45 protein-coding genes and 2 pseudogenes (1 of these 47 running past the window's edge) are annotated in these 57671 nt (G+C 59.4%); 40 read left to right on the forward strand and 7 right to left on the reverse strand.

Annotated elements, in window-relative coordinates:
- Positions 1-238: 238 nt before the first annotated feature.
- From RCH91_RS19455 to RCH91_RS19500, 10 genes are all read left to right on the forward strand, one after another.
- Positions 239-2428: a methyl-accepting chemotaxis protein gene (locus tag RCH91_RS19455; protein ID WP_306536785.1), complete on the forward strand. Its 2190-nt coding sequence runs from the start codon at positions 239-241 to the stop codon at positions 2426-2428.
- 377 nt (positions 2429-2805) lie between these two features.
- Positions 2806-4509: a methyl-accepting chemotaxis protein gene (locus tag RCH91_RS19460; RefSeq protein WP_306536787.1), complete on the forward strand. Its 1704-nt coding sequence runs from the start codon at positions 2806-2808 to the stop codon at positions 4507-4509.
- A 200-nt stretch (positions 4510-4709) separates the two neighbouring features.
- Positions 4710-5204: a chemotaxis protein CheW gene (locus RCH91_RS19465; RefSeq protein WP_306536789.1), complete on the forward strand. Its 495-nt coding sequence runs from the start codon at positions 4710-4712 to the stop codon at positions 5202-5204.
- Positions 5205-5227: 23 nt separating this feature from the next.
- Positions 5228-6097: a protein-glutamate O-methyltransferase CheR gene (locus RCH91_RS19470; RefSeq protein WP_306536791.1), complete on the forward strand. Its 870-nt coding sequence runs from the start codon at positions 5228-5230 to the stop codon at positions 6095-6097.
- Positions 6094-6585 carry a chemotaxis protein CheD gene (locus RCH91_RS19475; protein ID WP_306536793.1) on the forward strand — a complete coding sequence of 164 codons (492 nt, stop codon included), beginning with the start codon at positions 6094-6096 and terminating at the stop codon, positions 6583-6585. Before RCH91_RS19470 ends, RCH91_RS19475 begins: the two co-directional genes overlap by 4 nt.
- Positions 6586-6610: 25 nt before the next feature.
- Positions 6611-7675 (forward strand): chemotaxis response regulator protein-glutamate methylesterase, encoded by a 1065-nt coding sequence (locus RCH91_RS19480; RefSeq protein ID WP_306536795.1) that lies wholly within the window; start codon positions 6611-6613, stop codon positions 7673-7675.
- A gap of 85 nt (positions 7676-7760) precedes the next feature.
- Positions 7761-8996: an EAL and HDOD domain-containing protein gene (locus RCH91_RS19485; RefSeq protein ID WP_306536797.1), complete on the forward strand. Its 1236-nt coding sequence runs from the start codon at positions 7761-7763 to the stop codon at positions 8994-8996.
- A gap of 110 nt (positions 8997-9106) precedes the next feature.
- On the forward strand, positions 9107-10534 hold the full coding sequence (hpnJ, locus tag RCH91_RS19490; protein ID WP_306536798.1) for a hopanoid biosynthesis associated radical SAM protein HpnJ: 1428 nt from the start codon (positions 9107-9109) through the stop codon (positions 10532-10534).
- 13 nt (positions 10535-10547) lie between these two features.
- Positions 10548-11414: a hopanoid biosynthesis-associated protein HpnK gene (hpnK, locus tag RCH91_RS19495; protein WP_306536799.1), complete on the forward strand. Its 867-nt coding sequence runs from the start codon at positions 10548-10550 to the stop codon at positions 11412-11414.
- Positions 11407-11787, forward strand: a complete 381-nt coding sequence (locus RCH91_RS19500; RefSeq protein ID WP_306536801.1) for an EamA family transporter — start codon at positions 11407-11409, stop codon at positions 11785-11787. The genes hpnK and RCH91_RS19500 overlap by 8 nt, the downstream gene beginning before the upstream one ends.
- A 68-nt stretch (positions 11788-11855) precedes the next feature.
- Here the strand turns inward: RCH91_RS19500 and RCH91_RS19505 are convergent, their stop codons facing one another.
- Positions 11856-12233, reverse strand: a complete 378-nt coding sequence (locus tag RCH91_RS19505; RefSeq protein WP_306536803.1) for a glutaredoxin domain-containing protein — start codon at positions 12231-12233, stop codon at positions 11856-11858.
- 95 nt (positions 12234-12328) lie between these two features.
- On the opposite strand from RCH91_RS19505, the gene asnS reads away from it, so the two are divergent.
- From asnS to RCH91_RS19525, 4 genes are all read left to right on the forward strand, one after another.
- Positions 12329-13714: an asparagine--tRNA ligase gene (gene asnS, locus RCH91_RS19510; protein ID WP_306536806.1), complete on the forward strand. Its 1386-nt coding sequence runs from the start codon at positions 12329-12331 to the stop codon at positions 13712-13714.
- Between the two features lie 2 nt (positions 13715-13716).
- Complete coding sequence (locus tag RCH91_RS19515; protein WP_306536809.1) at positions 13717-13998, forward strand: DUF503 domain-containing protein; 282 nt, start codon at positions 13717-13719, stop codon at positions 13996-13998.
- 121 nt (positions 13999-14119) lie between these two features.
- On the forward strand, positions 14120-14698 hold the full coding sequence (locus tag RCH91_RS19520; RefSeq protein WP_306536811.1) for a superoxide dismutase: 579 nt from the start codon (positions 14120-14122) through the stop codon (positions 14696-14698).
- A 74-nt stretch (positions 14699-14772) separates the two neighbouring features.
- Complete coding sequence (locus tag RCH91_RS19525) at positions 14773-15276, forward strand: type 1 glutamine amidotransferase domain-containing protein (protein WP_306536813.1); 504 nt, start codon at positions 14773-14775, stop codon at positions 15274-15276.
- 121 nt (positions 15277-15397) lie between these two features.
- Here the strand turns inward: RCH91_RS19525 and RCH91_RS19530 are convergent, their stop codons facing one another.
- Positions 15398-16942: a sigma 54-interacting transcriptional regulator gene (locus RCH91_RS19530; protein ID WP_306536815.1), complete on the reverse strand. Its 1545-nt coding sequence runs from the start codon at positions 16940-16942 to the stop codon at positions 15398-15400.
- A 234-nt stretch (positions 16943-17176) separates the two neighbouring features.
- Between RCH91_RS19530 and RCH91_RS19535 the strand changes: the two genes are divergently transcribed.
- From RCH91_RS19535 to RCH91_RS19605, 15 genes and pseudogenes are all read left to right on the forward strand, one after another.
- Positions 17177-17809 (forward strand): NAD(P)H-dependent oxidoreductase, encoded by a 633-nt coding sequence (locus RCH91_RS19535; RefSeq protein WP_306536817.1) that lies wholly within the window; start codon positions 17177-17179, stop codon positions 17807-17809.
- Positions 17810-17991: 182 nt separating this feature from the next.
- Entirely contained in the window at positions 17992-19218 is a 1227-nt protein-coding gene (locus RCH91_RS19540; protein WP_306536819.1) for an efflux RND transporter periplasmic adaptor subunit, read from the forward strand.
- A gap of 25 nt (positions 19219-19243) precedes the next feature.
- Complete coding sequence (locus RCH91_RS19545; RefSeq protein ID WP_306536821.1) at positions 19244-23671, forward strand: efflux RND transporter permease subunit; 4428 nt, start codon at positions 19244-19246, stop codon at positions 23669-23671.
- Between the two features lie 66 nt (positions 23672-23737).
- Complete coding sequence (locus tag RCH91_RS19550) at positions 23738-25015, forward strand: alpha/beta fold hydrolase (RefSeq protein ID WP_306536823.1); 1278 nt, start codon at positions 23738-23740, stop codon at positions 25013-25015.
- Between the two features lie 121 nt (positions 25016-25136).
- Positions 25137-25799: pseudogene (locus RCH91_RS19555) on the forward strand (VacJ family lipoprotein).
- 56 nt (positions 25800-25855) lie between these two features.
- Positions 25856-26644, forward strand: coding sequence for a CBS domain-containing protein (locus RCH91_RS19560; RefSeq protein ID WP_306536826.1), 789 nt, complete (start codon positions 25856-25858; stop codon positions 26642-26644).
- Positions 26645-26685: 41 nt separating this feature from the next.
- A complete protein-coding gene (gene ppk2 / locus RCH91_RS19565) occupies positions 26686-27525 on the forward strand; it encodes a polyphosphate kinase 2 (protein WP_306536828.1) in 840 nt (279 codons plus the stop codon).
- 48 nt (positions 27526-27573) lie between these two features.
- Positions 27574-28149 (forward strand): TetR/AcrR family transcriptional regulator, encoded by a 576-nt coding sequence (locus tag RCH91_RS19570; protein ID WP_306536830.1) that lies wholly within the window; start codon positions 27574-27576, stop codon positions 28147-28149.
- A gap of 234 nt (positions 28150-28383) precedes the next feature.
- Complete coding sequence (locus tag RCH91_RS19575; protein ID WP_306536832.1) at positions 28384-29043, forward strand: hypothetical protein; 660 nt, start codon at positions 28384-28386, stop codon at positions 29041-29043.
- A 104-nt stretch (positions 29044-29147) separates the two neighbouring features.
- Entirely contained in the window at positions 29148-30134 is a 987-nt protein-coding gene (locus RCH91_RS19580; RefSeq protein WP_306536833.1) for a mechanosensitive ion channel family protein, read from the forward strand.
- A 4-nt stretch (positions 30135-30138) separates the two neighbouring features.
- A complete protein-coding gene (locus RCH91_RS19585; RefSeq protein WP_306536834.1) occupies positions 30139-32625 on the forward strand; it encodes a glycogen/starch/alpha-glucan phosphorylase in 2487 nt (828 codons plus the stop codon).
- Between the two features lie 277 nt (positions 32626-32902).
- On the forward strand, positions 32903-34117 hold the full coding sequence (locus RCH91_RS19590) for an efflux RND transporter periplasmic adaptor subunit (protein ID WP_306536835.1): 1215 nt from the start codon (positions 32903-32905) through the stop codon (positions 34115-34117).
- The gene (locus RCH91_RS19595) at positions 34118-34813 is read left to right on the forward strand and encodes an ABC transporter ATP-binding protein (RefSeq protein ID WP_306536837.1); all 696 of its coding nucleotides are present in this window, start codon (positions 34118-34120) and stop codon (positions 34811-34813) included.
- A gap of 3 nt (positions 34814-34816) precedes the next feature.
- Positions 34817-35974, forward strand: coding sequence for an ABC transporter permease (locus RCH91_RS19600; protein WP_306536838.1), 1158 nt, complete (start codon positions 34817-34819; stop codon positions 35972-35974).
- A complete protein-coding gene (locus RCH91_RS19605) occupies positions 35975-37138 on the forward strand; it encodes an ABC transporter permease (protein ID WP_306536839.1) in 1164 nt (387 codons plus the stop codon). It begins immediately after the preceding gene.
- A gap of 63 nt (positions 37139-37201) precedes the next feature.
- Here RCH91_RS19605 and ptsP read toward each other — a convergent pair whose 3' ends face one another.
- The gene (gene ptsP, locus RCH91_RS19610; protein WP_306536840.1) at positions 37202-39556 is read right to left on the reverse strand and encodes a phosphoenolpyruvate--protein phosphotransferase; all 2355 of its coding nucleotides are present in this window, start codon (positions 39554-39556) and stop codon (positions 37202-37204) included.
- 160 nt (positions 39557-39716) lie between these two features.
- Here ptsP and RCH91_RS19615 point away from each other — a divergent pair, with 160 nt between their 5' ends.
- Together RCH91_RS19615 and RCH91_RS19620 are read left to right on the forward strand one after the other, a co-directional pair.
- Positions 39717-40520: a lipopolysaccharide assembly protein LapB gene (locus RCH91_RS19615; protein WP_306536842.1), complete on the forward strand. Its 804-nt coding sequence runs from the start codon at positions 39717-39719 to the stop codon at positions 40518-40520.
- A 52-nt stretch (positions 40521-40572) separates the two neighbouring features.
- Positions 40573-40923, forward strand: a complete 351-nt coding sequence (locus tag RCH91_RS19620; protein ID WP_306536844.1) for a YtxH domain-containing protein — start codon at positions 40573-40575, stop codon at positions 40921-40923.
- A 52-nt stretch (positions 40924-40975) separates the two neighbouring features.
- Here RCH91_RS19620 and RCH91_RS19625 read toward each other — a convergent pair whose 3' ends face one another.
- Positions 40976-41617 carry a DUF3047 domain-containing protein gene (locus RCH91_RS19625; RefSeq protein WP_306536846.1) on the reverse strand — a complete coding sequence of 214 codons (642 nt, stop codon included), beginning with the start codon at positions 41615-41617 and terminating at the stop codon, positions 40976-40978.
- Between the two features lie 117 nt (positions 41618-41734).
- On the opposite strand from RCH91_RS19625, the gene RCH91_RS19630 reads away from it, so the two are divergent.
- The 3 genes from RCH91_RS19630 (at position 41735) to murJ (ending at position 47097) form a co-directional block, all read left to right on the forward strand.
- Positions 41735-43867 carry a thioredoxin domain-containing protein gene (locus RCH91_RS19630; RefSeq protein WP_306536848.1) on the forward strand — a complete coding sequence of 711 codons (2133 nt, stop codon included), beginning with the start codon at positions 41735-41737 and terminating at the stop codon, positions 43865-43867.
- 1 nt (position 43868) lies between these two features.
- Positions 43869-45437, forward strand: coding sequence for an ATP-binding protein (locus RCH91_RS19635; protein ID WP_306536850.1), 1569 nt, complete (start codon positions 43869-43871; stop codon positions 45435-45437).
- Positions 45438-45531: 94 nt separating this feature from the next.
- Positions 45532-47097 carry a murein biosynthesis integral membrane protein MurJ gene (gene murJ / locus RCH91_RS19640; RefSeq protein WP_306536852.1) on the forward strand — a complete coding sequence of 522 codons (1566 nt, stop codon included), beginning with the start codon at positions 45532-45534 and terminating at the stop codon, positions 47095-47097.
- 332 nt (positions 47098-47429) lie between these two features.
- Here murJ and mazG read toward each other — a convergent pair whose 3' ends face one another.
- Both mazG and tgt read right to left on the reverse strand, forming a co-directional pair.
- Positions 47430-48224, reverse strand: a complete 795-nt coding sequence (gene mazG, locus RCH91_RS19645; RefSeq protein ID WP_306536882.1) for a nucleoside triphosphate pyrophosphohydrolase — start codon at positions 48222-48224, stop codon at positions 47430-47432.
- A 78-nt stretch (positions 48225-48302) separates the two neighbouring features.
- Positions 48303-49409, reverse strand: a complete 1107-nt coding sequence (gene tgt / locus RCH91_RS19650) for a tRNA guanosine(34) transglycosylase Tgt (RefSeq protein WP_306536854.1) — start codon at positions 49407-49409, stop codon at positions 48303-48305.
- A 607-nt stretch (positions 49410-50016) separates the two neighbouring features.
- On the opposite strand from tgt, the gene RCH91_RS19655 reads away from it, so the two are divergent.
- The 5 genes from RCH91_RS19655 to ftsH all read left to right on the forward strand — a co-directional run bounded on the left by RCH91_RS19655 (position 50017) and on the right by ftsH (position 56345).
- Entirely contained in the window at positions 50017-50679 is a 663-nt protein-coding gene (locus RCH91_RS19655; RefSeq protein WP_306536856.1) for a succinate dehydrogenase cytochrome b subunit, read from the forward strand.
- A 9-nt stretch (positions 50680-50688) separates the two neighbouring features.
- The gene (locus tag RCH91_RS19660) at positions 50689-52602 is read left to right on the forward strand and encodes a fumarate reductase/succinate dehydrogenase flavoprotein subunit (protein ID WP_306536858.1); all 1914 of its coding nucleotides are present in this window, start codon (positions 50689-50691) and stop codon (positions 52600-52602) included.
- Positions 52602-53357, forward strand: a complete 756-nt coding sequence (locus tag RCH91_RS19665; protein WP_306536860.1) for a succinate dehydrogenase/fumarate reductase iron-sulfur subunit — start codon at positions 52602-52604, stop codon at positions 53355-53357. Before RCH91_RS19660 ends, RCH91_RS19665 begins: the two co-directional genes overlap by 1 nt.
- Positions 53358-53793: 436 nt before the next feature.
- Positions 53794-54381 carry a CRISPR system precrRNA processing endoribonuclease RAMP protein Cas6 gene (gene cas6, locus RCH91_RS19670; RefSeq protein ID WP_306536862.1) on the forward strand — a complete coding sequence of 196 codons (588 nt, stop codon included), beginning with the start codon at positions 53794-53796 and terminating at the stop codon, positions 54379-54381.
- Between the two features lie 104 nt (positions 54382-54485).
- Complete coding sequence (ftsH, locus tag RCH91_RS19675; RefSeq protein WP_306536884.1) at positions 54486-56345, forward strand: ATP-dependent zinc metalloprotease FtsH; 1860 nt, start codon at positions 54486-54488, stop codon at positions 56343-56345.
- On the opposite strand, the gene RCH91_RS19680 is transcribed toward ftsH, so the two are convergent.
- On the reverse strand, positions 56339-56503 hold the full coding sequence (locus tag RCH91_RS19680; protein WP_306536864.1) for a hypothetical protein: 165 nt from the start codon (positions 56501-56503) through the stop codon (positions 56339-56341). The genes ftsH and RCH91_RS19680 overlap by 7 nt on opposite strands.
- Before the next feature lie 79 nt (positions 56504-56582).
- Between RCH91_RS19680 and malQ the strand changes: the two are divergent.
- A pseudogene (malQ, locus tag RCH91_RS19685) lies at positions 56583-57671 on the forward strand (4-alpha-glucanotransferase); its annotated part runs 456 nt beyond the window's last position; the annotation flags it as partial.

The raw sequence follows: 57671 nt of genomic DNA on the forward strand, positions 1-57671 counted from the left end.
TCCTTGAGCTTCATGGGTACTCCTTCTGTTATTGTTTGTCTCGCAAACCAATAATATCAGATGGTTACCCTTGAAGCTCGACTTTTATGCAACAAAATCAACTATATTCAGCTTGTCGCATGCACTTTTGCAAGAGGCTCAAGTTTTTCCGGATATGGCCGATATCCTCATTAGTGTCAGGAAAATCCTGATGGAGTATGCGGAAAGAGCCTAGCTGCAGGACAGGGGGGAGTCGAAAATGTTCAAGAACATGAATGTGGGAAAGAGGCTCGGGATCGGTTTCGGGTCGGTCCTCGCCATCTTCGCGGTGGCGGTACTGGTGACCATCTTTATGCTCAGGGGGGTCGAACGGGAGTCGCGGCAGGTGGCGGAGGAATCTCTCCCCTATCTGATGAGCGCCTACGAGCTGGACCTGGCCTTAACCGAGCTGACGGAGAACCTGACCGATGTGGCGGCTACCCATGACACCGGTGGTTTCAAAGAGGCCGAAAAGGCAATGGCATCCGCCAAGGGGGAGATCGCCAAATACCGCGAGATGTTCCGACGCGAGAACGACGCAACGGCCCTGAAGGATCTTGACGACCTGGAGCGGGGACTCGACCGCTTCTACGAAAGCGGCGTCCTGATGGCGAAGGTCTATATCGATAAGGGGATCACGGCGGGCAATCCCCTCATGAAGGAGTTCGACCGGGAGCACGGAGTGCTCATCGTGGCGGTGGAAAAGCTTCAGAAGGCCCAGGTCGACGAAGCCATGTCCAACAGCCGCGACAGTGTGGCCGCCGTCGGTCAGGTTACGGTGGTGCTCCTCGCCATGGCGGCTGTGGCCGTAGTCATCGGTATCTTGATTTCCTTCTTTATCACGAAGAGCATAACCGCGCCCCTTGCCCGGGCCATGGACGTGAGCAACCGCCTCGCCGAGGGTGACCTGTCGGTGGAGATTGAGGTGGACCGCCAGGACGAAACCGGCCGGCTCCTGACCTCCATGAAGAACATGGTGGAGAGCATGCGGGTTCTCGCCGGCGCCGCCGAGAAGGTGGCAGAGGGGGATCTGTCGGTCACGGTGCAAGTCCGCTCCGAACAGGACATCCTCGCCCGCAACCTTGCCCGGATGCTGACGACCCTCAACGATCTCCAGAAAGAGACCGATCTCCTCATCACGTCCGTGCAGGAGGGGAAGCTCGACCAGCGGGGGAACACCGCCGCGTTCAACGGGGGGTGGCGCCAGCTGCTTGGCGGGATCAACCGGCTGATCGAGGCGTTTGTCGCCCCGATCCACGTGACCGCGGTCTCCCTCGACCGCATCAGCCGGGGGGACATCCCCGAAAGAATCAGCGAGGAATACAAGGGGGACTTCAACGAGATCAAGAACAACCTGAACAGCCTCATCGATTCCATGAACTCCGTTACGAAGCTGGCCCAGGACATTGCCGGCGGCAACCTGATGGTTGAAGTTCGCGAGCGCTCGGCCCAGGACGAGCTGATGCGGGCCCTGTCCGCCATGGTGGCCAAGCTGCGCGAGGTGGTGTCCGACATTGTCTCCGCCGCCGAAAACGTTGGATCGGGGAGCCAGCAGCTCTCCTCCACCTCCGAGGAGATGAGCCAGGGGGCCACCGAACAGGCGGCCGCCGCCGAGGAGGCGTCCAGCAGCATGGAGGAGATGGCCTCCAACATCAGGCAGAATGCCGATAACGCCACCCAGACCGAGCGGATTGCCATGAAGTCGGCCGCCGACGCCATCGAGGGGGGTAAAGCGGTGGGCAACACGGTGCATGCCATGAAGGATATCGCCGGCAAGATCTCCATCATTGAGGAGATTGCCCGGCAGACGAACCTCCTGGCGCTCAACGCGGCCATCGAGGCGGCCCGGGCCGGGGAGCATGGCAAAGGGTTCGCGGTGGTGGCCTCCGAGGTGCGGAAATTGGCCGAGCGGAGCCAGCGGGCCGCCGGCGAGATCAGCGAACTATCCTCTTCAAGCGTTGAGGTGGCGGTGCGGGCCGGGGAACTCCTGGCAACCATTGTCCCCGACATTCAGCGGACGGCGGAGCTGGTGCAGGAGATCAGCGCCGCCTGCCGTGAGCAGGACACGGGAGCAGAGCAGATCAACAAGGCGATCCAGCAGTTGGATACGGTGATCCAGCAGAATGCTTCGGCCAGCGAAGAGATGTCGTCCACCTCGGAGGAGCTGGCCAGCCAGGCGGAGCAGCTCCAGGCCACCATCAGCTTCTTCCGGCTCGGCGACGAGGGGCGCAGGAAGCAGGCACCCAAACCCACTAAATCGACGAAGCGGATCCAGGTGGGGCACATGGCCGCCGGCAGCGCTCCTGTTCCTGCCAACGGCTATGGGGAGAAGTCCCGCTCCGCTGCCAACGGGTTTGCCTACGAAATGGGTGGCAGCGACCACATTGACGGAGAGTTCGAGAAGTTCTGATGCCACAATCTGTCTCCCCTCATCCGGCCTTCAACCATCCTCTCCCCGAGTAAAAGGGGCAGGTTGACGGGGGTGTGATGTCTTTGCTGCGGATTGGAATCAATGGCAGCCCCTCGTGCTGAGGCGGCTGCCTTTTTTATAATACAGTTTGCTTTTTTCGCTATATTTCAGTGAGATACGGCAATCTGGTCAAGAATGTCGAATGGTTGCGTAAGGTTGCATGAAAACGTATCGTTTGAATTATTATTAGCAAAATTCTATTAAAGTACGCTCCGAAAAGTCCGAATAGATAGGTAGGCGGGTAGGGAAATCCCTGACCTTGTACCGAAGAACCTGATGGCGATGTCGTATCTATTCTTCTTGAAGGAGGGCATGCAATGAAATTGGGAGATCTGAAAATTGGTGTTCGGCTGGGGGTGGGGTTCGGCGTAACGCTTCTGCTGCTGTGCGGGGTGGCTTTCCTGGGGATCAGGGGAATGGGGACCATCGACGAGTTGCTCGAACGGATCGTGACGGTCAACTACGCGAAGATCAAGCTCGCCAATGATGTTACGACGGATATCAACAACCTCATCGAAGAGATCGAGCTGATGATGGTAAAGGACCAGGCAGGCAGGCTCGAGGCGAAGCAGGACGTGGATAAGCACCGGGCCGAGTACCGTGAGGCCATGGAGAAGCTGGAAAAGCTGGAAAATACCGATAAAGGCAAGGAGCTGATTGCAGCCGCCAAGGGGGCCATCAGTGCGGCCCGCAAGGCCAACGACGAGGTGATGGAACTGAGCCTCGCGGGCAAGACCGCCGAGGCCATTTCGGAATTTAACCGGGAGGCGTATCCCCTGGACGTGAAGATCAAGGATGCATTCACCGCACTCATCCGCTACCAGGAGGAGCGGATGGCGATGCGCCACACCGAGGCTCAGGCGGCCTATGCCGATGCGCGCTTCTTTATGCTGGTGGTGTCGGGGGTGGCGATCGCCATCGGGATTGTAGTCGGCTTTTTCATCACCCGCGGAATTACCCGCCCCCTGGGCGAGGCGTTGGCCGTTTCCAATCGTCTTGCCGAGGGAGACCTGACCGTGGCCATCGAGGCCAAGAGCAAGGATGAGACCGGCACGCTTCTCCTGGCCATGCAGAACATGATTGAGAAGTTGAAAGGTGTGGTAGCCGACGTGAAGAGCGCCGCCGACAACGTTGCGTCGGGGAGCCAGGAGCTTTCGTCCAGCTCCGAGGAGATGAGCCAGGGTGCCACGGAGCAGGCAGCCGCGGCGGAAGAGGCATCGAGCAGCATGGAGCAGATGTCTTCCAATATCCGCCAGAACGCCGACAACGCCATCCAGACCGAGAAGATTGCCGTGAAGAGCGCCGACGACGCCAAGCAGGGTGGCAAAGCCGTTGCCGAAACGGTCCATGCCATGAAGGAGATTGCCGGCAAGATCTCCATCATCGAAGAGATTGCGCGGCAGACAAACCTCCTAGCCCTCAACGCAGCCATCGAGGCGGCCCGGGCCGGCGAGCACGGCAAGGGGTTTGCGGTGGTTGCGGCCGAAGTGCGGAAGCTTGCCGAGCGGAGCCAGCACGCCGCGGCCGAGATCAGCCAGCTGTCGTCCACCAGCGTGCAGGTGGCTGAGGCCGCCGGGGAGATGCTGACCCGCATGGTGCCCGACATCCAGCGGACCGCGGAGCTGGTGCAGGAGATCAGCGCGGCGTGCAAGGAGCAGGACACGGGCGCGGAGCAGATCAACAAGGCGATCCAGCAGCTGGACCAGGTGATCCAGCAGAACGCCAGTGCCAGCGAAGAGATGGCCTCCACAAGCGAAGAGCTGGCGAGCCAGGCGGAGCAGCTCCAGGGAACCATTGCCTTCTTCCGTACCGGCGAAGGGGCGGCTGCCCGAAAAGTGTCATCGATCAGCGGTCGCCGTCAGACGCCCCCCCGGAAGGCTCCCGCGGACCATGGGGAAAGCTCCTCCGTCAACGGGCATGCGAACGGCTATCACAAACCGGTCCGGGTCGCCGCAGGCGGAGTCATCCTCGACATGGAGGGGGGGCGCGACGGGCTCGACGGAGAGTTCGAGCGGTTCTGAACGGGTGGTTTGAAAGGGCTCGGGACGCCGCGGCTGAGCATGGCGTCCCGGGCCCTTTCAGGGGTTCAGGTGGGGGTGTCAGGTATTTCCTGAGTTCTCTAAAGAAAGTACATCCCCTGTCGATATGTATTACAGGTGATGGGCGTGTGGACAGTTCGTTTATGCCCGTGCCCCGGCCCGATTTCACGAGGAGGTTCACCATGAGCGTTGCTGCAATAACTGAGACACGGCAGTACCTGACCTTCAAGCTGGCGGACGAGATATTTGCCGTGGACGTGGCAAAGGTTCGCGAGATCCTTGAGTTCACCTCCATCACCAAGGTTCCCCAGACCCCCGGTTTCATGCGCGGGGTGATCAACCTGCGGGGAAGCGTGGTGCCGGTAATGGATATGCGCCTCAAGTTCGGCATGCCCGAGACGGAGAAAACCGTCAACACCTGCATCATTGTCGTTGAGGTTAACCATGAGGGGGAAACCATCATCATCGGCGCCCTGGCCGACTCAGTGCAGGAGGTCTTCGAGCTGGAGCCCGAGCAGATCGAGCCGGCCCCCCGCATCGGGACCAAGCTCAACACCGACTTCATTCTGGGGATGGGGAAGCACGACGGGCAGTTCATCATGATTCTCGATATCGACCGGACCTTCACCAGTGAGGAGATCGCCACCGCCGGGGTCGTGCCGGGCGAGGCGGCGTAAGGTCAGGGACCGGAGCGAACAGAATGCCGACTGCAGCCACTGACAGCCGCAACCTTCCGGCGGCCATGACCGAGCGGGAGTTCGCCCGCTTCGCCGAGTTCATCTATGACCAGTGCGGCATCAAGATGCCGCCGGCCAAAAAGACGATGCTGGAGGCGCGGCTCCAGAAGCGGCTCCGGACCCTGGGCATGGGGAGCTTCCAGGGCTACGCCGACTACCTCTTCAGTCGCGAGGGGGCCGGCCTCGAGCTGGTCCACCTCATCGATGTGGTCACCACCAACAAGACCGACTTCTTCCGGGAGCCGGCCCACTTCGACTATCTGGTGGCCAAGGCCCTGCCGGACCTGGCAGAATCCCGGGGAGTCGGATTCCGCAAGGGACTCTCCCTCTGGAGCGCCGGCTGCTCCAGCGGGGAGGAGCCCTACACCCTCGCCATGGTCCTGGCGGAATTCGCCGAGCAGAACCAGGGCTTTTCCTACAGCATCCTCGCAACCGACATCTGCACCACCGTCCTCGACAAGGCGAAGATGGCCATCTACGACGAGGAGCGGGTCGAGCCGGTTTCCCTTCCCCTCAAGCGAAAGTATCTCCTTCGGGGGAAGGACGGCCAGAAGGGTCTTGTCCGCATCGCACCGGAGCTGCGCAGCCGCATCAGGTTCCGCCGGCTCAATTTCATGGACGATGATTTCGGCCTGCGGGAGCCCATGGACATCATTTTCTGCCGCAATGTCATCATCTACTTCGACAAGAGGACCCAGGAGAAACTCCTCAACAAGTTCTGCCGGCAGCTGATTCCGGGGGGGTACCTCTTCATGGGGCACTCGGAAACCCTGTCGGGGCTTGACGTGCCCCTGGTCCAGGTGTCTTCGACCATCTACCGGAAACCGTCGTGAGAGACCTTCCGCCCGATCTCACCAGGGTTTATCTGAAGCCGGGCGAGCTGCACTTCGCCACGGGCCCCACGGTGGTGTCCACGGTCCTCGGCTCCTGCGTATCGGTCACCATGTTCGACCGCCTCAGCGGCGCCGCGGCCATCTGCCACGCGCTGCTCCCCGAGGGGCCCCGGACCGACGCCTTCCGCTATGTTGACACCTCCATTCTCCACATGCTCGAGACCTTTTCGGCCCACGGCGTACATCGGCGTCGTCTGGAGGTGAAGATCTTCGGCGGAGCCGACATGATCGGCGTCGGAGGGAGCCGAATGGGGGTGGGGAGGCGCAACGTGGAGATAGCCACCCAGGTGCTTGCCGCGTCGGGGCTCGACGTGAGCACCTGCGACGTGGGGGGAATCAGGGGACGGAAGCTCTTTTTCGTGACCCACACCGGCGATGTGTTCCTGAAGCGACTCCATCAGGGAGACGGAGTGAAACAGACGGGGTAACAAAACCCGTGGTACAGGGAAGACCATGAAGAAGATCAAGGTACTCATCGTTGACGACTCTGCCGTGGTGCGCCAGACCATGGCCGACATCCTCTCCTCGGACCCCCACATCGAGGTCATGTCCCCGGCGGCCGATCCCTTCATCGCCGCCGAGCGGATGCGGGAGCAGGTGCCCGATGTGATCACCCTTGACGTTGAGATGCCACGCATGGACGGCATCACCTTCCTCAAAAAGATCATGAGCCAGCACCCCATTCCGGTGGTCATGTGCTCGACCCTCACCGAGAGCGGTTCGGAAACGGCCCTCAAGGCCCTGGAATACGGGGCGGTGGAGATCATCCAGAAGCCGAAGCTCGGCACCAGGCAGTTCCTGGAGGAGTCCCGGGTGAGGATCTGCGACGCGGTGAAGGCGGCTAGCCAGGCCCGGATGCGCAAGATCACTCCGCGTACCGGAAAAGAGATTGCTCCCAAACTGTCGGCCGATGTCATTCTGGAGAAGCCCGGCTCCAAGGCCATGATCCAGACCACCGAGAAGGTGGTGGTCGTGGGGGCCTCCACTGGCGGCACCGAGGCCCTGCGGGTATTCCTGGAGGCGCTTCCGGCCGACGCGCCCCCCATCGTTATCGTCCAGCACATGCCCGAGGGGTTTACCCGGGCCTTTGCCCAGCGGCTCGACGGCATATGCCGCATCACGGTGAAGGAGGCGGCCGACAACGACACGGTCATGCGGGGGAGGGCCCTCATCGCCCCCGGCAACCGGCATACGCTCCTCAAGCGAAGCGGCGCCCGCTACTACGTGGAGATCAAGGACGGGCCCCTGGTTTCCCGCCACCGCCCCTCCGTGGATGTCCTGTTCCGCTCGGCGGCCCGCTATGCAGGCAAGAACGCCGTGGGGGTCATCATGACCGGCATGGGGGACGACGGCGCCAGCGGCATGAAGGAGATGAAGGATGCCGGCGCCGTTACCATCGCCCAGGACGAGGCCAGCTGCGTTGTTTTCGGCATGCCCAACGAGGCCATCAAGCGGGGGGGAGCCGACCGGGTGGTACCCCTGGACGCCATCGCCCGGGAAGTGCTGCGGCTGTGTTGAGGTAGAGTGAGGGCTTGCTTCCAGCCTTCCACCGGGGTATGCTGATTTGACGTTCGCAGCCCTTTCACCACTACGGAGTGTATCAATGCCAGAAGAAAAGTTTTTTCTTGGCCGTCAGCCGATCCTGGATCGCGAGCAGAAGCTCTATGGCTTCGAGCTCCTGTTCCGTTCGGCCGATACGCTCCATGCCAACGTGACCGATTATCTCCAGGCCAGCGCCAGCGTCATCTTTGACGCCCTCTCCAGCTTCGGCCTCCGGGAGATCCTCGGCAAGCACAAGGGGTTCATCAACGTTAACGCCGACGTCCTCATGAGCGAGGCCCTCGAACTCCTCCCCCCGGAAAAGGTCGTCATTGAGCTTCTGGAGCACGTTCCCATTACCGATACGGTCATAGCCCGCTGCCGCGACCTCAAGGAGAAGGGGTTCTCCATCGCCCTCGACGACCATGTCTACGAGCCGGTCTACGAGCCCCTCTACGAGATTGTCGACGTTATCAAGGTCGATCTCTTCCGGACCGGCATGGAGAATCTGCCCCGGGAGCTGGAGACGTTCAGGCGCTGGAAGCCGAAGCTGCTGGCCGAGAAGGTTGAGACCCACGAGCAGTACGAGATCTGCGAGTCCCTCGGGTTCACCTACTTCCAGGGATACTACTTCGCTCGCCCCGTGGTTCTGACCCGCACCCGCGTCGACGTGGGGCGCCTCGCCATCGTCAAGCTCTTCAACCAGCTCGTGGCCGAGGTGGAGATCGGCGAGCTGGAAAATACCTTCAAACAGAACCCGAACCTGATCCTCAACCTGCTGCGGCTGGTGAACTCCGTCTCCGTGGGGCTCAAAACCAGGATTACCAGCATGCGCCATGCGATCATGGTGCTCGGTTACCACCAGTTGCGCCGCTGGGCCATGATGGCGCTTTTCGCCAACAATGTGCAGGCGGTGGGCGACAACCCGCTCCTTGTCATGGCCGCCACCCGGGCCCGCCTCATGGAGCTCATCATCGCTGAGCAGCCCACCGCGCGCCTTGACCGTGATTACCCCGATCGCGCCTTCATGACCGGCATCCTCTCCCTTGCCGACGCGCTGCTCAAGATGCCCATCGAGGAGGTGGTCGCCCCCCTCAACCTGAACGAGGACGTCCGGCAGGCGCTGCTGACCCGGGAAGGGGAACTGGGCACCCTTCTCTCCCTTGTGGAAAAGATAGAGAAGGACGATTTCGACGACATCGCACCCCTCTTCGAGAGCTTCAGCCTCTCCATGGCGAATCTCGCCCCTGTCCAGCGGGAGGCCTGCAATTGGGTCAACGGCATGGACACCGCCGTCTGACCTCGCTCTTCCCCCGGCAATCTTGACTTTCCCTCCTGGTGGCTTCATACTGCCGGTTTGTTCATGGGGCAAATCCCCGTGACGGTACTCGCTTTTTCGGGAGATTTGCCATGAAGCCCCTGTTTCTCAATCCCCCCACCTATGAAGATTTCGACGGCGGCGCCGGCGCCCGCTACCAGGCCTCCCGGGAGGTGACCTCCTTCTGGTATCCCACCTGGCTCTGCTTCCCCGCCGGGATGATCGACGGATCCCGGGTGGTGGACGCCCCGGTGCAACGCTTCACCATTGACGACTGCCTCGTCATCGCCCGCGACTTCGACATGGTGGTGATGTACACCTCCACCCCGACCCTGGCCCTCGACATCGCCACCGCCCGCCGCATCAAGGAGCAGAAGCCGGCAACGGTGACGGTCCTCACGGGCCCCCACGTGTCGGTCCTCCCCGAGGAGACCCTGCACCAGGGGGAAGGGGTCATCGACATCGTCTGCCGCGGCGAGTTCGACTACACCACCAGGGAGCTCTGTGAAGGGAGGGCGTGGGAGCGGGTTGACGGGATAAGCTTCTGGAAGGACGGCAAAATCCACCACACCCCGGACCGTCCGCCGATCCAGGACCTGGACGCGCTCCCCTTCGTGGCCCCGGTCTACAAGCGAGACCTCCCCATTGCGGAATACGTCATCCCCCACTTCAAGAACCCCTACGTCTCCATCTACTCCAGCCGCGGCTGCCCCTCCAAGTGCATCTACTGCCTCTGGCCCCAGACCTTCTCGGGCCGTGCCATGCGGACCCGCTCCCCCCAGAACGTCTACGAAGAGGTGAAGTGGATCGTCGACAACATCCCCGAGATGCGGGAGCTCTCCTTCGATGACGACACCTTCACCGCCGACCGCACGCATGCCCGCGAGGTGGCCGCCAAGCTGAAGCCCCTGGGGATTTCCTGGACCATCAATGCCCGGGCCAACTGCGACTACGAAACCCTCAAGGTCATGCGCGAGGCGGGGCTTCGCCACGTGGTGGTGGGGTACGAGACCGGCAACGAGCAGATCCTCAAGAACATCAAGAAGGGGGTAACGAAGGAGCAGGCCGTCGAGTTCACCAGGAACTGCAAGAAACTGGGCCTCTCCGTCCATGGCGCCTTCATCATGGGGCTCCCCGGCGAGACCCGCGACACCATCCGCGAAACCATCGAATTCGCCAAGGCCCTGGACCTCAACTCCATCCAGGCCTCCCTGGCCTCGCCGTACCCCGGCACCGAGTTCTGGGACCTCTGCAAGGCGGAAGGGTGGATCGCCTCCGACGCCTACATCGACGACACCGGCCACCAGATGTGCGTCATCAATTACCCCCACCTTTCCAACAGGGAGATCTTCGACGCGGTGGAACTCTTCTACAACAAGTTCTACTTCCGCCCCAGGTACATCGGCCGCAGCATCATGAAGATGATCGTGGACGGGGAGGAGCGAAAGAAGCTCCTGAAGGAAGGGAAGCAGTACCTGGAATATATGCGTAAGCGTAAAGCCGCAGGAACATCCTGCTGACGGCGGTCATCCCATGAAAGAGCTCATCATCAACGCCGACGACTTCGGCCTCTCCGACGGCGTCAACAGGGCGGTCATCAAGGCGTGGCAGGAGGGGATTCTCACCTCTGCCTCCCTCATGGTGGGGGGAGACGCCTTCCACGAGGCGGTGCACATGGCCAAGGCCAATCCGGGGCTCCAACTGGGGCTCCATCTCACCCTCGTCCAGGGGCGGGCCGTGGGGGAGCATAGGGGCTTTCCCCGGATCTGCGACGCCAAGGGGCATTTCACCGACGATCCGGTCCATGCGGGGATACGCTACTACTTCATCCGGCCGTTCCACAAGCAGCTCCACCGGGAGATCGAGGCGCAGGTCGAGCGCTTCCTCCAGACCGGCATCCCCCTTTCCCACATCGACGGCCACCTGAACATTCACATGCACCCGGTGGTCTTCGACATTCTCTGCGAGCTCATGCCCAAATACGGCATCTCCACCTTCCGCCTCAGCCGCGAAGTCCTCCGTCCCAATCTAGCCATCGACCGCTCCCGGCTCTTCGGCAAGGCGTCCGACGCCTTCATCTTCTCGAAACTGGCGAAACGCTGCCGTCCAGCCCTGGACCGCCTCGGCATCGGCTATACCCGGGAGGTGAAGGGACTCCTCAGCTCGGGACGGATGACCGAAGCGTACCTCCTCAAGGCCCTTGAGACCCTGGATGAGGGGACCACCGAGATATACTTCCACCCCGGCTGCCTCCCCTGCGCCGAGATAACGCGGTGCATGCCCGACTACCGGCACGAGGAGGAACTGGCGGCCCTCACGAGCCCCCGGGTCAAGGGCCGCCTGAAGGAGCTCGGCATCGGGCTCAGGAATTACCGGGGAGAGGTCAAAACGTATGCTTAAAACGGTCATCATCATGCTCATGGCGGTTTCGGCGGGCACCATCGGCGACATCCTCCTTGCCAAGGGGATGAAGGAGATGGGGGATCTCTCCGCCATGAACCTGCGGGGCATCCTCAACGCGGCGGGCCAGGCCCTCACCTCGCCGAAGCTCATCTTCGGCACTATGATGCTGGCGATCTTCTTCTTCCTCTGGCTGGCGGTCCTCTCCTGGGAAGACCTCTCCGTGGCCCTCCCCATGCAGGCCCTCAACTATGTTCTCGTGGCGTTCCTCTCCCAGTGGTTCCTGGGCGAGACCGTCTCGCCCCTGCGCTGGACCGGCACCATCCTGGTCTGCGTCGGCGTCATGCTCATCACGAAGAGCGGAACCCAGTGAACGAAATGTGAAGAGCGTAAAAAAAGGGAGCCGATCGGCTCCCTTTTTTGTTTTATCAGTGGTGACGCCTACTTCTTCGACTGAATCTCCTTCACCGCTTTCTCGAACATCTCGGGGGAGAACCCTTTCAGCACCTTCGTGTCGTCAAGGACGATGACCGGAACCCCCTGGCTCTTGTACTTCTTGGTCAGCTCGTCCATGGCCTTGTCGTCGATCTCCACGTCCTTGTTGATGAAGGGGATGTTGTTTTTGGTGAAGTACTCCTTGGCGTCCTTGCAGTGGGGGCACCAGGCCACCGAGTAGAGGACGACCTTCGGGTAGGACTGCTGCTTGACCGCCTTTGCGTCGATTTTGCTCTGGCCTGCATCGGGAACACCCGCCGCCTGGCCGGGTGCTGCTGCGAGGGATGCTGCGAGGATGAGGGCCAGCATGGTTATTTTCTTCATGACTCGTTTCTCCTTTGCGGTACAATGGGCTCTGTCGTCCTTCCAGACTATACCGGAGGGGCGGGTCAAGTCAAATGTCCACGGGGAGCAGCACCATGAGCGCACGTATACGTATCCGGAGTGCCCTGGCCGGCGAGGGGCTGGGGGCGGTTATTACCGTAAAGGGATGGGTGAGGACCACGCGGGCAGGGAAAGGGGTCGCCTTCCTGGCCCTGAATGACGGCTCCTGTTTCGCGAACCTCCAGGTGGTGGCGGAGCCGGGGCTGGCAAATTTCGAGGAGATCTGCGCCATGGGCACCGGCGCCGCCGTGGCGGTTCGGGGGCGCCTCGTGGAGTCGCCGGCCAGCGGCCAGAAGTACGAACTCCACGCGGACGAGGTGGAGGTCATCGGCCCGGCCGACGAGAGCTATCCCCTGCAGAAAAAGCGTCACACCTTCGAGTACCTGCGGAGCATCGCTCACCTGCGCCCTCGCTCCAACACCTTCGGGGCCGTGTTCCGGGTCCGCTCCTCGGTGGCCCAGGCGGTGCACCGCTTCTTTGCCGAGCGGGGATTCCTCTATGTCCACACCCCCATCATCACCACCAGCGACTGCGAGGGGGCCGGGGAGATGTTCCGGGTCTCCACCCTCGACCCGGCCGCTCCACCCCTGTTGGAGGGGGAGGTGGACTTCGGCCGCGATTTCTTCGCCGCCCAGGCGGGGCTCACCGTGAGCGGCCAGCTAGAGGGGGAGCTTTTCGCCCAGGCATTTTCCGACATCTATACTTTCGGCCCCACCTTCCGAGCCGAGAATTCCAACACCCCCCGCCACGCCGCCGAGTTCTGGATGATCGAGCCGGAGATGGCCTTTGCCGACCTTATGGCGGACGCGGCCCTGGCCGAGGAGTTCTTCCGCTATCTCTGCCGCCATGTCCTGAACGCCTGCGCGGAGGACATGGTGTTTTTCAACGACCAGATCGACAAGGGGCTTATCGCTCGGGTGGAGCAGGTGGCCAACTCCCCCTTCGCCGTCATGGAGTACGGGGAGGCGATCGAGCGCCTGAAGCGGGCGACCGTGTCGTTCGAGTTTCCGGTGGAGTGGGGGCTCGACCTCCAGACCGAGCACGAACGCTACCTCACTGAGCAGGTGGTGGGGGGGCCGGTCTTCGTCATCAACTACCCGAAACAGATCAAGGCCTTCTACATGCGGGTGAACGACGACGACAAGACCGTGGCCGCCATGGATCTTCTCGTCCCCAAGGTGGGGGAAATCATTGGCGGGAGCCAGCGGGAGGAGCGGCTCCCGGTCCTCGAAGGGCGCATGGCCGAAGTGGGGGTCAACCCCGAGGGGCTATGGTGGTACCTGGATTCCCGCCGCTGGGGCTCCACCCCCCATGCCGGCTTCGGCCTCGGCTTCGAGCGGCTCATCATGTACCTCACCGGAATGGAAAATATCCGCGATGTGGTACCGTTCCCCCGTACACCGCGTCATGCGGAGTTCTAGTCATGTTCGTCTTTTCAGCCCGCTTCCACATCTTCCTGCCGGCCGATTCCCTCAAGGGTAAACGGGGGGTCGTGAAGAGCATCATCGCCCGGGCCCGGCAGAACTTCAACGTCGCCGCCGCCGAGGTGGACCTCCAGGATGTCCACGGCGAGGCGGTTATTGCCTTCGTCACTGTGGGTGAGAATCGCGCACGGGTCCGCCATCTCCTGGACCGGCTCGAAGAGTGGATCGCCGAGGAGCGGCCCGATGTGGAGATTGTCGCGTCCCTCATCGAGGAATGTTGAAACAAGACAAAAAAGACTATATTGCTCTTTTTCGGCTTGACCTTTGCCGGATACGTGATACCTTTATGTCCGTGCCCCGAGGCACCGGAAGATATTTCACGATCCCCAAGGAGGAACAGTCATGGCCTATGAAGCAAAGGATTACGCGAAACTGCTCGGCATGGAGGGATTCAGCGAGGCGCTCCTGAAAAACCATTTTACCCTGTACCAGGGTTACGTCACCAATACCAACAAGGTGCTCGACATCCTCGACGGGATGCTCAAGGCGGGGAACACTGCCGTTCCCGAGTACGCCGAGCTCAAGCGCCGCCTGGGGTGGGAGTTCAACGGCATGAGGCTCCACGAGTACTATTTCGAGAACCTGGGGGGCAAGGGTGGCATCGACCAGGGCGGGAAGCTGGCGGCCAAGCTCACCGCCGACTTCGGGAGCGTCGAGGCGTGGGAGAAGGACTTCCGGGCCACCGGCGCCATGCGCGGCATCGGCTGGGCCGTCCTCTACCAGGATTCGGCCAACGGCAAACTGATCAACTTCTGGATCAACGAGCATGACGTGGCCCATCCGGCCGGTTGCACGCCGATCCTGATCATGGACGTGTTCGAGCATGCCTTCATGCTCGACTACGGGCTCAAGCGGGCCGACTACATCGAGGCCTTCTTCAAGAACATCGACTGGAAGGCCGCAGAGGCGCGGCTGAAGTAAGCTGCATCAGGACGATGCAACCCGCAGGGGCAATTCACGGATTGCCCCTGTAGTTATTTCAGGGAGGAAAAGCCATGAAAGCACTCATCATCAGCGCCGACCAGTTCGAGGATTCCGAACTCCTCGTTCCCTATTACCGCCTTCTGGAGGAGGGGATTCCGGTGGACGTGGTATCCCTCCATCGCGGCGCAATCACGGGGAAGCACGGCTACGAGGTGGAGGCGAACAAGTCCCTTGCCGAGGTGAAGCCCGACGGATACGCCATTCTCGTGCTCCCGGGAGGAAAGGCGCCGGCAGTCATTCGGAAAGAACCCACTGCCCTGGATATCTGCCGTCACTTTTTTGCCCACAACAAACCGGTGGCCGCCATCTGCCACGGTCCCCAAGTTCTGATCAGCGCCGGACTTCTGACGGGGAGGCGGGCCACCTGCTACCAGTCCGTCGCCGACGAGATGCGAAAGGCCGGCGCCCTCTACGAGGATAGCGAAGTGGTGGTTGACGGCAACCTGATCACCTCCCGCCAGCCGTCGGACATCCCCGCCTTCATGCGGGAGATCATGAAAAAGCTCAAGGGGTAGGTCGATCGGCCGCCGTTGGAGCAGGAACTCAAAGCCGGCAGGGACTCGGTCCCGGCTAAACCTTGAACTGTTCCGCCTATTGTGCAATACCGCAACAAGCCAGGAATAGTGATTCCGCGGTTCACCCCTTTTTTTTGCGATCCCGGCGACGGTAGCTGATACCGAGTTTGTCCAGGCGCCAGCGCAGAGTAGTTGGATTCGTCCCCAGAAGTTCCGCTGCGCCTCCGGGGCCGTGAATCTTGCCCTTGGTAAATGTAAGAACCTCTCTGATATGTTTTGCAATAACCTCGTCCAGCTTCATTGGAAAGATAGGACTAGATTCGCGGTCTGCAACCGTGTTTGACCGTGCTTGTTCATTACGTTGAACAGACTCAAAGGTAAGCTGCCCACCGCGGTACCGGATCAATTCACGCTCAACCAGGTTCTCCAACTCCCTCACGTTGCCGGGCCAGTCGTATTCCATGAGCCGCAGCAGTGCTCCCGGTGCGATTGGCGGCGGGGTGCTCATCCCGAGTTCCCTGCTCTTTGCTGCCACGAAGTGCCGTGTGAGTGCGGGTACATCCTCCTTGCGCTGCCGAACCGGCGGAACGATGATGGGAAAACCGCTCAGTCGATACCAGAGGTCCTCACGGAAACTGCCTTCAGTTATCATGCTCTGGAGATTGCGGTGCGTTGCCGTGATCACTCGGATGTTGACGGGAACTGCCCGTTTCCCTCCTACTCGCTCCACCTCGCGGTTTTGCAGTACCCGCAGGAGCCGTACCTGAGCCGTCGGCGGGAGCTCGCCAATCTCATCCAGGAAAATAGTGCCGCCTTCAGCTCGCTCAAACCGTCCCCTGTTTTCGGCTACCGCGCCGGTAAACGCCCCTTTCTCATGACCGAACAGCTCGCTGTCGATCAGATTTTCCGGCAAGGCGCCGCAGTTCACCTTGATGAACGGGCCGTCCTTACGCGGCGAGGAGAAGTGGATCGCATTGGCGATCAACTCCTTGCCGGTTCCGGTCTCCCCGAGGAGGAGCACCGTGTTATTAAGCGGCGCCACCTGGTGAACCATCTCCATCACGTTGCGCAGCCCGGTGTTGCCGCCAATGATTTCGTCCGCTGTCCCACCGTACAACTCCCGGTTCAGGAAGCGCTTGTCATCCAACAGGATGGACTGGTATCGGAGCACTTCCTCATGGGCGAGGGCGTTGGCAAGGGCGATTGCGAACGGCTTTGCGATGCTGCCGAGGAGTTTAACCTGTTCGTCGCTGTACCTCACTTCTCCTCGCGAACGCAGCGCGAGCCCTCCGAGTAGTTCCCCCTTGATGCGCAAAGGAACGATCAGATCAGTGTTCCCTTCTATTTTTGTGAGCGGCGCGAGGGTGCGGAAAATCTCGTCTCCCGCATCTGCGACGAACGGCTCGGAGAAATTCCGGGCTGCAATCTTCTCAGCCATCCCTTCCGGCAGCGGGATAATTTCATTGGGAGGAACAGCGGTGTCATCAAAGGCATGCGCAATGCGCCGGACCGCTCCCAGGCGATCATCGATGATGAAGAGCGTCAACATGTCGATGGGAAAACGCTCCCGAAGGTATTCGAATGTACTGCGCAATGATTCTCTTATCTCCAGACTGCTGCAGATCCTGAGGGTTATCTCCCTGAGGAATTCGTCGTAATTGTCCATAGCCCCACCTCGTACCCTGCCTAACGACTTCCCTGACTCGCTACATATCCATAAAACACAAATTACAGCATGCTGTAATGTTGCCACTTTCTACAGTATTTCGCAATTCAAATTACAACATACAGTATATTTGTTGGGCCATGTTTTGCAAGTGCTTGATATTGAACGATTATGTGGTTGGCACGCTCGTCGCAATATAGAGGGAAAAGGTAGTGCAGCATCAAGGAGAATGTAATGGCTAACCTGCTCTACATCACCTGCAACGTCAAGCCTCAGGGAAAATCGCGGACTCTAATGCTCGGTTATGAGTTCCTGGAGGAATATCTTCGCTGTAACCCGCAGGATGAGGTGCAGGTGCTCGATCTGTACCGCGACAACATTCAGCGGGTCGACCAGGACGTGCTCAATGCCTTGGAAAGTGCAGAGCAAGACAAGGACTACATTCTACTCCTGTCAGAAGAGGAGAGACGCAAAATAAGCCGGGTCTGGCGTCTCGCCGACCAATTCAGCCGGTGCGAGAAGTACGTCTTCGTTACCCACAGCCGCAACCTCTGGTTCACTTCCGAATTCAAGACATACATGGATGCGATCTGTATTCCCGACCGTACCTACCGTCTGACGCCGCACGGAGCGGAGGGGATGTTACACCACCCGAGCAGGAAGTCCCTGCATCTGCATGCGGGGCAGATTTACAAGTTCGGGCAGGAGCAGGACCTGAGCGTTGCATACCTGCGGTCAGTGCTCAGCTTTCTCGGGGTGGCGAGTCAGGAAACCGTGCTCCTTGACGGTGACCACCCTGAGCAAGGCGCTCAGGAAAAATACGAAGCTGCTCGGCGCAGGTTATTGGCACTGGCCCGCCGTTTCTGAGGAGAAAAGAATGGCACTCGTGGTTGGATTCTTTGCCGCGATCTGGCTCCTGGCAGCGCTTCTCGCGATCGGAGCCCGGAAGAAATAGAAGATTGTGGTGTGAAACGATAAGAGCAGACGGATTAGTGGTCGCCGCAGACCGGCAGATAATTCAGAAGAGAATTCAAAGCAAGGAGTCAACGATGCAAGGCAAATTCAAGTCCATTTTAGTGGGTTCAGTGTTCATTTTAGGGGTTTCTCTATCTGCCTGCACTGGCGAGCAGGAGCACAAGAAGGGATCGAACAGCGAAGCCGTTCCGGTGACAGTTGGCAGAGTCCAACACGTTCAGGAGCGCGAAACGATATCGGTAAGCGGGACGATCTCCACACAGAACTCTCCGGCAAGCGTATCGTTTCTCGTTTCCGGCAAAGTCGTATTCGTGGGGCCGCGAGAAGGGGAATTCGTAAAGAAAGGTCAGGTCCTTGCCCGGATCGACCCCACTGATTTCAACCTTTCCATCAAAGGAGTCGCAGCTCAGGCGGCCAGCGCGCAAGCGGCCATGGATAAGGCACTACATTCCGCCAGGCCGGAGCTTCTGGAGCAGGCGCGCATCGGCTTCGAGCGTGCCGAGGACGAATATCGCCGAATGAAGATGTTGTACGACGCAAAGAGCCTGGCGCCGAACGACTTCCAGAAATACAAGGCCGCCTATGAACACGCAAAACAGGACTATGAACAGGCCAAGGCCGGAGGCCAGAAGGAAGACAAGTCCCTGGCGAAGGCAAGCTACAACCAGGCTGCTGCGAACCTCGACGTGGCCAAAAAAGCGCTCTCCGATGCGACCCTGTGTGCCCCTCTCAGCGGTTACATAGCAAAACGGTCCATAGAGCCTGGCGACACCGCCGCTCCGGGGCGTCCCGTATTCGAGATCGTGCAGATGGACCCGGTGGAGGTGAACGTCGGGGTGCCGGAAACGGATGTGCACCTCGTCAGGATCGGCCAGAAAGCAGACATCACCGTCCCGGCCCTGCCAGGAAAGACGTTTCAGGGGACGGTGCGCGTCATCAATGTTTCCGCCGACCCCAGCACCCGCACCTACATGACCAGGGTTATAGTGGCGAACCCCGAGCATATGCTGCGGGTTGGGATGGTAGCGGAAGCAACCATCCGCGGTGATCAAATGGTGTCCATGGCGACCCTCCCCGGGGATGCTGTGGTGCGTGACCCGCAGGGAGCAACGCAGGTGTACGTTTACTACCCCGACCAGAAGCGCGTGTACGCCAAGCGCGTGGCAATCGGTGCGGCAGTCAACAGGAACGTCGAGATAAAGAGCGGTCTTTCCGGTAATGAACTGATTGTTCTGGCAGGGCAGACAAAACTGAGAAATGGTCTGACCGTATCGGCAACAGAACAGCCGGTTCGGAAATAAACCGCACCAGCGAGAGGATAATAGTATGAAACCGATAAAGTTTTCGCTTCGCTATCCCGCCGTTACCCTCATCTTGACGGCAATGGTCGTCATGATCGGCATTCATGCCTTCCTGAAGATGCAACGGACGGAAGATCCGACAGTCACCATCAGAACCGGGCTGGTGGCCGCGCTCTATCCGGGCGCGACTTCCGAGCAGGTAGAAAAGCAGGTCACGAAAACCCTTGAGAAGCACATCTTCAAGTTTCCCGAGGTGCGGAAGGAAAAGACCTATTCCACGAGCCGTCCCGGCGTGGTCATCATTAATGTGGAACTGGAGGACAACGTCAAGAACTCCGACCAGTTCTGGGCGAAGCTGCGCCACGAGTTGAATGTGGTGAAGAGCACCGAACTCCCTGACGGCGTCAAGGGGCCGGTGGTCGACTCCGATTTCGGCGATACCGTCGCCATGCTGATCGCCATCCGCGGCAAACAGTACGGGTATCGTGAACTGAGGGACTTTGCGGACAAGATTCATGATGAGATGCGTACCGTCCGCGAAGTCGGCAAACTCGTAACCTACGGAAACCAGAACGAGGAAGTATGGATCACCAGCAGCCTTGAACGGATGGCGCAGTATTTCGCCGACCCGAGCCAGATAGAGAATGCCCTGAGACAGCGGAACGCCATCCAGAGCGGCGGGAATTTCGACGCTGACCGCTCGAAGGTCCCCGTGAGGACCACGGGGATTTTCAATACCGAAAACGAGATCCGGAACGTGCTCGTGGACGTCTCAAAGGATGGCCACCCGGCCTACATCAGGGACTTCGCCACGGTGGAGCGCAGGTATCAGGACCCCACCTTCATGGTGCGCTACGACGGCGACCCCTGCCTGCTCCTCTCCGTCGAGATGCAGAAGGGGAAGAATATCGTCGAACTGGGCGAACAGTTGGACAAGGTATTCCAGCGCCTCAAGGTGCTCCTCCCCCCTGACGTGCAACTGGACCTGGTCGCCAACCAGCCGGGGGTGGTCAAGGAGCGGATTGCCACGCTTTCCCACGAATTCCTGCTGGCCATCATTTCCGTGGTTATCGTCACCATCGTTCTCCTGCCGCTGCGGGTCGCTCTCATCGCCGCCCTGGCCATACCGGTGACCCTGTGCGGCACCCTCGGCGTCATGAACGCGGTGGGGATAGCGCTGCACCAGGTCTCCATCGCAGCGCTCATCATGGTTCTGGGGATCGTGGTGGACGACGCCATTGTCATCGCCGACAACTACGTGGAACTCCTGGACCACAAAGTGCCGAAGGCCGAGGCGGCCTGGCGGTGTGCCAGCGACGTCTTTGTCCCGGTCCTCACGGCGACCATTACCATCATTGCCTCGTTCCTGCCGCTCCTGATCATCACCGGCTCGTCCGGCGAATTCATCATGGCGCTTCCCATCGCCGTGGCGATCGCTCTGGCGGTTTCATTTATCGTGGCGGTCATGCTGACCCCTCTCCTCTGCAGAACGTTTATCAAGAAGGGGCTGCACGACCACGATGCCGTAGAGACCCACGGCAAGGAGAAGAAGAGCCTGCTGGACCGGCTCCAGGATGCCTACGGGATCTGGATCAACATCTTCATGAACAGGAAGTGGCTTGCCTTCACCCTCGGGGGGTGTGCCTTCGCCTTCGGGATCATGCTCTTTGCCTTCGTGCCGCAACAGTTTTTCCCTTCGGCCGAGCGCGACCAGTTCGTGATCGATGTCTGGATGCCCCAGGGAACGCGGATCGAGGCAACCGATGCAGTCATGGGACGCATCGAAAAAGCCCTGGGAGCCAGCAAAGGTGTCACCCACTACGCCACCTTCGTCGGGCAGAGCTCCCCGAGATTCTACTACAACGTCAACCCGCAGCAGCCCGACGGCGCCTATGGCCAGTTCATCGTCAACACCGCCTCGGTGAAGGATACTACACGACTGGTGAAGGAACTGCGCCCGGCGCTGGCAAAAGTGGCGCCGGAGGCGATGGTGATCGTGAAGGAGGTCCAGCAGGGAGCCCAGACGGAGGCGCCCATCGAGGTGCGCATCTCCGGCGACGACATCGGCGAATTGAAGCGGCTGGGGGAACAGGTGCAGGGAATTCTGGAGAACGTACCGTTTGCCGACTATGTGTTCCGCGACTACTTCAACGATTCGTACCGGGTGGACGTGAAAGTAAACGACGAGCTGGCCAACCGTCTCGGCATAACGGAGGCGTCGGTATCGCAGACACTTTCCGGCGCATTCGACGGCGCCGCAGTGAGCACCTTCTGGGAAGGGGACCGTCCGGTCAGCATCAAGCTGCGGCTGGACCAGGCCTCCCGCTCGAATTTCGCGGATATCGGCAATACCTATCTCAACTCGGAACTGACCCGTGCCAGGGTGCCGCTCCGCGCCGTTGCCCAGCTCGCACCGGAGTGGCAGACCAGCAGGATTGTTCGGAGAAATGGTGTTCGCACCCTGACCATCCGTGCCTTTGCAAAGCCAGGGCACTACGCCTCGAAAATACTGGAGGAGGCAATGCCGAAGATCAAAGCGCTGGATCTGCCGGCGGGTTACCGGATCGACTACGGTGGCGAGAAATTCAACCAGGACGAGACCTTCCCGCAGATGCTCGTTGCCCTTGCCATCAGCCTGGTGGCGATCTTCCTGGTCCTGCTGGTGCAGTTCAGGAACATATCCGACCCGCTCGTGGTGATGGCCTCCATCCCGCTCACCCTGTTCGGGGCGATCTTCGGGCTCATCATCACCCACAACCCCTTCGGCTTCACCGCTTTCATGGGTCTCATCAGCCTGTGCGGCATCGTGGTGAGAAACGGCATCATCCTGGTGGATTACAGCAACGAACGGGTCGCCGAGGGAGAAACCCTGGAGCAGGCGGCGCGGGACGCGGGGACCAGACGTCTGCGCCCAATTTTCCTCACCACCATGGCAGCTGCGGTGGGGGTGACACCGATGATCATCTCCGGGTCGAGCCTCTGGAGCCCGCTGGCCAGCGTCATCGCCTTCGGCCTCATCTTCTCCATGTTCTTTACGCTCCTGGTCGTTCCCGTCATCTACGTGGCGGTCAAGTCCCGTTCCGCCAAGGAGGGGTCAAGCAAGCCGGCTGCTGCCGTCACCGTTGCGATCATGGCATGTCTTCTTCTTGCGACGGGAAAGGATGCCTCGGCAGAGCCGGTGAAGCACTCCCTGACACTGTCGCAGGCGGTCGAACTGGCTCTGCAGCAGAACTCGGTGCTAAAGATCGGCCGATCAAAGGTGATGGAGAGCGATCAGAAGATCGTGTCAACACGGGCGCAATATTTTCCGCTCCTTTCCAACAACACCAAGCTCATGGCCTTCTCGGACAGACAAGAGATCACCATTGGCGCCGGCAGTCTGGGGAATGTCTCAGGGAGCCCCTTCCCGGACAAGGATGTTAAGTTAAAGCAGGGCGACTCCACCATCCTCTACAGCGAAACCACCCTGGCCCAGCCGACGACGCAGCTTCTCAAGATTCATGAGGCCAATCAGATTGCCCGGGCCGATCGCGGCATTGCAGAAGCAGAGCTTACCAGATCGGCAAACGAGACGGTTCTTGCAGTGCACCAGCTCTACTATGCCTTGCTGGTTGCGTACAAGGAGAGGGATGCTGCCCAGGCTTCGCTGACTGCGGCACAAGAGAACCTGCGCGAGGCCGGGGAGGCGGTAAAGGCGGGGAATCTGCTCGATGTTGCTCTCATCTCGGCCAGGGCAAATCTGCTCCAGTCCAGGCAGGCGCTTATCGCAGCCGAGAACCGCTTCTCGGACGTGACCTCGGAGCTCAATGACCTTTTGGGGCTGCCGAGCGACGCCATCCTGGAAGTGACCGAGGCAGGCTTGCCGGAGTTGACGGAACTGGCAAAAGACCAGTCCTATGAAGAGGCCAGAGCGAAAAACGGTGAACTGCTCGCCGCTCGCAATACGGTGGAAAAGTCGCAGCACGCGGTGAAGGCGGCCAAGTACGAGTACATTCCCGACGTGACTCTCTTTGCCAAGCACGGCTACCAGGACGGAGCGCCGTTTCTGAAGGACAACATCGGCATCTTCGGCGCAGAGCTGACTTGGAACATCTTCGATTGGGGAAAACGGAAAGGGGAAATCGGCCAGAGGATCGCCCAACAGTCGCAGGCGGCAGAGAACCTCGCCCGGATAGACAAGCGGATCGGAATTGAAATCGACAAGGTGTACCGGAAGCTGGAGCGCTCGAAACAGATGGTGGATGTCGCCCGTGAGGCGCTTTCCCTGTCCCGTGAGAATGCGCGGCTCAGTGAAAACTGCATCAAGGCGGGGACTGTCACGACAGCAAAGCATGCCGAAGCGGTTGCTGCACTGAAAAAGGCGGAAATGGAGGAGCTGCAGGCTTCGCTCCAATATCGGCTCGCCCAGTCCGAGCTCGACCGGATCAGAGGCGTGCTCGCGTCAAACCGGTAGGGACTCAGCAGAGCGGTGAGGCGCTTTGCGGGTTTCACCGCAAGAGCCGAGAGAAAGGGATCAGCTATGAAAATAGCGGGAGCCATGCTCATTGTCTTCCTTTTGCTTATGCCAGCTTTTGCCTGGGCCGACGACGCCGTTTACCGTTATCCGGTTGACGACTCCTACGCTGCGACGATTCTGGGCACTCCGCAGAACCTCAGACCGGATACTCGTGGTGAGGTTTCGGTCAAGACCATGGTCCTGGAAGCGGACCGGAAAAAACCGGAGATCTTCTTTTACGACCGGGGGCTGCGCTACACAGTGGCGTTCCAGGACCGGAAGGCTCCCCTGGTTTTCCTCATCGCCGGGACCGGCGGCAGCAGCAAGTCGGCGAAAATAGTCGCTCTCATAACAAACTTGTACCACGCGGGGTTCCACGTAATTGCTCTCCCATCCCCGACCTTTCCTAATTTCATCATCAATGCCTCTACCACCCATGTCCCGGGGAATCTGATCGAGGACGCAAATGATCTCTATCGGGTCATGGAGCAGATCTGGGACCAATCCAAGGGGCGCATCGAGGTCACCGATTTTTCCCTTGCCGGATACAGCCTCGGCGGGACCGAGGCCGCCTTCATCGCCCGGCTGGACGAGGAGCGAAAAATCTTCGATTTCCGCAGAGTGCTGATGCTCAACCCGGCAGTGAGCCTCTACGACTCCGTGTCGAGGATAGAGGGGTTGCTGGACCGTATCCCCGGAGGCCCCAGAAGGATCGGAGCGTTCTACAACCGCGTCATGGCGAAAAGTACCGACTTCTATCGCAGGGGGGATTTCGTTGCAATCGACGATGACTTTCTTTTTGCGGCGTACCAGGCCCAGATCCTGAACCGGGATGAAGCAGGGGGGATGATCGCAGTCTCTTTCCGTATCAGCTCCGCCGGGATGATCTTCGCTTCCGACGTTATGACCCATGGCGGCTACGTGGTGCCGAAGAACAGGGAGTTGAAAAACAGTGATTCCCTTGACGACTATTTCTGGACCTGTTTGCACATCTCCTTCCTGGACTACTTCAACGAGTATTTCGTTCCCTATTTCCAAAGCAGGCACCCCGGCCTCACCAAGGAGGAACTCCTCGAAGCGTTAAGCATCAGAAGCATCGCAAGCTACCTCGCCTCCTCAGCGAAGATAGGCGTGATCACCAACGAAGATGATTTCATCCTGGCTCCGGGGGAGCTCGACTACCTGCGCCGGGTTTTCGGCCCCCGTCTCAAGGTCTATCCCCGGGGCGGGCACCTCGGCAACCTCGATTTCCGCGATAACATGGCCTTTCTGATCGATCGGCTGCGCTCATCAACGTGGTAGGCCAGGCGGGAGGTACGGTATGTACAGCAACGCGATCAAGGTGATCATCATCACTGTTCAGGTTCTGATACTTTCCGGCTGTGCCGGGAGGGTCGCTCTCCTCCCGGGCGAGGTGCCGCCCATGCACACGGTGAGCGAATTCAGCGACGACGAGAACGTTTCACGCACGCGCGATCCGTGGGAAGGCCTCAACCGGAGCATGTACAAGTTCAACTATGAAGTGGACCGGTTCGTATTGCTTCCGGTTGTGACCGGATACGAAAAAGCAGTCCCAGGGTTTGCCCGGACCGGTGTCAGCAACTTTTTCGGCAACCTCCGTGAGATCAGGACCTTTTACAACTGTATCCTGCAAGCAAAAGGAAAGAAGTCGCTGGTGACCCTCGGGCGTTTTGTGACGAACTCGACCATCGGGATCGGGGGGCTCTTCGACCCGGCAACCGCCTTCGGGATGAGGAGGGAGCACGAAGACTTCGATCGGACCCTGAAAAACTAGGGGGTCGGCACCGGACCATACCTGGTTCTGCCCATTCTCGGTCCCAATACGGTAAGGAGCGCGGGAGGATTTGCGGTCGACGGCGGGGTCCGCTGGGCAATCGCCAACGCTATCGATCCCTTCGGCGGGACAGGGGCTCCCACTGAGATCGAAACAGGTATAACCGGCCTGGAAACGGTGGATCTGCGTTACCGTGAAAGTTTCCGCTATTACGAAAGCGACTATCCCTTCGAATACTACATGGTCCGATACCTCTTCAGCCAGGAGCGCGAGTTGAAAATCCTCAGGTGACGAGTGCGTCTGCAGGTACGGGTGGATATGAAATCGCGGAAAAAGGAGTGATCTGCATGAAAGGTGAAAAAGGAGAGGGAAAGGGGCCACATCCAGCATACGCCGACCCGATATATCGCATCAGCAAACTTGCTTCTTCAGCTCGTAAACCTCTTTCCGTGTCCCCTGACACTAAACTGGAAGAAGCCGTTACTCATATGCTCACCAATGACTTTTCTCAGTTGCCGGTTATGACGAGTGGAAGAGACGTTAAAGGAATTATTACGTGGGCATCTATCGGTAGTCGTTTGGCTATGGGTAAGAATTGTTCCGTAGCCCGTGAGTTGATGGAACAACACCAGGAGATTCGTTCTGATGCATCGTTTTTTTCAGCAATCGGCATAATCGCGGAACACCAGTATGTGCTGGTTCGTGGCCATGATCAGAAGATTACAGGCATCGTCACCGCAAGTGACCTGAGCCTGCAGTTTCAACAACTGGCAGAGCCATTCCTGTTGCTTGGAGAAATAGAAAACCACGTGCGACGAGTTATCAGCCAACGGTTTACTCCTTCAGAATTAGAGTCTGCAAAAGATCCGACAGATGCAAAACGCGTAGTCACCTCCGTTGCAGATCTTACGTACGGAGAGTACATAAGGTTGCTTGAAAACAAGGATCGATGGGACAAGCTGAACATTACCGTTGATCGTAAAACCTGTATGGAGAAGTTTGAGAGCGTCAGGAAAATCAGAAATGATGTCATGCATTTTGACCCTGACGGAATACCCGAAAAGGACATGATGACACTGCGTGAGTTTGCCCGCTTCCTTCAGAGGCTACAGATTATCGATGTAATAAATGTCTAGTCGGGCACGAGAAAAGGAAGCAGGAGAAAGGAGTACTATCGATGAAAGGTGAAAAAGAAGAGGAAAAGGTGAATGAAAACGGGAAAGAAAACGGCGCAAAGGCCCGTGAAAAGCTGAAAACCAAGGAGTATGAGAAGGAGCTGGCCAAGCTGCACGTGGAGCTGGTCAAGCTCCAGGAATGGGTCAAGCTCAAGGGGCTGAAGGTCTGCATCGTCCTAGAGGGGCGCGACGGCGCCGGCAAGGGGGGAGTGATCAAGGCTATCACCGAGCGGGTGAGTCCGCGCGTGTTCCGCGTCGTAGCTCTCCCGGCCCCGACGGAGAGGGAGGAAACGCAGATGTACCCCCAGCGGTACATGCCCCATCTCCCGGCAGCCGGTGAAGTGGTCATCTTCGACAGGAGCTGGTACAACCGCGCCGGGGTGGAGCGGGTGATGGGTTTCTGCACCGAGAAGGAGGCAAAACGTTTTATGCAGGTTACGCCCCTTTTCGAGCAATTGGCGGTGGAATCCGGCATCCTTTTACTCAAGTACTGGCTGGAGGTGAGCCCGGAAGAGCAGACCCGCCGGCTCGAAGGCCGCATCAATGACGGCCGGAAGATCTGGAAGCTCTCCCCCATGGACCTCCAGTCTTACAGCAAGTGGAACGATTACTCGAAGGCACGCGACGAGATGTTCGCGTCAACTGACACACCGTGGGCACCTTGGTTCGTGGCGAAATCCGATGATAAGAAGAAAGTGCGGCTGAATATCATTACCCACCTGCTCGGCAGGATACCGTACAAGGCGGCGCCTCGCAAGAAGGTGGTACTCCCGAAGCGGCAGAAGGAAGGGGCGTACAAGTCCCCCGATTATCCGTTCAAGTATATCCCCGAGGTCTATTGATCCGCGAGCGGGCCGAATAAGCCCCGCCAGGAAAAGGAATTGTACCCGATGGAAAAGCCTGACAAGCGTGAAGAGATCGTCCGTGCAGCCCTCGAACTCATCGCCGTACACGGGTTTCACGGCGCCCCCCTGGCAATGATTGCCGATCGGGCAGGTGTAGGCAGCGGGACGATCTACCTCTATTTCGAGAACAAGGACGTGCTGATCGCCGAGATCTACAAGGATATCGAAGATAGGATATTCTCCCTCATCATGGAGGGGTACGCGCCGGAGAAGCCTGTCAGGGAGCGGTTTCTACACCTCGGCACGGCGTTGTTGCGGTACTTCATTGAGAACCCTCTCGACTTTCGCTATCTGGAGCAGTTTCACAATTCTCCCTACGGCGTGGGGGTGCGCAAAGACAACATGCTGGGGCAAAAGCGAAGCTGCAATGTGTATCGCGAGCTTTTAGAGGTGGGGGTGGATGGGCAGGTGATGAAGAATCTTCCGCTCGCTATCCTCTTCGCCTTGGCCTTCGGCCCCCTCTTGACTGTGGCGCGGGATCATATCCTCAGCTTCATCTCGCTGGACGATTCCTTAATCGCCCGGACCGTGGAAGCCTGCTGGGACGGGATCAGAAGATAAGGGGCAGCGTGGGGTTGAAAACAACAAGGAGCAAATTTATGACACGAGCTATGAAATGTGGTGGCAACAATCACGACACCATGGGGACCGGTCAGAGTTCTGCCGAGATCCAACAGACCATTCTTAATCACCTCCACTACACTCAGGCAAAACCGCTACACTTTGCTACACGTATCGACTTACGTTGCCAAGCTGCCAATAGCAAATCCCTATCACTATTCGAGGAGCCACACTATGAACACGCAACTTGCTGAAACGAACCCAATTGATCTCTCGCTTGAACTGCGTTCCGCGAACGGATCGTCAACGGAATATTATCAGGCCGATGAGGAACGCGTCCGCGAAACGCTCAGTTTGCTGGCGGCACCGCGGCTGTTCGCCCAGCGTCACTTGCTGCTGGCCTCGCAACACTGCGCCAGCATGATTCCTTGCAAGGGGATTGACATGATTCTCGTCCGCACATTCGCGCGGACGCCTCTGAAGTTCCCGCTGGATCTTCCCATGGGCCTCTTTGACATCGTTGAACAGCCAGAAGCTTGGCCGTACAACAAATCGGGCGCAATTAAAGATCAAAACGGGCAGCGGCGCAACGCCCTGGTGGAGATACATACCCTCGGCGGTTGGACTGTCACACTGAAGGCGATGGCGATGATTCGCGGAAATGTTCAGGACGAGCGTCAATTTTTTTCGAATTTGCCTGATGTGCCGACCATTCCCTTCCGCCTGGAGCAAGGCGGCTTCGGCCTCATCAATACCGCCAACATCATTCGTGCGAGCGCATGGCCCAAACCCGAAGCGCTCCCCGGAACCGCGATGCCACTCGCATTGCGCCGGTGGACTCCGTCTCGAATCAATAGTCCGGAGAATCTAATGCGCAATGGGGACGGTTTTTGAATGGCTGCAACCAAGGGAAAAGGTAAAGAAATGTGATCCTGAAACAGAATTGTTTTTGTTCATGAGATACGCAAGGTCACGCAGGCAGTTGAGGAAGAATGACCATGGAAAAGGTTAAGGAAATTTTGCAAACCCGCCTTGAATGGTTTAGCAACGCCACCGGTGTTTCTGTCGGACTTTACAACCTTTTGTTCAGCTCGCTGGCATGTATTGCATTGCTCTGGTCCTTGCGATGGCTGATATTGAAGTTGGTATGGTGGCAAACGGAGAATTTGCAGGTTCGTTACCAGTGGCGGAGAATCTCCAGTTATGCCGCGTTCGTGCTGACCGCAGTGCTGGTGGGCCGGGTAGTGTTCGAGGGATTTCACGGCGTGGCCACTTTTCTCGGGCTTCTGACGGCGGGCCTTGCTATTGCCCTGAGAGACCCACTGGTGAACCTGGTGGGATGGATGTTGATTATCTGGCGGAGGCCCTTTGCCGTGGGGGATCGTATTCAGATCGGCATTCACGCTGGGGACGTTATGGACTTGACGATTTCCCGGTTTACCCTCGCGGAGATCGGCAACTGGGTCCATGCGGACCAGATCACCGGGCGAATCGTGCACATCCCCACCGGCAAAGTGTTCGTCGAACCCCTTGCAATCTATAGCAAGGGGATGCACGACTTCATCTGGAACGAGGTTGCCGTCCTCGTTACCTTCGAAAGCAACTGGAAGAGAGCCAAGAATATCTTGAATGAGATAGCAGTCAACCATGCCGGACATCTGGCCGAGCCCGCGGAAAGCAAACTGAAGGAGTATGCGAGGGATTTTCTGATAGTCCCGGTCGATCTGACACCGATGGTCTTCACCACCGTCGAGGCAAGCGGGATACTCCTGACTGTGCGTCATGTTTGTCGATCCCGCCATAGGCGCGAGAGCACCCAGGAGATATGGGAAGACGTGCTGGACAGATTTGCCGAATGTGATGATATAGATTTCGCCTACCCAACGTCACGGTCTTACAGCAATGTCACAGAGGGTAAGCGCGGAACCGGGACAAAGCTGCCGACATTCGCGCATGACCACAAAAACGACAGCATCAAGGAGTAAAGCAATGGCACGAGCAACAAAACGCAGCTGCAACAGTCACGACACCGCGCGGACCGGGCAGAGTTCTGCCGAGATGCAACAAGCCATTCTCAATCACCTCCACTACACTCAAGCAAAACCGTTACCCTTTGCTACACGTAACGACTGGTATATGGCAGTGGCTCACACTGTTCGCGACCAGATAGTTAAAAACTGGCTCACGTCGTTCTATGACCTGATCTCTTTGTCTAAAGAAAAGCTTAAAGTTGTCAGCTACATGTCCTCGGAGTTCCTTCTCGGTCCGCATTTGGGGAACAACCTGGTAAACATGGATCTTGAAGCTCCCGTCCGCGCGGCGCTGGAAACGTTGGGACAGAATCCGGAGGATATCCTCAAGCAAGAGGTCGAGCCGGGACTGGGAAATGGCGGACTTGGTCGCCTGGCCGCCTGCTATCTGGAATCCCTGGCGACGCTTCGTGTCCCTGCCGTGGGTTATGGAATCCGCTACGAATTCGGCATATTTGACCAGGAGATCCGCAATGGCTGGCAAGTCGAAAAGGCCGACAATTGGCTTAAGTTCGGTAATCCATGGGAAGTACGTCGGCCGGATCTCGCCTTCGAAGTCAAATTCGGCGGCCATACGGAGTTTGACCGTGATTCTGCCGGACGGCTGTCGGTTCGCTGGATCCCGGACAAGGTCATCATGGGTGTGGCCTACGATACTCCCGTTGCCGGTTATCGCTCCGGAGGAGTCTCGGTGCTCCGACTCTGGAAATCGGAGGCGGTAGCGTCGTTCGATTTTCAGGCATTCAATGCCGGAGACTATAACAGGGCCGTCGACGAAAAGGTCCTTTCCGAGACAATCACCAAGGTACTTTATCCTAACGATGAGCCGGAAGTCGGAAAACTACTTCGCCTTTGCCAGCAATATTTCTTTGTTTCATGCTCGCTGCAGGACATGATCTTTTTCCACCTCTCGTATGGTAGAGACATCAAGGATCTCTCCGAAACCTTTGCCATCCAGATCAATGATACCCATCCTGCCATCGGAATCGCCGAGCTGATGCGGCTGCTGGTGGACGAGCATACGCTGGAATGGGACGAAGCATGGGGGATAACCACTACGTGCTTTGCCTATACCAACCATACGCTCCTGTCGGAAGCGCTGGAAAAGTGGCCCCTGCCTCTGTTCTCTTCAGTCCTTCCCCGCATTATCGAAATCATCTACGAGATAAACCGGCGCTTTCTTGACGAGGTGCAGATCCGTTTCCCGGATGACCACGGCAGAATTGCCCGTCTGTCGTTGATCGACGAGACCGGTGACAAGTACGTCCGCATGGCCAACCTGGCCTGTGTCGGTTCCCATGCCATCAACGGCGTTGCCGCCCTGCACACCGAGCTTCTGAAAAAGACCGTGCTGTATGACTTTCACGAACTGTTCCCGGAGAAATTTCACAACGTGACCAACGGCGTCACCCCCCGCCGATGGGTCGCGCTCAGCAATCCGGGGCTGACGGAGCTGATCTCTTCCAAGCTGGGCGACGGGTGGCTGAGCAATCTGGAGACGGAACTGAGCGGGCTCCAATCTCTTGCCACGAGCCCTGCCTTCCAGCGGAAATGGCTGGAGGTCAAGCAGGCCAACAAGGAGGCCCTGGCAAGAATCATCCGGGAGCGAACCGGTATCGACGTGGATCCCGCGAGCCTGTTCGACGTTCAGGTGAAGCGGATTCACGAATACAAGCGCCAACACCTGAACGTGCTCCACATCATAACCCTCTACAATCGGATCAAGCATGACCCGCGGGCCAAAATCACTCCCCGGACATTCATCTTCGGCGGGAAGGCAGCGCCCGGTTACTACATGGCGAAACTGATCATCAAGCTTATCAACTCCGTGGCCGAGGTGGTCAATAACGACACCGATGTGGCCGGACGCCTGAAGGTGGTCTTCTTTCCTGATTTCAACGTGACCAACGGTCAGTTGATCTACCCGGCGGCCGATCTCTCCGAGCAGATATCCGTGGCCGGGAAAGAGGCCTCAGGCACCGGCAACATGAAGCTCTCCCTCAACGGCGCCCTTACCATCGGCACGCTCGACGGCGCCAACATCGAGATACGTGAGGAAGTCGGCGAGGAGAACTTCTTCCTCTTCGGACTCAATGCCGCTGAGGCAGCTGACATCAAGTCCTGCGGCTATCAACCTCGAAGCTGGTACGAAGAGAATCCGCATCTCCGGGAAGCCATAGATCAAATCGCCGAAGGAGTCTATTCCAACGGCGATCGGGACCTGTTTCGTCCCCTCGTGGACAATCTGCTTAACCACGATGCGTACCTGGTGCTGGCTGACTACCAGTCCTATATCGAGTGCCAGGATCGGGTGAGTGCGGCATATCAAAACAGAAAGAAGTGGGCCGAGATGTCGATTTTGAATGTCGCCCGAATGGGCAAGTTTTCTTCCGACCGGGCAATCCGGGAGTATTGTGAGAAAATCTGGAAGGCGCAACCTGTGTAACTACTTAAAGAAGGTCAAAATGGCGGCACCGCTGACCCGGGATGAGTCACTTGAAGATGAAGTCCCACATTCCAAAACCTTGTAAAAGGAGGAGTCCCACCATGCCGGTTGCGAACTATCATATCTACTGTGAGATGCTTGACCGGGCCTGATCAGTCCGCCTTTCCCTACTCGATTTGTCTCTTCTTCCCCCTTCACACCACTGTCCGCTAATGCTATGCTCTCACTGCACCGCCGTGCCACCTGCAACGACATCAATCTTCCCCCGGAGACCCCCATGGCGAACGAAGACCTGGATAAACTCAAGATCGACAAGGGTGCCACTGCCCGTTCCGGCGTCCGGCGCAGGCCACGCTACTGGATTGCGGCGACCGTGGCGGTGGTCGTGCTCATGGTCCTCTTTGCGAGCGGTGTCCTTTCGCCGGCGGTTACGGTGGAAACGGGAACCATTACCCAGGTTTACCCTTCCCAGGCCTACACGCTCCTGAACGCCAGCGGCTATGTGGTGGCCCAGCGCAAGGCCGCGGTTGCCGCCAAGGTGACCGGCCGGTTGGAGTGGCTGGGGGTGGAGGAGGGGAGTCGCGTGAAGCGGGGAGAAGTCCTGGCCCGCCTGGAAAACCTGGATACCGCAGCAGCACGTGACCAGGCCGCCGCCACCCTGAAAACCTCCCGGGCGAGGCTCGAGGAGGCCAAGGCCGAACTCACCGATGCAACCCTTGCCTTCGAGCGGCAGAAACTGCTCCTGAAGGAGGGGATCGTCGCCAAGGCCGAGTATGATGCCGCCGAGGCTCGTTACCGTCGGGCGCGTGCAGCGGTGGCCGGGGCCGATTCCTCCATTGACGCCTCGGAGGCGGCCCTCAGGGGTGCCGCGGTGAACCTGGAGTACTCCTTTATCCGCGCCCCCTTCGATGCCGTGGTTCTCACCAAGAACGCCGATATCGGCGACATCGTCACCCCCATCGGCGCCGCCGCCAACGCCAAGGCTGCCGTGGTCTCCATCGCCGACCTCGGTTCCCTCCAGGTGGAGGCCGATGTTTCCGAATCGAACCTGGAGAAGGTCACGGTGGGGCAGCCCTGCGAGATCCAGCTGGACGCTCTCCCTGAAGCGCGCTTCCGGGGCAGGGTCCACATGGTGGTACCCACGGCCGACCGCTCCAAGGCGACGGTGCTCGTGAAGGTCCGCTTCGAGAAGCTCGATCCGCGGATACTGCCGGAGATGAGCGCCAAGGTGGCCTTTCTGCAGCGTCCCGTGGCGCCGGGCGAGGAGAAGCCGAAAACGGCGGTGAACCCTGCGGCGGTGGTGGAGCGGGGGGGGCGCAAGGTGGTCTTTCTCGTGAAGGGGAGCCGGGTGGCGGAAGCGCCCGTCACCGTTGGGGCCAGGATCGGCGAGATGCTGGAGATAACCGCCGGTGTCAAGCCGGGCGACAAGATCGCCCTCAAGCCCCTCGACAAGCTCAAGGACGGGGCGAAGATCAAGACGGCGGAGAAGTAGATGGCAGAAACCACCCCCCCCATCGTCGCCGTGCGAAACCTCTCCAAGTCGTACCGGAGGGGAGCCCAGACCGTGCCGGTGCTCCAGGACATCTCCTTTGACATCGCGCAGGGAGAGTTTCTGGCCCTCATGGGGCCGTCGGGGTCGGGGAAGAGCACGCTCCTGAACCTCATCGCCGGCATCGACAAGGCCGACGGCGGCACCATCACCATCGGCGGGGTGGAGATCTCCACCCTCCCCGAGGCGGAGCTGGCCGCCTGGCGGGCCGCCAGCGTGGGTTTCATCTTCCAGTTCTACAACCTGATCCCGGTGCTCACCGCCTTCGAGAATGTGGAGCTCCCCCTGCTCCTGACGGGGCTTACGCGCCGGCAGCGACGGGAGCACGTGGAGACGGTGCTGGGGCTCGTGGGGCTCTCTGACCGGATGGACCACTACCCCTCCCAGCTTTCGGGGGGGCAGCAGCAGCGGGTCGCCATCGCCCGGGCCATGGTAACCGACCCTGACATTCTCGTGGCCGACGAGCCCACCGGCGACCTGGACAAGGTATCGGCCGGGGAGATCCTCGCCCTCATGGAGCGGCTCGTTCAGGGTTTCGGCAAGACCATCATCATGGTCACCCACGACCCCCGGGCCGCCGAGCAGGCCCACCGTCTCCTCCACCTGGAGAAGGGGGAGCTGTCCGACGGAGCGGGGTAGAGCGTGTTCATCCTCAAGCTCCTCATACGCAACGCCTTCCGCCACAAGCTCCGGACCATCCTCACCATCGTGGGGGTGGCCATCGCCATCGTGGCCTTCGGCCTCCTGCGGACCCTCGTTGACCTCTGGTACGCGGGGGTGGAGGCGTCCTCCTCTTCCCGCCTCATTACCCGCAATTCCATCTCCCTCGTCTTTCCCCTCCCCATCTCCTACAAGGACCGCATCCGCCAGGTTCCGGGGGTGAAGGACGTCTCCTGGGGAAACTGGTTCGGCGGCATCTACAAGGAGGAAAAGAACTTTTTCCCCAACTTTGCCGTTGAGCCCCAGAGCTATCTGGCCATGTACCCCGAGTACCTCATCGACCCTGATCAGGTGAAGGCCTTTGTCCTTGACCGCAAGGGGTGCATCGTGGGGAGAAAGACCGCCGAGCGCTTCGGCTGGAAGGTGGGAGACCAGGTGTCGCTGCGGGGGACCATCTTCTCCGGCCAGTGGGAGTTCGTGATCCGGGGAATCTACCGGGGGGCCGAGAAGAACACCGACGAAACGCAACTCCTCTTCCACTGGGACTACCTGAACGAATCCGTCAAGAAGACCGTCGGCCGCCGGGCCGATCAGGTGGGGTACTACATCATCTCCCTCACCAAGCCCGAGCTGGCGGCGGAGGTCTCCCTGGCGGTGGATGCCATCTTCAGGAACTCCCTGGCCGAGACCCTGACCGAGACCGAGAAGGCCTTCCAGATGAGCTTTGTCTCCATGACTGAGGCGATCCTGATCGCGATCCAGATCGTCTCCTACGTGGTGATCGTCATCATCATGGTGGTGGCAGCCAACACCATGGCCATGACCGCCCGGGAGCGGATCGCCGAGTATGCCACCATGAAGACCCTCGGCTTCGGAGCGTTCCACATCGCGGGGGTGGTCTTCGGCGAGTCCATCGTCATAGCCCTCGTCGGCGGGGTGGCAGGGGTGGCCTGCACTTTTCCGGCGGCCCACTGGATCGAGACGGAGCTCTCCCAGTTCTTCCCGGTCTTCTCCATCACACCCGAAACCATCATGATGGACCTGGCCGCCGCCCTCGTGGTGGGGGTCGTGGCGGGGATTTTCCCCACCTGGCGGGGGGCGACGATACGAATTGCCGATGGGTTGAGAAGGATCGGATAGATGGGCATTCCGTATTCCTACAGCTTCCGCAATCTCTGGACCCGGCGCCTGACCACGGTTCTCACCGCATCGGGTATGGCCCTGGTGGTCTTCGTCTTCGCGGCGACGCTGATGCTGGCCGAGGGGCTGCGGAAGACCCTGGTGGACACCGGCTCCTACGACAACGTAGTGGTTATCAGGAAATCGGCTCAGACCGAGGTGCAAAGCGGCATCGACCGCTCCCAGGCCGCCGTGGTGGAGACCCAGCCGGAGGTGGCGATTGCAGGGGGAGAGCGCCTCGCGGCCAAGGAGATCGTGGTCCTCATCAGTCTCCCCAAGCGGGGGAGCGGCAAGCCCTCCAACGTCATCATCCGGGGGGTAGGGGCGAACTCCCTCCTCATGCGCCCCCAGGTGCGGGTCGTGGAGGGGCGGATGCCGCGCCCCGGCTCCGCCGAGATAATGGCCGGGGCCAGCATCGCCAAGCGGTTCCAGGGGGGCGGCATCGGCGAGACGCTTCGCTTCGGCATGCGGGACTGGACCGTGGTGGGGATATTCGATGCTGGGAGCACCGGCTTTTCCTCGGAGATATGGGGCGACGCGGACCAGCTCATGCAGGCCTTCCGCCGGCCGGTCTACTCCTCCATGATCTTCAAGCTGCGGGACCCTTCGGAGTTCGCGAGGGTGAAGGAGCGGCTCGAATCCGATCCGCGCCTCACCCTGGAGGCGAAGCGGGAAATTACCTTCTACGCCGACCAGTCGGAGGCCATGGCCAAGTTCCTCCGGATTCTCGGGGTGACCCTCACTATCATCTTCTCCCTCGGGGCGGTCATTGGGGCCATGATCACCATGTACGCCGCCGTGGCCAACCGGGTGACCGAGATCGGTACCCTGCGGGCCCTGGGCTTCCAGCGGGGGAGCATCCTCGCCGCCTTCATCCTGGAGTCCCTCTTCCTGGGGCTTTTGGGCGGAGTAGTGGGGCTCTTCTTCGCCTCGTTCATGCAGCTCGTCACCATCTCCACCATGAACTGGCAGACCTTCTCGGAGCTGGCGTTCACCTTCTCCCTCACTCTCGGCATCATCGGGAAGTCGCTTCTCTTCTCCCTCGTCATGGGGTTTGTGGGGGGGCTTCTGCCGGCGTTCAGGGCGGCGCGGATGAACATCGTGGATGCCTTGCGGGCGACGTAAGGCGTGATTGCTGGGTTCTTCCCGTCTCGGGGAGGGGGCAGGGGAGGGAACAGTGAGGAAATGTCAGAGCCCCAGTGTGCTCTGGGCCTCTGCCAGGTAGGTCCGCACGGCACCGGCGCTGACCAGGGAAAGCACCCGTTCCGCCATCTCCCGCGCGGTGCGGGCATCCACGGAGCGGATGGCCTGCTTCACCACGGGTATTGAGGGGGCCGACAGGCTCAGTTCGCGGATTCCCATCCCCATGAGGAGTACGGCCATGACCGGGTCGGCGGCCATCTCGCCGCAGACGGATACCGGCTTGCCGGCCGCCACGGCCACATCCACCACCCGCTTGATGGAGTGGAGGACCGCCGGTTGGCAGGAGTCGTAGTATCGGCGCACCTTCGGGTTATTCCGGTCGGCCGCCATGGTGTACTGGATCAGGTCGTTGGTGCCGATGCTGAAGTAATCCACCTCGTTGACGAGGATGTGGGCGGTCTGCACCGCCGCCGGCAACTCCACCATGATCCCGAAGCTGATGTCGGGGTCGAAGGGTTGCCCCTCCCGTTGGAGCTCCTCCCGAACCTCGCCGAGGATCTTTTTGATCTGCCAGATCTCGGCGATACTCGACACCATGGGGAACATGATCCGGGCCTTGCCGTGGGGCGAGGCCAGGAGGATTCCCGCCAGCTGTACCCGGAAGATGTCTTCCCGCTCCAGCGACACCCGGATGGAGCGCCATCCCATGAAGGGGTTGTCCTCTTTGGCCATGGGGAAATAGGGGAGCGTCTTGTCACCTCCGATGTCGAGGGTGCGGATGGTTACCGGATGGGGGGCGAATCCTTCGAGCACCTTCCGGTAGAGCCCGAAGAGCTCGCTCCGGGTCGGGAACGCGGTGCGGGTCATGTAGGGGAACTCGGTCCGGTAGAGCCCCACCCCCTCGGCACCGTTGGCAAGGGCCACCCGGATGTCGCTCACCAGGCCGATATTGGCCTTGAGCGCCACTTCCACCCCGTCGCGGGTCACCGCCGGCAGATCCCGCAGTTCCTCAAGCTCCCGCCGTTTTACTCCGAAGTCGATTTCAAGCCGCTCGTATTCACCCTTTATTTTGACGCTCGGGTTGATGTAGATGCGACCCGAATTGCCGTCGACGATTACCTCGTCACGCAGCCCCAGTTTCTGGAGGATTCCCTCCACTCCGACGACTGCCGGTATGCCGAGGGATTTGGCCATGATGGCGGCGTGGGAGTTCAGGTCCCCCTTTTCGGTGACGATCCCCAGGAGCTTTTCGTGATCGAGGGTCGCCATGTCCGAGGGGAGGATCTCGTGGGCCACGAGGATCCGCTTCTCCCGCAGCTTGAGCCGCGCATGGCCCGAACCGTCGAGGCAGGCGATGATCCTCCGCCGGATGTCCTCCATGTCGGCCGAGCGTTCCCTGAGATAGGGGTCTTCCATCCGGGAAAAGGCGTTCACATAGTGGGCGACGACCTCGTTCACGGCACGGACTGCGCCGTAGTCCTCCTCAATCAGATCGAAAATCTTGGCGATGAACCCACGGTCTTCGAGGATCATCAGGTGGGTGTGGAAAATGGCGGCATCCTCCTTGGAAAGGAGCTCGGCCACACGCTTTTCCATGCAGATGGTCTCTATCTTTGCCTTTTCGAGGGCAGTGTTGAACCGGTTTCGCTCTTCGGGGCGGGGCCTCACCATTGCCACCCCGATCCCGTCGTGCTCGGTCTGGCGGTCGATGATGGCGGCCCTGCCGCGGGAAAAGCCTCCGGAAACCGGTATTCCCATAAGCAGGAACGAACGTTTCTCCCGTTTGGACTGGTCCGGGGAGGGTTCCCCACCCGCCGGTGCCCCGATGGCCTTGAACTTTTCCAGTTCCTTTTCGAGCCGCTCCCGCTCCGCTTCCTTCAGACGGATGGAATCCAGAAGCTTGGCATTGATGACGATGCTCGAGATCTGGTAGGCGATGGTGGTGAGGGTGCTCACCTCCTCCTGCCGGAAGGTGCGCGATTCCCTGGTCTGGATGACGATGACCCCCATGGGGGTCTCTCTTACCATGAGGGGGATGCCGAGGAAAGAATTGAACCGTTCCTCGCGGGTTTCGGGGAAATACTTGTAGCGGGGATGCAGCGGCGCGTTGTCGGCGGTGACCATGCCGTTTGTCTCGATGACGAGGCCAGCGAGACCCTCCGAGATCTTCATGGTGATTTTGCCGACGGAGCTTTTCGACAGACCCTTGGTGGCCGCGAGGCGCAGGGTTGTACCGTCATCCTCCAGCAGGTAGATGGAGCAGACATCGGTGCCGATCCGTTTCGCAATCAGATGGACGATGTTGTCGAGGGTATCGTTGAGGTCGTGGGATTTGAGGATGAGGGTGCTGATATCCTCCAGTGTTCGCAGACCGGTCGTCTCCAGCTGTTCTTCGGCCATTTACAGTGCCCCTCGCGATAAAGTGAATTAATTATAAGCCATGAACCGTTCAATGGAAAGGCCGGAGTGAAGGGAATTCGCCCCTTCGGCAACCGTAGCGGTGGCATACCATGGATTCCTCTGGTATAGTGTCGAAAAAAAAGGTAACAGGGGAGGGACCATGGCGGATACGTTCGACGAGCTTCTGGCAAAGGGAATCAGCCTCGCGGAGGCGGGTGATTATACGGGTGCCGCCGCGCAGTTCAGGCAGTGCGTGGAGAGCGCCCCCGACAACGCCGAGGGGTACTTCTATCTGGGAGAGGCCCTGGCAGAGGAGGGGAAACTCCAGGATGCGCTGAAGGAATACGAAAAGGGGCTCAGGCTCGTTCCCGATGATATCGATGCCCTCACCGCCGTGGGTGACATCCAGTTCGAGCTGGGACAGTACAAGGAGGCCCTGGCAGGCTATCAGCGGGTGGTGGAGCTCTCCCCCGACAACTCCGATGCCCATGTGAACATCGGCCTCGTATACACGAGTCTGGAGCGGACCCAGGAAGCGATCAAGGCGTTCGAGAAGGCCCTTGAGATCGATCCGTCCAATGTCTTTGCCTACAACGGCCTTGGCGACGCCTGGTACGGCCTCGACGAGCACGAGAAAGCCGTCGCTGCCTTCAAAAAGGGGGTCGAGCTGGACCCGGACGACGCCGCGGCCCACTTCAACCTGGGCGAACTCTACTACGACCTGGGCGAGCACGAGGAGGCCGAGCGGGAGTGCCTGGAGGCCGTGCGGCTCGATCCCACCTTCAGCATGTCGTACCTGACCCTCGGGAGCCTCTACATGGACAACGAGCGGGTTAAGGACGCCATCAGGTACCTGGAGCTCTATCTCAAATACGAGAAGTCTCCCCAGGCCAAGGAAACCGTAGCCGAGGTGCAGGCGGTGCTTGAGGGTCTCAGGGCGGAAGTGGGCTCGACGAATCACTAAAGTGCGGTATTATTGTCATGAAGAGATAATTACCCGGAAGGAGGGATGATCCATGTCCGAAGAAAAGAACAACACAGTGGTGGTCGGCGCGTTGATGCTTATCGCCGGCGGTATTCTCGGCGCGGGCGCGGCACTGCTCTTCGCACCCCAGTCGGGGAAGAAGACCCGCCGCGATGTGAAGAAGTACGTGAATCGTGCGCGCAGCGAGGCCGAGGAGATGGTTGAGGACTTCAGCGACAAGGTTACCGACGTGGTGGAGAACCTGAACGACAAGACCCAGGATATCCTCGCGCGGGGCAAGGAGATCTCCCAGGACGTGAAAAAGGACCTTCTCAAGGCATTCGAGGAAGGGAAGGGACGTCTGGAGAAGGAGAAGTCGCGGCTGGCGAAGATGCTCGGCTAGGGCAACGCGGCAAGACTGAATGGGAAAGGCGGGGCAATCACCCCGCCTTTCGTTATTTTGCCGAGAGTGTTATGTCACCATACCAGGCGATTGCTTCTTCGCCGGTGTTGTCGGTGTCGGTCATGAGCGCGACTGCTTCCGCCCGGGGGGGCTCTTCACCGAAGAGTGTGTGGTAATCATCGTAGACGTTCCGCTCTTCATTGATCCACTTTCCCGCGTTGGCGACGCCGCTTTCCACCGCTATCATCCTGACGTTCTTCGGAGCGTATACGTTGGGAACGGTGGCCCCCTTCGGGAGCCGGTTGGCCCAGATGTAGCTGATGGCCCGGGTCTGCCAGAAAAAGGTGCGGGGAAAGACCACGTATACCCGGGCCGGGTAGTCGTCACCCTCCTTTGTCCGCTCATCCCCCTTTTTCACTATCCCGTTCACCTTCCACGACCAGCGGAGCAGTGGCTGCTGCCGTGGGTCAAAGCCCACTTTGTTGACCAGTCCCGACGCTGAACCGTGGCTCTCTGCCCTCAGCACGGTCCGTTCCCCATCCCGCACCAGCGTGTAGGCAGTCTTCTTTTTTCCCTTGAAGGTCTGTTCCTCCCACCCCGACAGGTCGCCGGTGCTGAACCGGCCGACCGCCGTCGCGGCGGCCAACGCGCCACCGGCTGCAACGAGGGTGATAATCAAGGGAATTGCTTTCATGGTATCTCCCGGATTTTTTCTGTAGTGTAGCAATTCAGCCGGATTCGGCAAAGGCTGATGAGCGGATTATCTGGTAAACTGTTGACAATGTGACGGATGATTACTTGGGAGGATGCGATGGGCAAGGACGCTCGTCACGATGAACAGGCCAGGCTGGAGCGGATATTCGCGGCGGACCGCAGCACCCTCCCCCCCGATGGCGGGGCCGGGTTCAACCGGCTCATCTTCGCTGCAAGTCCCTATCTTCTCCAGCATGCCGACAATCCCGTGGAGTGGTACGAATGGGGTGACGAGGCCTTTGCCCGGGCCAGGGCCGAGGACAGGCCGGTCTTTCTCTCCATCGGCTATGCCACCTGCCACTGGTGTCACGTGATGGCCCACGAGTCGTTCGAGGACCGTGAGGTGGCTGCGGCGCTGAACCGTGACTTCGTGGCGATCAAGGTAGACCGGGAGGAGCGTCCCGACATCGACGACACCTACATGCGGGTGGCCCAGCTTATGAACGGCAGCGGCGGCTGGCCCCTCACCGTCTGCATGACTCCCGACCGGGAGCCATTCTTTGTTGCCACGTACATCCCCAAGCATTCACGGGGAGGGATGCCGGGGCTTGTGGAAATCCTCGGCCGCATCGTTGAGGTCTGGAAGACGCGCCGGGAACTGGTGCGCCAAAACTGTACGGCCATCCTCGACAGCCTCAGGAACCTGTCCGTTGCGAAGCCGGGAGAGATCGCCGGCGACGAGCCGCTCCATGGTGCCCGGCGCCAGCTTGGCACCATGTTCGATCCGGTCCACGCCGGTTTCGGCCAGGCCCCCAAATTCCCCATGCCCCTCAACCTCTCGTTTCTCCTCCGCTACGGCCGGCGCTTCGGCGATTCCGAGGCGACCGCCATGGCCGTGGCAACCCTGGAGGCCATGCGCCGCGGCGGTATCTTCGACCAGCTCGGCTTCGGCCTTCACCGCTACAGCGTCGACAGCCGGTGGCTCGTTCCCCACTTCGAGAAGATGCTCTACGATCAGGCCCTGGTGGCCACGGCAGCAGTAGAGGCGTTTCAGGCCACGGGTCGTGAGTCCTTTCGGGAGATGGCGGTGGAGCTCTGCGATTTCGTCCTCCGTGAGCTGGCGGCGCCGGATGGGGGCTTCTATTCGGCCCTCGATGCGGACACCGAGGGGGAGGAGGGGCGCTATTACCTCTGGACCCCCGGCCAGGTGCGATCGATCCTTGGTGGTGCCGACGGGGAGCGTTTCTGCCGCCTTTTCGACGTGACCGAAGGAGGGAATTTCGACGGTGCGAGCATTCTCAACCTCCCCCTTTCCCTCGATGAGTTTGCCCGACACGAAGGGATGACAATCGAGAGTCTCAAGGCGGACGTGGAGCGATGGCGATTGCTCCTTCTGGCGGATCGGGAGCAAAGGGTGCGCCCGTTCCGGGACGAAAAGATCGTGACCGCCTGGAACGGCCTCATGATCACTGCCCTTGCCCGAGTCTTTCAGGCGGGGGGCGGGGAGCGTTTCCTGGATGCGGCAGAGGCTGCTCGTGAGCGCATCTTCGGAGATTTGCGGCGGGCCGACGGGAGACTCCTCAGGAGCATCCACCGGAGGGATGGGGAGGTGCCGGCCTTTCTCGAAGACTATGCTGCACTTATCCATGGCATATTGGCCCTCCACGAAGCGACCCTGGATCCACGCCATGGGGAAGAGGCCATCTTCCTGGCCCATGAAATGCTGAGGCTTTTCTCCGGCGAGGGGATGGGACTCTACGATACGGGAAACGATGCCGAGATGGTCCTCATCCGAAGTCGGGAGGCCTTTGACGGTGTGATGCCGTCGGGAAATGCCCTGGCTGCAGCCGTGCTTATCCGCCTCGGCAGGATTTTCGGCGAGGGGAGCTTCGTGGAGGCGGGAGAAGAAATCCTCCGTGCCTTCATGGCCGGAGCCGAGCGCCAGCCTGCCGCCCATCTCCAGACCCTCATGGCCCTCGACCTTCTCCGGGGGCCGGAGGTGGAGGTGACCATTGTCGGGGGAAGTCGTGACGAGGTCCGTGGTATGCTGGGGGAGGTCGGGCAGAGATTCATTCCGGGGCTTGTTCTGAAGGGTGAGCCGGCCAAGGGGAGCTTGGTGACGGCTCACGTCTGCGCCGCCGGCTCCTGCCGGCTCCCCGCCGAGTCCCCCGGTGCCCTGGGGGCCATTCTCGACAAGGTGCTAACCGAGAGTTATCCCCCGTTCTCTGTCGCCGCCGTGCAGGAGAAGTAACATGAACCCGCTTCGCGTATCCACGTTTGTTGTTCCGCTGGTGGTCTGGTTCGTGATAGTCGTCTGTTCCCTTTTCTGGAATCTTGCGCTCCTCGATGATCAGGCCATGAATATTGCCCACCTTCAGGTCGGCGGGATCGTTTCCCTCGTGAAGGTTGAGCGTCTGCGCAACACCATCCACGGTGGTCTCTTCGTGCCGACGGAGGTCAGCGCATCGGTGGCGCCGGACCGCTACTCCGGCATCATGATGCCGGAGTCGGTGACGGTACAGGGGCTTGCCATGACCAAGATAAATCCTGCCCATGTGGGGCAGCAGGTGGAGGCCATTGGAAAATACCAGAAGCACCTCTTTGTTCACATAACCAGCCTGCGCCCCCTCAATACCCAGAACCAGCCCGATGAGTGGGAACGTGAACAGCTTCGAGCCTTCGAGCGTACAGCCAAGGCCCGGTTCGAGATGAACGAGGCAGGGGGCGGGAGGGTCTTTCGGTATATGGTTCCCGTCATGACAGAGAAGGAATGTCTCCTTTGCCATGGCAAGCAGGGCTTTCGGGAAGGGGATGTTAGGGGCGGCATCAGTGTCACCATCCCTGCGGAACCGGTTTTCGATACCCTCGCCGGTCAGAGGACCATGACCATCGCTGGCCACGGAGGGGCCTTCATCCTTGTTTCGTTTATGATTGCCGGTTACTCGCGCAAGCTTGGACGTCAGTGGAATGCCCTGGAAGGGCTGAAGAATTCCCAGGAGCAGCTCGTGGCAGAGCGCACCGCCGAACTCCATGGGGCCAATGAGGCCCTTCGCCAGGAGAACACCCTGAGGCGGGATGCCGAGGAGGCTTCTCTTCAGCTTAACCGGCAGCTGGAGCAGCGGGTTGCCGAGCGGACCGCCGAGCTCCAGGCGGCCAACAGTGAGTTGGAGGCATTCTGCTACTCCGTTGCCCACGATCTACGAACCCCGCTCCGGGGGATGAACGGCTTCAGCAGAATCATCCTTGAACGCTATGGCGATACCCTCGACGAAGAGGGTAAGGACTACCTGGGACGGCTCTCCGCTGCCAGTGTCCGGATGGGACAGCTGGTGGACGATCTCCTCCACCTCACCAAGGTGACCCGGTCAGAGATGCGCCGCCGCACCGTAGACCTCACGGCCATGGCTCAAGAAATTGCCGCCGATTGCCGTCACACCCAGCCTGACCGCCGGGCGGAATTCAACATTCAGGGGGGGCTGGTGGCGAATGCCGACGAGAACCTCCTGCGGATTGTCATGGTCAATCTTCTCGCCAACGCCTGGAAATTCTCGGCACGGGAACCGGTTTCGCGGATCGATGTGGGGAGCACCGAGCGTGACGGAAAGACAGTATTTTTCGTCAAGGACAACGGCGTTGGCTTCGATATGGCCTATGTGGGCAAGCTCTTCGGCCCCTTCGAACGCCTCGTCTCATTCAACGAGTTTGAAGGAACCGGCATCGGTCTTGCCACCGTGAAACGGATCGTCGAGCGACACGGGGGGATGGTCTGGGCCGAGGGTGAGCCGGGCAAGGGGGCCACCTTTCATTTCACGCTGTCGTAGCCGGATCTACCATCCACTCCAGCGCAAAAACCGTGACTCCGCGGCTCTGTTTGTGATAATAACCTCCCCTCAACTGCCATACTCAGGGGATCCAATGTCCGAAAAAAAGCAGATCGCCCGGGCCGCCGGAGTGCTGGGCCTTGCCACGATCATTTCGCGTATTCTGGGAATGGTGCGCGACATGGCGGTTTCGCGCCTCTTCGGTGCCGGCCTTGCCACCGATGCCTTCTTTGCCGCCTTCCAGATACCGAACATGCTCCGACGTTTTTTCGCCGAAGGAGCTCTCACCTCCGCCTTCGTTCCCACTTTTTCCGAATGGCTCACCCAGAAAGGGGAAAGGGAGGCGCGGGAGCTTGCCAACGCCTGCTTTACCCTCCTCACCATCGTCATGGCGGCGGTGACGCTGGCAGGGATCATTCTCTCGCCGGCCATCGTCTCCCTCATGTTCCCCGGCTTCAAGGTTGAACCCGCCAAGTTCGAGCTGACCGTGTTCCTGAACCGGCTCATGTTTCCCTATATCTTTTTTGTGAGCCTTGTGGCGCTCTGCATGGGGATTCTCAATACCATCCGGCACTTTTTCACCCCGGCCATCTCCACTGTCTTCCTCAATATCTCCATGATCCTCTGCGCGTGGTTTCTCCACGACCGCTTCCAGGTCCCCATCACGGCCCTGGCGGTCGGTGTGATCATCGGGGGCTTTCTCCAGCTGGCCCTGCAGCTCCCGACCCTCTGGCGCAAGGGGTTCCCGATCCGCTTCCGTTTCGACCCGGGACACCCGGCCGTGCGCAAGATCGCTCTTCTCATGGGGCCGTCGGTCTTCGGCGTCGGCGTCTACTACCTGAACATCACGGTCGGCAACATCCTCGCTTCGCTCCTCCCCCAGGGGAGCGTTTCCTACCTCTACTACGGCCAGCGCCTCTTCGAGTTTCCCCAGGGGATCTTCACCGTCTCCGTGGCCCAGGCGGTCCTCCCCTCCATGAGCCGCCAGGCGGCCGCGGGAGAGATGGACCAGCTCAAGGATTCCCTCGCCTTCGGCCTGCGGCTCACCCTCTTCGTCACCATCCCGGCCACCGCCGGCCTCATGGTCTGTGCGACCCCCATCTTCAGCCTCCTCTTTATGGGGGGGGAATTCGACTATGCCAAGGCGGTCAGTTCGGCCGAGGCCCTTTTCTACTACTCCCTGGGGTTATCCCTTGTGGCTCTGGTACGGGTGCTGGTCCCCGCCTTCTATGCCCTGAAGGACACTAAGACGCCGGTTGCCATCGCCTTTGTCGCCTTTGTTCTCAACGTGGTCTTCAGTCTTCTCCTCATGGGTCCCCTGAAGCACGGGGGGCTTGCCCTTGCCTCGTCCCTCTCCGCCCTGGGGAATATGGGGCTTCTCCTTTGGTTTCTCCGACGGAAGATCGGCCCCTTCGGCGGGAGGAGGATCGTCGTTTCCGGCTTCAAGGCCTTCCTGGCCGCCATCCCCATGGCCCTCGCCGTCCGGTGGGGGATGGGGCTCACCGACTGGGCGGCGGCAGGGGGGAAGATTGTCAAGGCTGGCGTGCTTCTGGGGTCGATTGGCGTCGGTGTGGTGATCTTCATGATCATTGCCCACATGCTTCGGTGCGAGGAGGCCCGCGAGGTGGTGAGTCAGGTCCGGAGGAGGTTGGGGCGGTGATTCTTTCTGGCTATTGAGGATCCTTTCCCCGGCAGGCACCGATAAGGTGAGATTCCATGCGTTTATGCACAGGGAAATATCCGCCGAAGGGCCATAGGCGCGCTGTGGTGTAATAAGGGCTTGCTAACGTAGCGAATTATGGTTGCAAAGAATAAACATTAATAAAATCAATATGTTATAGTTTGGTTAAAAAATGGGCAGAAAGTGAAAACCTTGCGATACTGTATCCCTTTGTATTTTTGTCAACACTGTTGTTCACAGGTTATCCACAATTATTGTGGAAAATCGGTTACGATGTTGAAAAGACGTAACAAAGGCCGGTAACAACCTGTTCAATCCCCCCCGCGTTCTCGACGTTTGGCCTCTTCCCATAGGGCTTCCATTTCATCCAGAGAGGCATCTTTCAGGGAGACTCCCCGGCCATGGAGAGTCTCTTCGATGTGTCCGAAGCGCCCCGTGAATCGCGTGATGGTCTTGCGGAGCGCCTCCTCAGGGTCGATGGAGAGAAATCGCCCCAGGTTCACGATGGCGAAAAGGAGGTCCCCCAGTTCCGCCTCCATCCGTTCCTGGTCGCCGGCGAGCATGGTTTCCTCGAACTCGTGAAGTTCCTCCATGACCTTGGCGAAGACCTCGTCCACGTGGGACCAGTCAAAGCCGACCCGCGCAGCTTTCTCCGTCACCTTGTGGGCCTTCATGAGGGCTGGCAGGTGGGGGGGGACTCCCGAGAGGGCCGACTTTCGTTCCTCCTTTTTCTCCTTCTGCTTGAGACGCTCCCAGTTTTCCAGTTGCTCGTGGCTGGTCTTGATGACCTGGTCGCCAAAAACGTGGGGGTGACGGCTCACCAGCTTGTCAGCCAGCGTCTCAAGCACCTCCTCCATGGAGAAGTCCCCCCGCTCTTCGGCGATTACCGCGTGAAAGGCCGGCTGGAGCAGGAGATCGCCCAGTTCCTCCCGGAGCATTTTCGGTGAACCGGCGTCGATGGCTTCGATTACCTCGTACGCCTCCTCCAGCAGATACCGCTTGAGCGATTCATGGGTCTGCTCGGCATCCCATGGGCATCCACCAGGCCTCCTCAGCCGGCGCATGATCTCCATAATCTGCTCGAATCCTGCCCCCTCGTTTCCCATGGTGACTCTCCCGTTCATGAAACGTAACGGGGCATCCGCCTGGATGCCCCGTGAATTGCAAAAATGTCCGATTTTCCCCTATGCTCCCTTCAGGTATGCATCCAGAAAGCTCCGCTTATACTCGGCAAAACGTCCCTCTTCAATGGCTACGCGGATTTCCGCCATCATGGCAAGATAGAAGTGGACATTGTGAATGCTGGCGAGGATTGCCGAGAGGACCTCGTTGGCGTTGAAGAGATGGTGAATGTAGGCCCGCGTGAAGTTCCGGCAGGCGTAGCAGTTGCAGTTGGGTTCGATGGGATAGAAGTCGCGCCGGTACTTGCGGTTGGTGAGGCGGATCTTCCCCCGGTTGGTGAAGAGGGTGGCGCTGCGGGCGTAGCGGGTTGGAATGACGCAGTCGAACATATCCATTCCACGCTCGACGCTTTCAAGGATATCCTCGGGGAGCCCCACGCCCATGAGGTAGCGGGGTTTGTTTTCCGGCAGATAGGGGGCCGTGTACTCCACAACCTTCTTCAGCAGGTCCAGCCCCTCGCCGACGGAGACGCCGCCGATGGCATAACCGGGGAAATCCATCTGCACAAGTTCCTTGGCGCACATGGCACGAAGGTCCTCAAAGACACTTCCCTGGACGATGCCGAAAAGTGCCTGATCTTTCCGCGTCTGTGCTTGTTTGCACTGCTCGGCCCAGCGCAGTGTTTTGCGGGTTGACTTCGCAGCGTACTGGCGGTCGCAGGGGTAGGGAATGCACTCGTCAAAGGCCATGATGATGTCGGCACCCAGCGCCTCCTGGATGGCAATTGCCCGGGCCGGGTCGAGGAATACCTCCTCGCCGGTGACTTCATGCTTGAAGTAGGCCCCTTCCTCGGTGATTCGTTTGTTGGGGAGGGAGAAGACCTGGAAACCGCCGGAGTCGGTGAGGATCGGACCGTCCCAGGCCATGAAGCTGTGAAGCCCTCCGGCCTTCGCAATCAATTCTTCACCAGGGCGAAGATGCAGGTGGTAAGTGTTGGAGAGGATGATCTGGGCGCCGGTTTCCCTGACCTGCACAGGAGTCATCGCCTTCATGGCGGCATGGGTGCCCACAGGCATAAATATTGGAGTTTCGATGATTCCGTGGGGGGTTACCAGGGTACCCCGCCGGGCTGCGGTATTCTTGTCCTTTTTATTGAGCTTAAATTTCATGTTGCCTTTTCGGGAGATTTGGATTACAACGCCCTAAGATTAGTATTTATTCAGCTACTTCCTGTTTTTTTCCGCATGGTTGGACAGCATTGTTAGCAGAACAGGCATGAAAAAGCAACCTTGCTGTCGAGCGCGGATCGCATTCGAAGCGCACCTGAGGCTGCAGGGAAGAACCTGCTTCATAGTAGCATTATAAACGGAAACAGCCTCTTTTTGGCATTGCATGCAAGGTTTCATGCGAAGCCCACCTCTCGCCTGGTGTGATCCGTCCTCAAGTTCAGGCGGGATAAGGATTCGCACCCTTTCCAGAACCACTTTTTTATTGCTTTTTCTTAAAACGGCGTTTAGTATACAGTATACAGTAAAAAGTTAAAATTAATTAATATTGTTCTTTTGGTTCTCGATAGTAGGTTGAACAAAATCCTTGTAGAGGAGGGAACTATGGACAATTGTAAGGAATGGCGGGCGCCTCCGCAACCGGTTCAAAGGTTTTCTCCGTAAGGCCGACTGAGCCTTCCTTCGCAGGCTGGATAGATGCGAGGAAGATTGGATCGTCGGCATGAGTATCAATTTCCAGAACAACGAATACGCGCAAAGGGATACCATTATGCAACTGTTCACGAGTACTGTGGGAAGAAAAGTCCTTATGGCGATCACCGGCCAGTTTATGGTGCTGTTTGTTATCGTCCATATGCTTGGCAACTCATCCATCTTCATTCCCGGCGGCATCAACGCATATGCCGAGCACCTCCACGCACTTCCTCCCCTGGTCTGGGCCTTCCGTCTTGTTATGGTCTGTGTGGCGAGCATCCACATTCTCTTCGGCATCCAGTTGAGCCTTGAGAACCGTGCTGCCAACGCCGAGACCTATGCGGTCAAGAATCTCAAGAAGGCCACCCTGGCGAGCACGAGCATGCTCTATACCGGGCTTCTTCTTCTGGCCTTCATCATTTACCACCTTCTCCACTTCACCATCCGCGCCACTCCCGATATAAAGATCGGTGTCGACGCGCTGGGGCGCATTGATGTCTTTGGTATGGTGACCAACAGCTTCTCCTACGGCATCATTACATTCATCTACATTGCTGCGATGGTGGTGCTGTTTCTTCACCTCTCCCACGGCATCCAGAGCTTCTTCCAGACGATGGGCTGGAATAATGAAAAGACTCTTCCGGTTTTTAGCAAGATTGGCATGGTCGCCGCGGTTGTTCTTCTCCTCGGCTATGCGTCCATTCCCTTCGTCATCGTTACCGGCATTCTGAAAGGTTAGGGGGTTCAAGTGATACTCGACGGAAAATGTCCGACTGGACCAATTGAAAAAACATGGGACAAGCACCGCTTCGACATGAAGCTGGTTAACCCCTCCAACAAGCGTAAATACAAGATCCTTGTCGTGGGCACCGGCCTTGCCGGCGGCGCCGCTGCCGCGTCACTCGGCGAGCTCGGTTACAATGTCGAGGCTTTCTGCTACCAGGACAGCCCCCGCCGCGCCCACTCCATCGCTGCCCAGGGTGGGATCAACGCCGCCAAAAACTACCCGAACGACGGTGACAGCATCTACCGTCTCTTCTACGACACCATCAAGGGGGGCGACTTCCGTGCCCGCGAGGCCGACGTCTGGCGTCTTGCCCAGGTTTCCAACAACATCATCGACCAGTGCGTGGCCCAAGGCGTTCCCTTTGCCCGTGACTACGCCGGCTACCTGGACAACCGCTCCTTCGGTGGTGCCCAGGTTTCCCGTACGTTCTACGCCCGGGGGCAAACGGGACAGCAGCTTCTGCTCGGCGCCTACTCGGCCCTTGCCCGCCAGATCAAGGCCGGCACCGTCAAGATGTTCCCCCGCACCGAGATGCTCGACCTGATCGTTGTCGACGGTGAGGCAAAGGGGATCACAGTCCGTGACATGGTGACCGGTGAGATTCGCAGTCACGTTGGTGACGCGGTAGTTCTCTGCACCGGCGGCTACGTGAACGTCTTCTACCTCTCCACCAACGCCATGGGGTGCAGCGTCACCGCCGCCTGGAAGGCCCACCGGAAAGGCGCCTTTTTTGCCAACCCCTGCTACACTCAAATTCACCCGACCTGCATCCCGCAGCACGGCGACAAGCAGTCAAAACTTACCCTGATGTCTGAATCTCTGCGGAACGATGGCCGCTGCTGGGCTCCCAAGAAAAAGGGCGAAAAGCGCGGTCCGAACGAGATACCAGAGGAAGAGCGTGACTATTACCTTGAGCGGAAGTACCCGAGCTTTGGTAACCTGGCTCCCCGTGACATCGCTTCCCGCGCCGCCAAGGAGCAGTGCGACGACGATCGTGGCGTGGGTCCTGGCGGGCGTGGTGTCTACCTCGATTTCGCGGACTCAATCAAGCGTCTTGGGGAAGACACGATCCGCGAGCGGTACGGCAACCTCTTCGAGATGTACGAGAAGATAACCGACGAGAATGGCTACAAGGTGCCGATGCGTATCTACCCGGCTCCCCACTACTCCATGGGTGGTCTCTGGGTCGATTACAACTGCGAGAGCAACGTCCCGGGACTCTTCGTCCTCGGCGAGGCAAACTTCTCGGTTCACGGCGCGAACCGACTTGGCGCCAGTGCTCTCATGCAGGGTCTTGCCGACGGCTACTTCGTCATCCCCTACACCATCGCCAATTACCTGGCAAAAACGGCGCCGGGCAAGGTTAAGGCCGACAACCCCGAGTGCAAGAAGTCGGTCGATGATGTGAACAACAATATGAAGAAGCTCATCTCGATCAACGGGAAGAAGACGGTTAGTGAGTTCCATCGCGAGCTGGGCAAGATCATGTGGGAGAACGTCGGCATGGCTCGCAGCGATCAGAGCTGCAAGGAAGCCCTCAAGAAGATCCCCGTGCTCCGCGAAGAGTTTTGGAAGAACGTCAAGGTCAGCGGTTCGGGTGCCCAGTTTAACCAGGATCTGGAGAACGCTGGCCGTGTAGCCGACTTTCTTGAGTTTGCGGAACTCTTGACTCGCGATGCCCTCTACCGCAATGAGTCCTGCGGTGGTCACTTCCGGGTCGAGCACCAGATGCCCGACGGTGAAGCTAAGCGTGATGACGAAAACTTCTGCCATGCCGCCGCATGGGAGTTCAAAGGGGCCAATGCAGAGCCTGAACTGCACATCGAGCCGCTGAAGTTTGAGAACGTCCATCTGGCGATAAGGAGCTACAAATAATGAGCCACGATAAAACCATGAATCTTACTCTCCATGTTTGGCGCCAGAAGGGCCCAAAAGATCCAGGGAAGTTCGAGGTCTACGATGCGAAGGATGTGAGTCCCGACCAGTCTTTCCTTGAGATGCTCGACGAAGTGAACGAGGATCTCATCAAGGCAGGCAAGGATCCTATCGCCTTTGATCATGACTGCCGCGAAGGCATCTGCGGTATGTGCTCGCAGGTCATCAACGGCATGGCCCACGGCGGACAGGACCGTACTACGGTCTGCCAGCTCCATATGCGGATGTTCAAGGATGGCGACACCATCTACATTGAGCCGTGGCGCGCCCGGGCATTCCCGGTTATCAAGGATCTGGTCGTTGATCGTATTGCCCTTGACACAATCATCCAGGCTGGCGGCTACACGTCGGCCCACACTGGTGGAATTGCCGACGGTAACGCCATTCTGGTTCCCAAGCCCGAAGCCGAGTATGCCATGGACGCCGCCGAGTGCATCGGTTGCGGGGCCTGCGTGGCAGGCTGCCCTAATGGTTCGGCCATGCTCTTCACCTCTGCCAAGGTGTCTCAGCTTGCGGTTCTGCCCCAAGGCCAGGCCGAGGCGGCACGCCGCGTCAAGGAGATGACGGAAACCTTACAGGAGTGTGGTTTTGGCAACTGCACCAACCACTACGAGTGCCAGGCTGCCTGCCCGAAGGGGATCAATGTCAAGTTCATTGCCAAGCTGAACAGGGAATACCTGAAGTCGCTCTTCTAAGGAACAGCCGATATCATGGACGATAGTCGTACACAGTGACGGTGGAATAGGGCGGATTTTACGATCCGCCCTATTTTTTTAGCTTAGGACAGATATGACATTTGCAGTCTTGCGGGTAACAATTCGCCTTGCTGATCACGTGCCTGATCCGTATCTGCTTTTCCGCGTCCGCGATGGTTTCCAGGGTGTCTTTCAGCAGGCGGTGGATTGTTTGGGTGGAGAGTGTGGTCGGTGCGCTCGGGCGGAGGAGTGCCCCTGCCGGATCGTATTCGCCCAAGTACTGAGCCCGGATCCGGCAGCGGTGAAGAGGCACCAGAAACCCCCCCTTCCCTTCGCGTTCTCCTTTCCGGTTTTTCCCGATCCACCAAACGCGGGCCTTTACTTTGAAGTCCGCCTGACCCTTGTTGGAATGGCAACCCGGTGCGTGAGGGAATTTGTGGATGCCGTCAGGCTCCTTTTTGACAAACATACGAAGAAAAATGAGCTTTCTGCTGTGGTGGAACGGGTCGAGTCCCTGGGCTACCATGACGAACCGACTCTAATTTATTCCGAAGGAAGTCCGCGGGAGAATGCTGACTCACTCAACCTCCTCACCGCAGAGGGACTCCGAGATGCGCGCCTGCTGGACAATGCGCCAGCAATGAGACTGCGTCTTGTCACTCCGCTCAAGCTTATGCAGGAAGGGAGAACCATGCGCCACTTCTCTTTTTCTCCCTTTATTCGCACCCTCATCCGGCGTGCCTCATCCCTCGCTTCGTACTACTGCGACGACGGCATTCCGGCTGATTACAGGTGGCTGACCTCTCTCAGCGAAGCGGTTCGCGTGTCGAAATGCACGATCCGCTGGGTCGAGTGGGGAGGCAGTCAAGGGGGGGGGAAGCTTGCCGGATTGGCGGGTGAGGCGATATTGACCAGTATGCCTGAGGAATTCATCCCTTTTCTTCTTCTCGGCGAACTCTTCAATGTGGGGAAGGGGGCACCCTTTGGACTCGGGCGCTTCACTGTGGCGGCCGAGGAACCCTGATACCCTTGCAAAACAAGTCGCGTGTGTTACCACTTTACTGACTGCTATGTCATTTTCTGCCGGAACAGCCGCTCACGCGGGGGGCCGGCATGAAGGAGCCACCCATGGGCCAATCGGTCTGGAAGCCGATGATATGGATATTTGCCCTGATCATCGCGTTCAACTTCATGTATGCTTTTTTCGCCCGACAGTCCGTTGACAGCGGTGCCCCGGTCTCGTACAGCCGTTTCAAGGATGAGTTGGCTGCCGACAATATCACGAAGATATCCATCAAAGGGAATTCGATCAGCGGGGAGTTCAGAAAAAAGGTGACGGTGACTGATTCCTCTTCCGGGAAGCCTGTTACCCGGGAGGCCGCCCGATTCACCACCATCAAGCCGGCCATTGAGGACGCGAGCCTCATGGCTGATTTGCAGGCCAGGAAGGTGGATGTTACCGCGGTTACGACGGAGACGTCCCCCCTGGTGAGCGGGCTTTTGTACCTGCTCCCCTGGATTCTCATCATCGGCGTCTGGTGGCTTGTCATGCGGGGGATGCGAGGGCAGAACCCCGGAGCGATGATGGGGGGGTTCTCCAAGTCGGGGGCTCAGATGTACACCCCGGGCGAAAAGAGCAAGGTGACCTTTGATGATGTGGCCGGCATGGAGAACGCCAAGCTGGAGCTGAAGGAGATCGTCGACTACCTGCAGGACCCAAAGAAGTTTCAACAGATCGGTGGAAAGGTGCCGAAGGGGGTTCTTCTGGTCGGTCCTCCCGGAACGGGGAAGACGCTCCTTGCCAGGGCCGTTGCCGGCGAGGCAGGCGTGACGTTTCTCAGTATCTCCGCATCCCAGTTCATCGAGATGTTTGTCGGCGTCGGAGCGGGGAGGGTGCGCGACCTCTTTGCCACGGCCAAGAAGTCGGCACCGAGCATCATCTTTATTGACGAGCTTGACGCCGTGGGGAGAAGCCGCGGCGCAGGACTCGGCGGTGGACACGACGAGCGGGAGCAGACCCTGAACCAGCTCCTCTCCGAGATGGATGGCTTTGATCCCCATGACGAGGTGATCGTCATGGCGGCCACTAACCGTCCCGATGTTCTTGATGCGGCGTTGCTTCGCCCTGGCCGCTTCGACCGGCACGTGGTGGTGGATCGTCCCGACTGGCGCGACCGGGAGAAGATCCTGCAGGTCCATACCCGCAAGATTCCCCTCGACAAGGACGTCGTGCTGGCGGTGATCGCCCGGGGGACACCGGGGATGACCGGCGCTGACCTGGAGAACCTGGTGAATGAGGCGGCCATCCTGGCGGCGCGGCAGAATTCATCCACGGTGACCATGTACCACCTGGAGCAGGCCAAGGACAAGGTTCTCATGGGTGGCGAGCGGAAGATGTACATCACCGAGCAGGAGAAGCGGATCACCGCCTACCACGAGGCGGGTCACACGCTGGTGGCAAAACTGCTCCCCGGCACCGATCCGGTTCACAAAGTGACGATCATCCCGCGGGGGCAGGCCCTTGGGGTGACGCAGCAGCTCCCGGAGGACGACCGCTACCACTACTCGAAAACGTACCTCGTGAACCGGCTTTCCGTAGCCCTTGGGGGGCGGGTGGCCGAGCGGACAGTTTTCGGCGACCTCTCCACGGGCGCGCAGAACGATCTCAAGATGGTGAACGAACTTGCGGAGAAGATGGTCTGCGTGTGGGGGATGAGCGACAAGATTGGCGCCATGACCTTCCATCGAGGCGAGGAACACCCGTTTCTCGGCCGGAAACTGGCGGAGGAAAAGACCTTTTCCGAGCAGATGGCATGGCTCATCGACCAGGAGATTTCCGCCGTCATCAGGCAGGCGGAGGTCAAGGCCGAGGAGATCATTGCCGGCAACCGGGACAAGCTCGATGTTCTCGCGGAGGCACTCATCGACGAGGAAACCCTTGACGGGAAACGGATCGACCAGCTGCTCGGTCTGGATAACGGTCAGTAGATAATGATATAACCGTGATCCTGGGCAATTTTCGAGATTTCCAGGGTGTCCTTGATCCGGTAAGTCTTCCCCTCCAGGGTGAAAAGGTAGCCGTCGTCGCCGTCGGGGACGGCGCTCTCCATGAGGGTTTCAAAAAGGGCAGTCTTGATGGTTTCCATGGTGCGGATGCTCCTTGGCAGGAATTTCTTCTGCAACAGAAACTGAAGCAGGCTGTCGTGACGGCCTGCCAGACATTTCGGGGTTTACTGTATACAATCGGCCGCCCCGTTGGCAACGGTTTTAACTGAAAGCGAGGCATCGATGCGTCACCGAAGAAAAAGCGGCATCCTCCTCCACCCCACCTCCCTCCCGGGTCCAGGGGGAATCGGTTCCCTTGGCAGGGAGTGCCGGCACTTCATCGACTTCCTGGAAGCCGCCGGCCAGAGCATCTGGCAGATTCTCCCCCTCGGCCCGGCTGCCTACGGCAATTCCCCCTACTCGTGCTACTCCGCCTTCGGGGGTAATCCGCTCCTCATCGACCTGACCGCCCTCGTCGACGAGGGTGACCTGGATGGCAGTGCGCCAGTACCCGTTTTTCCGGAGGATCGCGTCGATTTTCCCCTGGTGGAAAACTACAAGATTCCACTTCTGAAGGCTGCCGCCGCCCGTTTCTACGTCCATGGCGACCGCGAGCGGAAAGAGGAGTACTGGCATTTCTGCGACACCACCCCCTGGCTCCATGACTACGCCCTCTTCATGGCCCTCAAGGACCATTTCGGAGGGAAGAGCTGGAACGCCTGGCCAAAGGAGATCGCCCGACGGGAGCCGGCAGCCCTCGAGAAGTATTCGACCCGGCTCGGTGTGGCAATAGGTGAGCAGAAGTATGCCCAGTGGCAGTTTTTCCGCCAGTGGCACCGCATAAGGGAGTATGCCAACGGCAAGGGGATCGGCATCGTCGGCGACATCCCGATCTTCGTTGCCTTTGATTCGGCCGACGTCTGGGTCGCCCCCCACCTTTTCAAACTTGACGAGAGAGACAAACCGACGGTCGTTGCCGGCGTCCCCCCTGACTACTTCAGCAAGACCGGCCAGCGGTGGGGTAACCCCATCTACAACTGGGAGGCCATGGCTGCCGAGGGGTACCAGTGGTGGATCGAGCGGTTCCGCAGCTGCTTCGCGCTCTGTGACATGGTGCGGGTCGACCATTTCCGGGGCTTTGAGGCCTGCTGGGAGGTACCGGCCAGGGAGAAGACCGCCATCAATGGCACGTGGGTCAAGGGGCCGGGCGCTCCCCTTTTCGACGCCGTCTTCGGCGCCCTGGGGCAACTCCCCATCATCGCCGAGGAC

The sequence above is a fragment of the Geobacter sp. genome, from assembly GCF_030834625.1.
Lineage (GTDB): Bacteria > Desulfobacterota > Desulfuromonadia > Geobacterales > Geobacteraceae > Geobacter.

What these genes read in the sequence shown, in the direction of transcription:
- hpnJ (WP_306536798.1), top strand. Translation starts at nt 9,107, where the DNA reads ATGAAGCCCCTGTTTCTCAATCCCCCCACCTATGAAGATTTCGACGGC.
- RCH91_RS19550 (WP_306536823.1), top strand. Translation starts at nt 23,738, where the DNA reads ATGAAAATAGCGGGAGCCATGCTCATTGTCTTCCTTTTGCTTATGCCA.
- RCH91_RS19655 (WP_306536856.1), top strand. Translation starts at nt 50,017, where the DNA reads ATGCAACTGTTCACGAGTACTGTGGGAAGAAAAGTCCTTATGGCGATC.
- RCH91_RS19470 (WP_306536791.1), top strand. Translation starts at nt 5,228, where the DNA reads ATGCCGACTGCAGCCACTGACAGCCGCAACCTTCCGGCGGCCATGACC.
- RCH91_RS19635 (WP_306536850.1), top strand. Translation starts at nt 43,869, where the DNA reads ATGAACCCGCTTCGCGTATCCACGTTTGTTGTTCCGCTGGTGGTCTGG.
- RCH91_RS19585 (WP_306536834.1), top strand. Translation starts at nt 30,139, where the DNA reads ATGGCACGAGCAACAAAACGCAGCTGCAACAGTCACGACACCGCGCGG.
- RCH91_RS19615 (WP_306536842.1), top strand. Translation starts at nt 39,717, where the DNA reads ATGGCGGATACGTTCGACGAGCTTCTGGCAAAGGGAATCAGCCTCGCG.
- RCH91_RS19665 (WP_306536860.1), top strand. Translation starts at nt 52,602, where the DNA reads ATGAGCCACGATAAAACCATGAATCTTACTCTCCATGTTTGGCGCCAG.
- RCH91_RS19590 (WP_306536835.1), top strand. Translation starts at nt 32,903, where the DNA reads ATGGCGAACGAAGACCTGGATAAACTCAAGATCGACAAGGGTGCCACT.
- murJ (WP_306536852.1), top strand. Translation starts at nt 45,532, where the DNA reads ATGTCCGAAAAAAAGCAGATCGCCCGGGCCGCCGGAGTGCTGGGCCTT.
- RCH91_RS19480 (WP_306536795.1), top strand. Translation starts at nt 6,611, where the DNA reads ATGAAGAAGATCAAGGTACTCATCGTTGACGACTCTGCCGTGGTGCGC.
- mazG (WP_306536882.1), bottom strand. Translation starts at nt 48,224, where the DNA reads ATGGGAAACGAGGGGGCAGGATTCGAGCAGATTATGGAGATCATGCGC.
- RCH91_RS19560 (WP_306536826.1), top strand. Translation starts at nt 25,856, where the DNA reads ATGAAAGGTGAAAAAGGAGAGGGAAAGGGGCCACATCCAGCATACGCC.
- ppk2 (WP_306536828.1), top strand. Translation starts at nt 26,686, where the DNA reads ATGAAAGGTGAAAAAGAAGAGGAAAAGGTGAATGAAAACGGGAAAGAA.
- RCH91_RS19625 (WP_306536846.1), bottom strand. Translation starts at nt 41,617, where the DNA reads ATGAAAGCAATTCCCTTGATTATCACCCTCGTTGCAGCCGGTGGCGCG.
- RCH91_RS19630 (WP_306536848.1), top strand. Translation starts at nt 41,735, where the DNA reads ATGGGCAAGGACGCTCGTCACGATGAACAGGCCAGGCTGGAGCGGATA.
- RCH91_RS19500 (WP_306536801.1), top strand. Translation starts at nt 11,407, where the DNA reads ATGCTTAAAACGGTCATCATCATGCTCATGGCGGTTTCGGCGGGCACC.
- RCH91_RS19545 (WP_306536821.1), top strand. Translation starts at nt 19,244, where the DNA reads ATGAAACCGATAAAGTTTTCGCTTCGCTATCCCGCCGTTACCCTCATC.
- RCH91_RS19570 (WP_306536830.1), top strand. Translation starts at nt 27,574, where the DNA reads ATGGAAAAGCCTGACAAGCGTGAAGAGATCGTCCGTGCAGCCCTCGAA.
- RCH91_RS19455 (WP_306536785.1), top strand. Translation starts at nt 239, where the DNA reads ATGTTCAAGAACATGAATGTGGGAAAGAGGCTCGGGATCGGTTTCGGG.
- RCH91_RS19535 (WP_306536817.1), top strand. Translation starts at nt 17,177, where the DNA reads ATGGCTAACCTGCTCTACATCACCTGCAACGTCAAGCCTCAGGGAAAA.
- RCH91_RS19485 (WP_306536797.1), top strand. Translation starts at nt 7,761, where the DNA reads ATGCCAGAAGAAAAGTTTTTTCTTGGCCGTCAGCCGATCCTGGATCGC.
- RCH91_RS19540 (WP_306536819.1), top strand. Translation starts at nt 17,992, where the DNA reads ATGCAAGGCAAATTCAAGTCCATTTTAGTGGGTTCAGTGTTCATTTTA.
- RCH91_RS19575 (WP_306536832.1), top strand. Translation starts at nt 28,384, where the DNA reads ATGAACACGCAACTTGCTGAAACGAACCCAATTGATCTCTCGCTTGAA.
- RCH91_RS19520 (WP_306536811.1), top strand. Translation starts at nt 14,120, where the DNA reads ATGGCCTATGAAGCAAAGGATTACGCGAAACTGCTCGGCATGGAGGGA.
- RCH91_RS19465 (WP_306536789.1), top strand. Translation starts at nt 4,710, where the DNA reads ATGAGCGTTGCTGCAATAACTGAGACACGGCAGTACCTGACCTTCAAG.
- ptsP (WP_306536840.1), bottom strand. Translation starts at nt 39,556, where the DNA reads ATGGCCGAAGAACAGCTGGAGACGACCGGTCTGCGAACACTGGAGGAT.
- tgt (WP_306536854.1), bottom strand. Translation starts at nt 49,409, where the DNA reads ATGAAATTTAAGCTCAATAAAAAGGACAAGAATACCGCAGCCCGGCGG.
- RCH91_RS19680 (WP_306536864.1), bottom strand. Translation starts at nt 56,503, where the DNA reads ATGGAAACCATCAAGACTGCCCTTTTTGAAACCCTCATGGAGAGCGCC.
- RCH91_RS19515 (WP_306536809.1), top strand. Translation starts at nt 13,717, where the DNA reads ATGTTCGTCTTTTCAGCCCGCTTCCACATCTTCCTGCCGGCCGATTCC.
- hpnK (WP_306536799.1), top strand. Translation starts at nt 10,548, where the DNA reads ATGAAAGAGCTCATCATCAACGCCGACGACTTCGGCCTCTCCGACGGC.
- RCH91_RS19595 (WP_306536837.1), top strand. Translation starts at nt 34,118, where the DNA reads ATGGCAGAAACCACCCCCCCCATCGTCGCCGTGCGAAACCTCTCCAAG.
- RCH91_RS19525 (WP_306536813.1), top strand. Translation starts at nt 14,773, where the DNA reads ATGAAAGCACTCATCATCAGCGCCGACCAGTTCGAGGATTCCGAACTC.
- RCH91_RS19620 (WP_306536844.1), top strand. Translation starts at nt 40,573, where the DNA reads ATGTCCGAAGAAAAGAACAACACAGTGGTGGTCGGCGCGTTGATGCTT.
- RCH91_RS19460 (WP_306536787.1), top strand. Translation starts at nt 2,806, where the DNA reads ATGAAATTGGGAGATCTGAAAATTGGTGTTCGGCTGGGGGTGGGGTTC.
- RCH91_RS19505 (WP_306536803.1), bottom strand. Translation starts at nt 12,233, where the DNA reads ATGAAGAAAATAACCATGCTGGCCCTCATCCTCGCAGCATCCCTCGCA.
- asnS (WP_306536806.1), top strand. Translation starts at nt 12,329, where the DNA reads ATGAGCGCACGTATACGTATCCGGAGTGCCCTGGCCGGCGAGGGGCTG.
- RCH91_RS19580 (WP_306536833.1), top strand. Translation starts at nt 29,148, where the DNA reads ATGGAAAAGGTTAAGGAAATTTTGCAAACCCGCCTTGAATGGTTTAGC.
- ftsH (WP_306536884.1), top strand. Translation starts at nt 54,486, where the DNA reads ATGGGCCAATCGGTCTGGAAGCCGATGATATGGATATTTGCCCTGATC.
- RCH91_RS19530 (WP_306536815.1), bottom strand. Translation starts at nt 16,942, where the DNA reads ATGGACAATTACGACGAATTCCTCAGGGAGATAACCCTCAGGATCTGC.
- RCH91_RS19605 (WP_306536839.1), top strand. Translation starts at nt 35,975, where the DNA reads ATGGGCATTCCGTATTCCTACAGCTTCCGCAATCTCTGGACCCGGCGC.